Annotated in this window: 48 protein-coding genes (2 of these 48 running past the window's edge); 22 read left to right on the top strand and 26 right to left on the bottom strand. The window is 72.5% G+C overall.

The genetic code is table 11. The features are described from left to right. Positions 1-1,337, top strand: the 3' portion of a protein-coding gene (locus SGA01_RS05155; RefSeq protein ID WP_141293734.1) for a glycoside hydrolase family 53 protein. Its footprint begins 253 nt before the window's first position; the window shows 1,337 of its 1,590 coding nt (coding positions 254-1,590); its start codon lies off the left edge, out of view; the stop codon is at positions 1,335-1,337. A gap of 100 nt (positions 1,338-1,437) precedes the next feature. Here the strand turns inward: SGA01_RS05155 and SGA01_RS05150 are convergent, their stop codons facing one another. Then, positions 1,438-4,395 carry a DUF11 domain-containing protein gene (locus tag SGA01_RS05150; RefSeq protein WP_141293732.1) on the bottom strand — a complete coding sequence of 986 codons (2,958 nt, stop codon included), beginning with the start codon at positions 4,393-4,395 and terminating at the stop codon, positions 1,438-1,440. A gap of 296 nt (positions 4,396-4,691) precedes the next feature. On the opposite strand from SGA01_RS05150, the gene zapE reads away from it, so the two are divergent. Next, positions 4,692-5,753, top strand: a complete 1,062-nt coding sequence (gene zapE, locus SGA01_RS05145; RefSeq protein ID WP_229918309.1) for a cell division protein ZapE — start codon at positions 4,692-4,694, stop codon at positions 5,751-5,753. Between the two features lie 39 nt (positions 5,754-5,792). Here zapE and dgoD read toward each other — a convergent pair whose 3' ends face one another. The 5 genes from dgoD to SGA01_RS05120 form a co-directional block, all read right to left on the bottom strand. Then, entirely contained in the window at positions 5,793-6,938 is a 1,146-nt protein-coding gene (gene dgoD / locus SGA01_RS05140; protein WP_141293730.1) for a galactonate dehydratase, read from the bottom strand. Further along, complete coding sequence (locus tag SGA01_RS05135; protein ID WP_141293728.1) at positions 6,935-7,687, bottom strand: SDR family NAD(P)-dependent oxidoreductase; 753 nt, start codon at positions 7,685-7,687, stop codon at positions 6,935-6,937. The genes dgoD and SGA01_RS05135 overlap by 4 nt, the downstream gene beginning before the upstream one ends. 74 nt (positions 7,688-7,761) lie before the next feature. Beyond that, positions 7,762-8,721, bottom strand: a complete 960-nt coding sequence (locus SGA01_RS05130; RefSeq protein ID WP_141293726.1) for a sugar kinase — start codon at positions 8,719-8,721, stop codon at positions 7,762-7,764. Next, complete coding sequence (locus tag SGA01_RS05125) at positions 8,718-9,392, bottom strand: bifunctional 4-hydroxy-2-oxoglutarate aldolase/2-dehydro-3-deoxy-phosphogluconate aldolase (RefSeq protein WP_229918308.1); 675 nt, start codon at positions 9,390-9,392, stop codon at positions 8,718-8,720. Before SGA01_RS05125 ends, SGA01_RS05130 begins: the two co-directional genes overlap by 4 nt. A gap of 216 nt (positions 9,393-9,608) precedes the next feature. Next, a complete protein-coding gene (locus SGA01_RS05120; RefSeq protein WP_141293724.1) occupies positions 9,609-10,514 on the bottom strand; it encodes an SMP-30/gluconolactonase/LRE family protein in 906 nt (301 codons plus the stop codon). Between the two features lie 130 nt (positions 10,515-10,644). Here SGA01_RS05120 and SGA01_RS05115 point away from each other — a divergent pair, with 130 nt between their 5' ends. Continuing rightward, positions 10,645-11,922 (top strand): ROK family protein, encoded by a 1,278-nt coding sequence (locus tag SGA01_RS05115; protein ID WP_141293722.1) that lies wholly within the window; start codon positions 10,645-10,647, stop codon positions 11,920-11,922. A 73-nt stretch (positions 11,923-11,995) separates the two neighbouring features. Here the strand turns inward: SGA01_RS05115 and SGA01_RS05110 are convergent, their stop codons facing one another. Continuing rightward, positions 11,996-12,790, bottom strand: a complete 795-nt coding sequence (locus SGA01_RS05110; protein ID WP_141293720.1) for an IclR family transcriptional regulator — start codon at positions 12,788-12,790, stop codon at positions 11,996-11,998. A gap of 234 nt (positions 12,791-13,024) precedes the next feature. Here SGA01_RS05110 and SGA01_RS05105 point away from each other — a divergent pair, with 234 nt between their 5' ends. From SGA01_RS05105 to SGA01_RS05095, 3 genes are all read left to right on the top strand, one after another. Beyond that, positions 13,025-14,179, top strand: coding sequence for a mandelate racemase/muconate lactonizing enzyme family protein (locus SGA01_RS05105; protein WP_141293718.1), 1,155 nt, complete (start codon positions 13,025-13,027; stop codon positions 14,177-14,179). Beyond that, the gene (locus SGA01_RS05100) at positions 14,176-15,207 is read left to right on the top strand and encodes a zinc-dependent alcohol dehydrogenase (protein WP_141293716.1); all 1,032 of its coding nucleotides are present in this window, start codon (positions 14,176-14,178) and stop codon (positions 15,205-15,207) included. The genes SGA01_RS05105 and SGA01_RS05100 overlap by 4 nt, the downstream gene beginning before the upstream one ends. 152 nt (positions 15,208-15,359) lie before the next feature. Then, a complete protein-coding gene (locus tag SGA01_RS05095) occupies positions 15,360-16,325 on the top strand; it encodes a hypothetical protein (protein ID WP_141293714.1) in 966 nt (321 codons plus the stop codon). Between the two features lie 11 nt (positions 16,326-16,336). Here the strand turns inward: SGA01_RS05095 and SGA01_RS05090 are convergent, their stop codons facing one another. Then, entirely contained in the window at positions 16,337-16,756 is a 420-nt protein-coding gene (locus tag SGA01_RS05090; RefSeq protein WP_229918307.1) for a hypothetical protein, read from the bottom strand. A 270-nt stretch (positions 16,757-17,026) separates the two neighbouring features. Between SGA01_RS05090 and SGA01_RS05085 the strand changes: the two genes are divergently transcribed. Further along, positions 17,027-18,082, top strand: coding sequence for a LacI family DNA-binding transcriptional regulator (locus SGA01_RS05085; RefSeq protein WP_141293712.1), 1,056 nt, complete (start codon positions 17,027-17,029; stop codon positions 18,080-18,082). Here the strand turns inward: SGA01_RS05085 and SGA01_RS05080 are convergent. Genes SGA01_RS05080 through SGA01_RS41740 form a run of 6 tightly spaced genes read right to left on the bottom strand, consistent with a single transcriptional unit; the run spans position 18,072 to position 26,144 of the window. Beyond that, positions 18,072-20,294, bottom strand: a complete 2,223-nt coding sequence (locus SGA01_RS05080) for a glycosyl hydrolase family 95 catalytic domain-containing protein (protein ID WP_141293710.1) — start codon at positions 20,292-20,294, stop codon at positions 18,072-18,074. The genes SGA01_RS05085 and SGA01_RS05080 overlap by 11 nt on opposite strands. Then, entirely contained in the window at positions 20,291-22,282 is a 1,992-nt protein-coding gene (locus SGA01_RS05075; protein WP_141293708.1) for a beta-galactosidase, read from the bottom strand. Before SGA01_RS05075 ends, SGA01_RS05080 begins: the two co-directional genes overlap by 4 nt. 39 nt (positions 22,283-22,321) lie before the next feature. Further along, entirely contained in the window at positions 22,322-23,239 is a 918-nt protein-coding gene (locus SGA01_RS05070; RefSeq protein WP_141293706.1) for a carbohydrate ABC transporter permease, read from the bottom strand. Beyond that, positions 23,236-24,282: an ABC transporter permease gene (locus tag SGA01_RS05065; protein WP_141293704.1), complete on the bottom strand. Its 1,047-nt coding sequence runs from the start codon at positions 24,280-24,282 to the stop codon at positions 23,236-23,238. The genes SGA01_RS05070 and SGA01_RS05065 overlap by 4 nt, the downstream gene beginning before the upstream one ends. A gap of 2 nt (positions 24,283-24,284) precedes the next feature. Beyond that, positions 24,285-26,009 (bottom strand): type 2 periplasmic-binding domain-containing protein, encoded by a 1,725-nt coding sequence (locus SGA01_RS05060; RefSeq protein WP_141293702.1) that lies wholly within the window; start codon positions 26,007-26,009, stop codon positions 24,285-24,287. A gap of 12 nt (positions 26,010-26,021) precedes the next feature. Further along, positions 26,022-26,144, bottom strand: a complete 123-nt coding sequence (locus SGA01_RS41740; RefSeq protein ID WP_255325149.1) for a hypothetical protein — start codon at positions 26,142-26,144, stop codon at positions 26,022-26,024. 203 nt (positions 26,145-26,347) lie between these two features. On the opposite strand from SGA01_RS41740, the gene SGA01_RS05055 reads away from it, so the two are divergent. Next, on the top strand, positions 26,348-29,239 hold the full coding sequence (locus SGA01_RS05055; RefSeq protein ID WP_141293700.1) for a beta-glucosidase: 2,892 nt from the start codon (positions 26,348-26,350) through the stop codon (positions 29,237-29,239). A 533-nt stretch (positions 29,240-29,772) separates the two neighbouring features. On the opposite strand, the gene SGA01_RS05050 is transcribed toward SGA01_RS05055, so the two are convergent. From SGA01_RS05050 to SGA01_RS05040, 3 genes are all read right to left on the bottom strand, one after another. Continuing rightward, a complete protein-coding gene (locus tag SGA01_RS05050) occupies positions 29,773-31,029 on the bottom strand; it encodes an esterase/lipase family protein (RefSeq protein WP_141293698.1) in 1,257 nt (418 codons plus the stop codon). A gap of 348 nt (positions 31,030-31,377) precedes the next feature. Further along, the gene (locus SGA01_RS05045; protein WP_141293696.1) at positions 31,378-32,550 is read right to left on the bottom strand and encodes a Cmx/CmrA family chloramphenicol efflux MFS transporter; all 1,173 of its coding nucleotides are present in this window, start codon (positions 32,548-32,550) and stop codon (positions 31,378-31,380) included. 309 nt (positions 32,551-32,859) lie between these two features. Continuing rightward, positions 32,860-32,985 (bottom strand): DUF397 domain-containing protein, encoded by a 126-nt coding sequence (locus SGA01_RS05040; protein WP_141293694.1) that lies wholly within the window; start codon positions 32,983-32,985, stop codon positions 32,860-32,862. 130 nt (positions 32,986-33,115) lie between these two features. On the opposite strand from SGA01_RS05040, the gene SGA01_RS05035 reads away from it, so the two are divergent. Further along, positions 33,116-33,307: a hypothetical protein gene (locus SGA01_RS05035; protein WP_141293692.1), complete on the top strand. Its 192-nt coding sequence runs from the start codon at positions 33,116-33,118 to the stop codon at positions 33,305-33,307. A 50-nt stretch (positions 33,308-33,357) separates the two neighbouring features. On the opposite strand, the gene SGA01_RS05030 is transcribed toward SGA01_RS05035, so the two are convergent. Both SGA01_RS05030 and yicI read right to left on the bottom strand, forming a co-directional pair. Next, positions 33,358-33,885 carry a VOC family protein gene (locus tag SGA01_RS05030; RefSeq protein WP_141293690.1) on the bottom strand — a complete coding sequence of 176 codons (528 nt, stop codon included), beginning with the start codon at positions 33,883-33,885 and terminating at the stop codon, positions 33,358-33,360. Positions 33,886-33,910: 25 nt separating this feature from the next. Next, the gene (yicI, locus tag SGA01_RS05025; RefSeq protein ID WP_141293688.1) at positions 33,911-36,154 is read right to left on the bottom strand and encodes an alpha-xylosidase; all 2,244 of its coding nucleotides are present in this window, start codon (positions 36,152-36,154) and stop codon (positions 33,911-33,913) included. A 229-nt stretch (positions 36,155-36,383) separates the two neighbouring features. Here yicI and SGA01_RS05020 point away from each other — a divergent pair, with 229 nt between their 5' ends. The 12 genes from SGA01_RS05020 (at position 36,384) to SGA01_RS04965 (ending at position 50,215) form a co-directional block, all read left to right on the top strand. Continuing rightward, positions 36,384-37,034 carry a GntR family transcriptional regulator gene (locus SGA01_RS05020; protein ID WP_141293686.1) on the top strand — a complete coding sequence of 217 codons (651 nt, stop codon included), beginning with the start codon at positions 36,384-36,386 and terminating at the stop codon, positions 37,032-37,034. 146 nt (positions 37,035-37,180) lie between these two features. Next, a complete protein-coding gene (locus tag SGA01_RS05015) occupies positions 37,181-38,089 on the top strand; it encodes a dihydrodipicolinate synthase family protein (RefSeq protein ID WP_141293684.1) in 909 nt (302 codons plus the stop codon). After that, complete coding sequence (gene araD, locus SGA01_RS05010) at positions 38,077-39,807, top strand: L-arabinonate dehydratase (RefSeq protein WP_174867209.1); 1,731 nt, start codon at positions 38,077-38,079, stop codon at positions 39,805-39,807. The genes SGA01_RS05015 and araD overlap by 13 nt, the downstream gene beginning before the upstream one ends. Before the next feature lie 134 nt (positions 39,808-39,941). Beyond that, complete coding sequence (locus tag SGA01_RS05005; RefSeq protein ID WP_141293680.1) at positions 39,942-40,895, top strand: carbohydrate ABC transporter permease; 954 nt, start codon at positions 39,942-39,944, stop codon at positions 40,893-40,895. Positions 40,896-40,909: 14 nt separating this feature from the next. Continuing rightward, entirely contained in the window at positions 40,910-41,809 is a 900-nt protein-coding gene (locus SGA01_RS05000; protein ID WP_141293797.1) for a carbohydrate ABC transporter permease, read from the top strand. Continuing rightward, complete coding sequence (locus tag SGA01_RS04995) at positions 41,806-43,005, top strand: Gfo/Idh/MocA family protein (protein WP_229918306.1); 1,200 nt, start codon at positions 41,806-41,808, stop codon at positions 43,003-43,005. Before SGA01_RS05000 ends, SGA01_RS04995 begins: the two co-directional genes overlap by 4 nt. Beyond that, positions 43,002-43,853, top strand: coding sequence for a DUF6807 domain-containing protein (locus SGA01_RS04990; RefSeq protein ID WP_141293678.1), 852 nt, complete (start codon positions 43,002-43,004; stop codon positions 43,851-43,853). The genes SGA01_RS04995 and SGA01_RS04990 overlap by 4 nt, the downstream gene beginning before the upstream one ends. Then, entirely contained in the window at positions 43,850-45,397 is a 1,548-nt protein-coding gene (locus SGA01_RS04985) for a glycoside hydrolase family 43 protein (protein WP_229918305.1), read from the top strand. Before SGA01_RS04990 ends, SGA01_RS04985 begins: the two co-directional genes overlap by 4 nt. A gap of 118 nt (positions 45,398-45,515) precedes the next feature. After that, positions 45,516-46,856 carry an ABC transporter substrate-binding protein gene (locus SGA01_RS04980; protein ID WP_141293676.1) on the top strand — a complete coding sequence of 447 codons (1,341 nt, stop codon included), beginning with the start codon at positions 45,516-45,518 and terminating at the stop codon, positions 46,854-46,856. Beyond that, positions 46,853-47,683, top strand: a complete 831-nt coding sequence (locus tag SGA01_RS04975; protein ID WP_308699037.1) for a rhamnogalacturonan acetylesterase — start codon at positions 46,853-46,855, stop codon at positions 47,681-47,683. The genes SGA01_RS04980 and SGA01_RS04975 overlap by 4 nt, the downstream gene beginning before the upstream one ends. A gap of 2 nt (positions 47,684-47,685) precedes the next feature. Beyond that, a complete protein-coding gene (locus SGA01_RS04970) occupies positions 47,686-48,981 on the top strand; it encodes a pectate lyase family protein (RefSeq protein ID WP_141293672.1) in 1,296 nt (431 codons plus the stop codon). 97 nt (positions 48,982-49,078) lie between these two features. Beyond that, positions 49,079-50,215, top strand: coding sequence for a pectinesterase family protein (locus SGA01_RS04965; RefSeq protein WP_141293670.1), 1,137 nt, complete (start codon positions 49,079-49,081; stop codon positions 50,213-50,215). A gap of 50 nt (positions 50,216-50,265) precedes the next feature. On the opposite strand, the gene SGA01_RS04960 is transcribed toward SGA01_RS04965, so the two are convergent. The 4 genes from SGA01_RS04960 to SGA01_RS04945 form a co-directional block, all read right to left on the bottom strand. Beyond that, a complete protein-coding gene (locus SGA01_RS04960) occupies positions 50,266-51,765 on the bottom strand; it encodes a carboxylesterase/lipase family protein (RefSeq protein WP_141293668.1) in 1,500 nt (499 codons plus the stop codon). A gap of 91 nt (positions 51,766-51,856) precedes the next feature. After that, positions 51,857-53,530, bottom strand: a complete 1,674-nt coding sequence (locus SGA01_RS04955; RefSeq protein ID WP_141293666.1) for a rhamnogalacturonan lyase B N-terminal domain-containing protein — start codon at positions 53,528-53,530, stop codon at positions 51,857-51,859. Between the two features lie 112 nt (positions 53,531-53,642). Continuing rightward, complete coding sequence (locus tag SGA01_RS04950; RefSeq protein ID WP_141293665.1) at positions 53,643-54,353, bottom strand: permease prefix domain 1-containing protein; 711 nt, start codon at positions 54,351-54,353, stop codon at positions 53,643-53,645. Then, positions 54,350-54,694: a PadR family transcriptional regulator gene (locus tag SGA01_RS04945; protein WP_141293663.1), complete on the bottom strand. Its 345-nt coding sequence runs from the start codon at positions 54,692-54,694 to the stop codon at positions 54,350-54,352. The genes SGA01_RS04950 and SGA01_RS04945 overlap by 4 nt, the downstream gene beginning before the upstream one ends. A gap of 115 nt (positions 54,695-54,809) precedes the next feature. On the opposite strand from SGA01_RS04945, the gene SGA01_RS04940 reads away from it, so the two are divergent. Continuing rightward, positions 54,810-55,292: a hypothetical protein gene (locus SGA01_RS04940; protein ID WP_141293661.1), complete on the top strand. Its 483-nt coding sequence runs from the start codon at positions 54,810-54,812 to the stop codon at positions 55,290-55,292. Between the two features lie 16 nt (positions 55,293-55,308). On the opposite strand, the gene SGA01_RS04935 is transcribed toward SGA01_RS04940, so the two are convergent. From SGA01_RS04935 to SGA01_RS04925, 3 genes are all read right to left on the bottom strand, one after another. Continuing rightward, a complete protein-coding gene (locus tag SGA01_RS04935; RefSeq protein ID WP_141293659.1) occupies positions 55,309-55,941 on the bottom strand; it encodes a hypothetical protein in 633 nt (210 codons plus the stop codon). Positions 55,942-56,098: 157 nt separating this feature from the next. Continuing rightward, a complete protein-coding gene (locus SGA01_RS04930) occupies positions 56,099-56,785 on the bottom strand; it encodes a hypothetical protein (protein ID WP_141293657.1) in 687 nt (228 codons plus the stop codon). After that, positions 56,785-56,922: the final stretch of a SigE family RNA polymerase sigma factor gene (locus tag SGA01_RS04925; protein WP_174867208.1), read on the bottom strand. It continues 402 nt past the right edge of the window; the window shows 138 of its 540 coding nt (coding positions 403-540); its start codon lies off the right edge, out of view; its stop codon occupies positions 56,785-56,787. The genes SGA01_RS04930 and SGA01_RS04925 overlap by 1 nt, the downstream gene beginning before the upstream one ends.

Below are 56,922 nucleotides of genomic sequence, written 5' to 3'. Positions count from 1 at the left end.
GCCACTGGTCGGCCTCCGCGTACAAGGTCGAGACGTACCAGTACCTCTCCGGGCTCACCAACGGCACGTACACGCTCAGCGCCTGGGTCCGCTCCGGCGGCGGGCAGAACTCCGCCTACCTGGCCCTGCGCAACTGCGGCTCCGCCGAGCAGCGCACCGACCTGCCGGTGACCTCCAACGGCGCCTGGATACGGCTCGTCACCTCGGTCAACGTCACCTCGGGCGCCTGCACGATCAGCATCAACTCCGATGCGAACGCGGGGAACTGGCTGAACGTCGACGACCTCACCTTCACCGCCGGTTCGACCGGGCTCGCGGTCAAGGGCGTCGACCTCTCCGCGCTGAAGAAGAGCGAGGACCTCGGCGGGACGTACCGGACGAGCGCCGGCGTCACCGGTGACCCCGTCACGATCCTGAAGAACGCGGGCGCGAACTACGGCCGCCTCAAGGTGTGGGTGAACCCGGCCGACGGCTACAACAACAAGGCGCGCGTCCTCGCCACGGCCCAGCGCATCAAGGCCCAGGGCATGAAGCTCCTCGTCGACTTCCACTACTCCGACATCTGGGCCGACCCGGGCGCCCAGAGCAAGCCCGCGGCCTGGTCGGGCCACTCGTACTCCCAGCTCACCACGGACGTCTACAACCACACGTACGACGTCCTCAACGCCCTGAAGGCGCAGGGCACCACGGCCGACATGGTGCAGATCGGCAACGAGATCAACACCGGCATGCTCTGGCCGGAGGGCTCGACATCCAACTGGTCGCAGCTCGGCGGGCTGCTCAAGTCCGGTATCTCGGCGGCCAAGGCGGTGTCGTCGAGCACGCAGATCGCACTGCACCTCGCCAACGGCGGCGACAACGCCCTCTACCGCAACTGGTTCGACAACGCGGCCGCACAGGGCGTGAGTTACGACGTCATCGCGCTGTCCTTCTACGGCTACTGGCACGGCGCCCTCTCCGCGCTCCAGACCAACCTCGACGACATCTCGACCCGTTACGGCAAGAAGGTCATGGTCGTGGAGACCGCCTACCCGTTCCGCCTCGACAGCGAGGACGGCCACGAGAACATCATCGACCTGTCGAGCGAGCTCGTCTCCGGCTACCCGGCGAGCGGCGCCGGACAGTCGGCCTGGCTGCGGGACATCATGAACGTCGTCGAGGCCGTGCCGAACGGCCGCGGTCTCGGGGTCGTCTACTGGGAGCCGGCGTGGACCGCCGTCACCGGCAACGGCTGGGACCCGACGGACTCCTCCTCGGGCAACGGCTGGGAGAACCAGGCCCTGTTCGACTACGACAGCAAGCTGCTCCCGGCGGCGAGCTGGTTCGCGCACCGCTAGAACCGCCCCTCGCCATAAGGGAAGGGCCCGTACTCGCGCCGCAGCGCGTGTACGGGCCCTTGATCGTCCACGGCCTCCCGACCGGGTCGGCCGTGTGCGATCAGCCGCGAGAGCGGCTCGCCGAACTCGGGCCGTACACCTCGATCCTGTTGGCGTTGATGTCGTCCAGCACGCCGATGATGGCGCTGTAGCGGGGCGAGGTACCGGAGTTCACCGGGAGCAGCAGGGTGTCCTGCGCGTAGATCACGGCCTCGCGCACGTTGCCGAGACCCAGCGACTGGGTCGTCCTCGAACTGATCGCCGTGCCGGCGTTGATGCGCCTGGTGGCCAGGTTGAAGTAGGCGGCCAGCAGCTGCTTGCCCAGAATGCTCTTCGGCGCGTTGCTGCCGTTGAACGCCGCCGTGCCCTCACTGACGGACAGGGCCCCGTTCCGGTCGGTGTCGTATCGCTGGTCGGTCGCCTGGATGCGCGCCAGGAACTCGGCGGTCCACAGCGCCTCATGGTTCTTCCAGAACCCCTGGGACAGCGGGTCGCGGGTGGGCGGCACGACGGTGATGGACGTGGTGGCCGAGTCGGTGACCGGCGCGAAGGTGCAGGCGCCGGCGGCGTTCCGGTAGCTCACGGACACGGTGTCGGTGTACGTCGTGCCGGCCGGTGCCAGCAGCGTCGGCCGGGCCGTGAAGACGATCCGCAGCTCGCCGGAGTTCGCCGGCACCGCACCGATGTTCCAGACGAGGGTGCGGGTCCCGTCGCCGTTGAGCGTCACCGAAGCGGGCTCGGGGCCCGTGCCGAGGTCGAGCGCCTGGCTGTAGTAGACGCCGGCCGGCAGGGTGTCGGTGACGGTGACGCCCGAGGCGTCGCCGCTGCCCGTGTTCGCGTAGGTGATCGTGTACGTGATGGCCTCGCCCGCGTTGACGGCGGCCGTGGCCGACTTGTCCACCGTCAGCACCGGCGCGTGCACCGTCGTGGTGGCCTGCGCCTTGTTGTCGTCCGTGTACGGGTCGGGCACGCCGTCGGTGTCCGTTCCGGTGACGGTGACACGGTTGGTGAGCACCGTGCCGTCCTTCGTGTCGCACGGCACCTGGTACGTGAAGCCCGGCGTGACGGTGGCGACGGCGCCGTTGTTCAGGTCCGGCAGGGAGCGCTGCTGCGTCGTGGCGTCGGGCAGGGTGTCGGTGACGCGGATATCGGTGGCGGTACCGGGCCCGAGGTCGGTCACGGTGGTGGTGTAGCGCACGGTGTCCCCGCCGGCCGCGTCGGGGCGGTCGGCCGATTTGGCGATCGCCAGGTCGGCCTTCTGCGACATGGCGAGCACCGTCTCCTCGGTCAGCTCCGGCGGCAGGTTCGGCCGTGCGCCGTCGGCGAAGAACGTGGTGTTGAGGCGGGGGTTGTACTGGATGTGCGCCCAGTCGTCGAACCCGTCATGGGTCTGGCCCGGGCTGGTGGCGCTGCACCCGAACTGGTCCGCGGGACCGATGGACGAGATGTAGTTGATGTCCGCGGGGACATTGGCTTCCGTGTTGCCGTTGGTCCCGTTCCAGTCGATGGGGCCGTTCGTGGCCGGCGCGACCCGGAGTTTGCCGCCGATCCCGTAGACGGTGTTGCGGGCGGGGTCGGCGGGCGTCCCGTGCACGCCGTTGTTCTCGTTGAGGCTCGCCTCGTCGAGGACCGTGGCCGGTGTCGTGCCGAGGGCCGTGCGCTTGGCGGCGCTGCTGTAGTCCAGGGGCCTCGCGGAGTCGTTGTTCGCGAACTGGAGCGTGTAGTTCATCACGCTGAGGTAGTTGGGCTTGCAGTTGGCGAAGTCGTCGCCGCCGTGGCCCAGGCTCAGCGTGTGTCCGAGCTCGTGCATGAAGGTGGAGGCCTCGGCGTTCCTTCGTCCGCCGACGTTGTTGAGCGCCAGGGTGCCCCAGGAACCGACCGTCACGAGGAAGTCGTTGCCGCCCTGGGGGCCGGCAGCACTCCACTCCGAGCTGCCCGAGGAGCCGGGCGACTCGGCGTAGCTGTTGCCGAAGATCATGTAGCGGTACACCTGGCGCTTCGCCTGCAGGATGTTCGCGCAGTTCGGGCTGGACCGGTCGGCAGGGGTGCCGAAGAAGCCGGTGCAGGGTCCGGCCGGGTTCCCGCTCTTGAGGTCGTTGAAGTCGTCCTGCGGGCCGGGGCCGGAGCTGTAGAACGTCAGTGGCGTCACGTTCGGCAGGGATTCGCCTTCGACGGCGTGGAGGTTGATGCCTCGGTACTTCTTCTTCGCCGGATTGCCCGGGTCGGGGTACTCGTCGACCGGCGCCTGGGCGAACGCGTTCACGACGTCGGTGAGCGCCCCCGGCTGCGGCTTGTCCGCGGCCATGTAGTCCGCTTCGACGAACAGGTCCTTACGGTAGGGGACGGCGCCGTACGCCGCGTCCCCGAGGGGCAGGTCGGGGGTCCCGTCCTTGTCGAAGTCCAGGCCCTTGCCGTCGACTTCCCAGGTGTTCATGATGCCGTCGCCGTCGCTGTCGACGGTGTCCGCCAGACCCACGCAGAAGGGGGTGGTGATGGTGAAGTACCCGCGGGCCGAGTCCTCACCGCTGCCTTCGCTCTCACCCGCCAGGGTCGGCACGTCCGCCCCCTGTTGGGGGGTGAGTCCGCTGCCGGTGAAGGTGCAGGTGTTCAGGTCGAAGCGGAGGTTGAGGTCGGCACTCCCCGATTTCGTCCAGCGGATCGGGTCGTCCTGGGTCAGGTCGTCCTGGTCCCACAGCTGCATCTGGATGTCGACGGGGTTGTGGCTGGTGTCCACCGTGGCCGTGCGGACCCAGTTGGTCCGGATGTCGGCGCCGTGGGCGCAGCAGTAGGTGTCCCTGCCGTCGAACAGTCCTTGGTGGTCGATCTCGAATTTCGGATAGTAGTCGTTGCCGCAGGCCTCCCCGGCACCCTCGTCGCACGACAGCTCGACGACTCGGTAGAGGCTGATGGTGATGTCCTGTGTCGCGGCCTGGGCCGGCGTGGCGCCGGCGACGGACACCCCTGCCAGCACCAGCAGGAACACGGCGAATAGACGGAAGTACGAACTGACCCTGGGCATCCGGCGGTCTCCCTCAAGGGCGAGCAACAGTGGAGCGGATCGCTGGCAGGGATGCTCGCAGCAGGAGCCCGTCTCGATGGGGCAACACGCTCCGTCACCACCGGGTGTCCGACAGGGTGTCGCCGACTCGGCGGCATCTGAGGATGGTCCGATCGTCGGCTGCGGGGTGCTCTGACACGTCCCGGGCGGTGTTCGTGCGGGCGAGCCGGTGCGATCATGATCCTTTCTCAGGCGCCGAGTCGGGGGTCGCCCGATGCCCTGACGAAAACCCGGCGTACGAACGGATGAGCTGACCGGTGTCCCACCACGACCAGGCCATGCGCCGCCATTTCCACCAGGCCGCGGCTCGGCGCGGATTCTCCGTCGCCCCGGCGCAGGAGGCCGCCGTCGCGCGGTTGTCCCGGCTGGCGGCCGAACTCGCCAGGCCGGCCTGGACGTTTCCCAGGCCACCGCGCGACCTGTACGTCTGGGGTCCGGTGGGCCGGGGGAAGAGCTGGCTCGTGGACACCTTCTACGAGGGGCTGCCCGCCGGGCGTAAGCGCCGGCTGCACTTCCACGACTTCTTCCGGCGGCTGCACGACGGAGTGACCAGGCCCGGCGCCCGCCACGACGGGCAGAGCGCCGTCGACAGCGCGCTCGACGAGCTGATCGGGGACAGCCGGGTCCTGGTCTTCGACGAGTTCCACGCACACGACGCGGGTGACGCGATGCTGATCGCGCGCCTCTTCCCCACGCTTTTGGACCGCCGGATCACCCTGGTGACCACCTCCAACTACCCGCCAGCCGGGCTGATGCCGGACCCGCTCTACCACCACTTGTTCGAGCCCACCATCAAGCTGATCGAAGAGCGGATGGACGTCCTGGACGTCTCGGGGCCGGTGGACTTCCGCCGACTGGCGGCGCCCCCGTCGGAGGCCGGCGGCCGCCGGTTCGCGACGGGCCTGTGCCTGCCCCCGGGGGACTCCGCCCTGGAGGCGCTGGGCCTCGGCGTCCCGGCGCCCGCGGAGGCCACCACCGTCCCGGCCCATCGACGGGAGCTCCCGGCCCGCGCGGTGCGCGGCGAACTGGTGTGGTTCGCCTTCGACGCGCTGTGCGAGACCACGACGGCGGTGCCCGACTACCTCGCCCTCGCCGAACGGTTCGACACCCTGGTCCTGGACGGCGTACCCCCGCTGGCCGAGGCCTCCACGGACGGACGGCAGCGGTTCGCGAACCTCGTGGACGTCGCCTGTGACCGGGACGTCAGGCTGGTCCTCATAGGCTCCGACCCACTGGCCTCCCTCCCCGACGGCCAAGCCCAGGTACGCGACCTGGACCGCACGGCGAGCCGGCTCGCGATGCTCCGGCGTGCGGACTGAGCCCCAGGAAGGCCCGCCCCCTCGGCACGTCTCGACGCTCTACCACTCCGCCAGCGAGCCGTCGTCCCGGCGCCAGGCCGGGTTGCGCCAGCGGTGGCCGACCTCGGCGGCCCGCTCGACCGCCTTCTCGTCGACCTCGATGCCGAGGCCCGGCCCGGTCGGCAGGGCCACGTGCCCGTCCTCGTACCGGAAGACCGCCGGGTCCACGAGGTAGTCGAGCAGGTCGGAGCCGGTGTTGTAGTGGATGCCGAGGCTCTGCTCCTGGATCAGCAGGTTCGGCGTGGCGAAGCCGACCTGGAGACAGGAGGCGAGCGCGATCGGCCCCAGCGGGCAGTGCGGGGCGAGGGAGACGTCGTACGCCTCCGCCATCGCGGCGATCCTGCGCACCTCGGAGATGCCGCCCGCGTGCGAGAGGTCGGGCTGCGCGACGGCGATGCCCTGGTCGAGGACCTTCTTGAAGTCCCAGCGGGAGTAGAGGCGTTCGCCCGTCGCGATGGGGATGGAGGTGGAGCGGACGATGTCGCCGATGTGGTCGCTCATCTCCGGGACGACCGGCTCCTCCACGAAGAAGGGCAGGTACGGCTCCAGGAGCGGCAGGACCCGGCGGGCCATGGGCGCGGTGAGGCGGCCGTGGAAGTCGATCGCGATGTCGAACTCGTCGCCGACGGCCTCGCGGATGGAGGCGACCCGGTCCACGATCGCCTGCGTGGCGGCGGGGGTGTCGATGAGCCGCAGCTGAGCGGAGGCGTTCATCTTGATCGCGGTGAAGCCCTCGTTCTTGCGGGCCAGGGCCTCCGAGGCGACCTCGTCCGGCCGGTCGCCGCCGATCCAGCTGTAGACGCGGGCGCGGTCGCGGACGTTTCCGCCGAGGAGCTGCCAGACGGGGACGCCGAGGGCCTTGCCCGTGATGTCCCAGAGGGCCTGGTCGATGCCGGCGACGGCGCTGGAGAGGACCGGGCCGCCGCGGTAGAAGCCGCCCTTCGTGAGGACCTGCCAGTGGTCCTCGATCTTCATCGGGTCCTGGCCGATCAGGTAGTCGGAGAGCTCCTCGACGGCGGCGGCGACGGTGTGGGCGCGGCCCTCGACGACGGGTTCGCCCCAGCCCGTGATGCCCTCGTCCGTGTCGATGCGCAGGAAGCACCAGCGCGGGGCGACGAGGTGGGTGCGCAGGGAGGTGATCTTCACTTGGAGTCCTTCTTCACGGTCCAGCCGCCGTCGACGACCAGGTTCGTTCCGGTGATGTAGGTGGCGTCGGCGGAGGCCAGGAAGGCGACGGCGGACGCCACCTCCTCGGGGCGGCCGAGCCGGGCGAGGGCGGTGGCGTCGGCGGAGATCCGCCGTCCCTCCTCGTCGACGTCGTTCCACACGTCGGTGAGGATCGGTCCCGGCAGGACGGAGTTGAAGCGCACGTCCGGCCCGTACTCGACGGCGAACTGCCGTACCAGGGCGCACATTCCGCCCTTGGCGGCGGCGTACGCGGGGTAGCCGGGCAGGCCGAAGTCGGCGTGGACGCTGGAGGTGGCGACGAGGCTGCCGCGCTCGGCGCGCAGGTCGTCGAGGAAGGTGCGGGTGGCGAGGTAGAGGGCCCGGAGGTTGACCGCCATCTCCCGGTCCCAGGTGGCGACGGGGAGTTCGTGGGCGGCCGCGGCGGTGTGGGTGAAGGCGTTGCTGTGGAGGACGCCCACCGGGCCGAAGCGGGTGTGGGCCTCCTCGCGCAGGGCGGTCCAGTCCTCCTCGGAGGAGACGTCGCAGTGGACGTAGGCGGCTCGGCCGCCGTCGGCGCGGATCGCGGCGGCGACGGCTTCGCCCGCCTCGTCGGCGATGTCGGAGACGAGGACCGAGGCGCCCTCGGCGGCGAGGCGGGCGGCGCTGGCGGCGCCGATGCCCGAGGCCGCGCCGGTGACGACGGCGGTCCGTCCGGAGAAACGGTTCATGGGTGTGAGGTTTCCTGTGGTGCTGGTCGCTACGGGACGTGGTGCGGGAGGTGGGGAGGGTGCGGGAGGTGGGCTCAGCGGCTGATGTCCTGGGCGGCGAGCAGGCCGAGTTCGGCGCTGCGCGGGAGGCCCTCCCAGTCGCCGGGCACGGAGACGGCGAACGCGCCGCAGAGCGCGGCGAGTCGGAGGCGTTCCGGGACCGGTGAGCCGTCGAGGACGGCGGCGAGGTAGCCGGACACGAAGGCGTCGCCCGCGCCGACGGGGTCGACGGCGGTGACCCGTACGGCCGGTTGGACGTGGAGCGCGCCGTCGGCGACCGCGAGGGCTCCGTCGGCGCCGAGCTTGAGGACGGCCTGCGCCGGGCCGAGACCGGTGAGGGCGCGGGCCATCCGCTCCGGCTCGTCCGCGGGCACGAAGAGGGCGGCCTCCTCGGGTCCGGCGAAGACGATGTCGGCGTACGGGAGGAGACGGGCGAGGACCTCGGCGGCCTCGGCGCGGCTCCAGAGGCGTTCGCGGTGGTTGACGTCGAAGGAGACGATGACCCCGGCCGCCCGGGCGACCGCGACGGCGTGCTCGACGGCGGCGCGGGCGGTGGGGCTCAACGCCGGAGTGATGCCGGTGACATGGAGGATCCGGGCGCCCGCCATCCGTGCCTCGTCCAGGTCTTCGGGGGCGAGGCGGGAGCCGGCGAGTCCGGCGCGGTAGTAGGTGACGCGGAGCCGGTCGGCGGTGCGCCGCTCGCGGAGCATCAGGCCGGTGGGGGCCGCCGGGTCCGTACGGGCGCCGGAGACGTCCACACCCTCGGCGCGGAGTCCGGCGAGGACCATCGCTCCCATCGCGTCCTCCCCGACACGGCCGGTCCAGGCGGCGCTGCGGCCGAGCCGGCTGACGCCGACGGCGACGGTCGCCTCGGCGCCCGCCCAGCCGAGGCGCAGGGCTGCTCCCGTGGCGAGCGGGCCGGGCGTGGTGGCGGCGGCGACCCCCATGACCTCGCCGAGGGTGACGAGTTCGGGGTGGGGCGGGGCCGGGTTCATCGCCGTATCCCGTCGAGGAAGGCGGCCGCGCGCTCGGCGAGGGCCGCCAGGGAGCCGCCCTCGCAGGCGTCCCCGACGAGGGGGCTGCCGACACCGAGGGCGGTGGCACCCGCGGCGAGGTAGGCGGGGGCGTCGGCGGCGCCGATGCCCCCGGTCGGGACGAGGGGGACGTCGGGCAGCGGGGCGCGTACGGCGCGGAGGTACTCCGGTCCGCCGGTCGCGGCGGGGAAGAGCTTGACCATGGTGGCGCCCGCCCGCCAGGCGGTGAGGATCTCGGTGGGGGTGTACGCGCCGGGGAGCACCGGGACGCCCAGGCGGACGGCTTCGGCGATGACCTCGGTGGAGGTGGTCGGGGTGATCAGGTAGGTCGCTCCGGCCTCGACGGCCGCGTGGGCCTCGGCGGGTGTGGTCACCGTGCCCGCGCCGAGCGCGAGCCCGGGCGGGGCGTCGGCGGCGTACTCGCGGAGCGCGTCGAGGACTCCGGGGGTGGTGAGGGTGAACTCGGCGGCCCGGACGCCGGACGCCCGGAGCGTGTCGGTGACTTCGGCGAAGCGGGTGGCGGAGGTGGAGCGGAGGATCGCGATGACGGGGGCGGCGGCCAGCGCTGCGCGCAGCCCTTCGTGGGCGACACCGGGGGCGGGCGGGGCGGCGGTCTCGTACGGGGTGGTCACAGTGGGGTGCTTCCTTGCGGGGCGGTGGTGGGCGTACGTCGGTGGTCGGTGTACCGGGGTCGACGTCGTGGTCGGCGTACGTCGTTGGTCGGCGTACGTCGGTGGTCGGCGTACGGGGTCGACTTCGTGGTCGGCGTACGTCGTCGGTCGGCTTACGGGGTCGACCTCGGAGGCCGGCGTACGGAGTCGACCCTCGGCGGTCGGCGCACGGGGGGATCAGCGGTCGGCGTACAGGGGCGTGGGCAGGCCCGTGGCGCCGGGGCGGCAGACGAAGAGGCGGCCTGCGTCGGGTTCGGTGCGCCGCCGTTCCTCGTCGAGGCCCTCGGTCGCCGTGGTGATGACGAGGACGTCGCGCGCGGGGCCGGCGAAGGCGCAGCTCGTCACGTGCGAGGCGGGTACCTCCACGCGCGCGTGGAGGGTGCCGTCGGCCTCGAAGGCGAGGACTTCGCCGCCTCCCCAAACAGCGACCCAGACGCGTCCGGCACTGTCGACGGTGAGTCCGTCGGGGACGCCCCGGTCGAGGACGGCGAAGGGGCGCCGGTCGCCGAGGGCGCCGGTCTCCGGGTCGTAGGCGAAGACGTCGACGCGGCCGGTGGGGCTGTCGGCGTAGTAGAGGAGGCTGCCGTCGGGGCTCCAGCCAAGGCCGTTGGAGATGGTGACGGAGTCGAGCAGGGTGACGAGTCCGTCGCCGTCGAGGCGGTAAAGGGCGCCCGCGCCGGGGCTCTCGTCGTACGCCATGGTTCCCGCGAGGAGCCGGCCCGCGGGGTCGACGGCGGCGTCGTTCATGCGGCGCGGCAGGCCGTCGTCGGGGAGGAGGGGAGCGGCGAGTTCGACGGCCTCGGCGACCGGGCGGCCCTCGTCCAGGCGCAGGACGGAGGTGCCCGCGGCCGCGAGGACGGCGCCGGAGGCGCAGAGGGCGACGGCGCCGACGGGGCGGTCGAGGCGGAGGGTGGCGACGGGCGCGAGGTCGGGCCCTTCCTCGCCGTCGGTCAGGGCGGCCCGGTGGACCAGCCCTTCCGGGATGTCCACCCAGAGCACCTGCCGGCGCCGGTCGTCCCAGAGGGGACCTTCCGTCAGACGTCCGGGCAGGGGGGAGCAGGGCACGGCCCTGAGGTGCAGCATCTGTCCTCCTCGGTTGACTCCTCAAAAAAATAGGGCTTCGTCTAATGGTTGTAAATAACCTGCCCTCCCCTTCTTCCAACCCTTCGAATAACATCCTCAGGACAGCGCGGTCGACCGGAGGACAGCACAGATGATCAAGCGGACGTCGCAGGACATCCGACGCCTGAACCGCTTCGAGGTCCTGCGGCGCGTCTACGCGGGCCCGGGTGCGATGAGCCGTCAGGACATCGCGACGGCGACCGGGCTCTCCTTCGCCACCGTCGCCAACCTCACCGCCGAGCTCCTGGAGGCCGGGGTGCTCGTCGAGGCGGGCCACGAGGACTCCAGCGGCGGCCGCCCCCGTGCGCGCCTCGCCGTGAACGCCGAGCGGGGCGCGCTGATCGGCGTCGACATCGCCGAGACCTCGGTGCACGCCGAACTCTTCGACCTCGCCCTGACGGTCCGGCACTCCGTCGAGCGCCCTCTCCCGCCGGGCGACGTCCGCCCCTCCGACGTCGTCGACGTCCTCGCCGGCTGCGTGGAGGAGCTGCTGAGCGTGTCCGGGACGCCCCGCGAGCGGGTGCTCGGCGCCGGCGTCAGCGTGCCGGGCATGGTGGAGCGCGAGGGCGGTGTCTCGTCCTTCTCGCCGTACTGGTCCTGGCACGAGGTGCCGCTGCGGGCCCTGCTGGACGAGCGCCTCGGGCTGCCCCTGTGGCTCGACAACCCGCTGCGGGCCAGCACGGTCGCCGAGCTGTGGTTCGGCGCCGGGCGCGAGGCCGACGACCTGGTGGTGCTCACGCTGCGGGCCGGTGTCGGCGCCGGGATCGCCATCGGCGGGCAGTTGTACCGGGGCTTCACCAACAGCGCGGGCGAGTGGGGCCACACCTGCCTCGCCCTGGACGGCCGCCTGTGCACCTGCGGCAACCGGGGCTGTGTGGAGGCGTACGTGAGTACGCGCGGGATCGCGCAGACCTGGCGCGAGCTGGCGCCGGACGACGAGCGGGCGGCTGGCGCGGACGACGCGACGACGGTCGCGGCCCTGGCGCTCGCGGCAGCGGACGGCGACCCGACGGCCGCCGCCGTCATCGACAGGACCGGGCGCTACCTGGGCGCGGCGATGGCCAATCTGGTCAACCTGCTCAACCCCCGGGTCCTCGTCCTCGGCAACCAGGTCGTGGACCTGCTCGGGGAGCGCCTGCTGACGGCGACGTACGAGGCCGTGACCCGGCACGCCCTGCCGCTGCCGCACCGGGCCGCGACCCTGCGGCGCAGCGCGGTCCCGCACAACGCGGTCACCCGGGGAGCCGCCACCTTCGCACTGGAGGGCTTCCTCAACGACCGGGAGGTCTTCGGGCCGGTCAGCCGCATGCGTCAGCCCCGGGAGCGCCGGGACGGGCGGCGCGCCGGGTCCGCCGATGCGGAGGCCTGACGGAAGCCCGGGCCCTCCGCACCGGCGGCCTACGTCCCGCTCGGCTCCCGCCCCGGCGCCCGGCCCCCCGGGCTCAGCGCCCGCCCGGGTGCCCGCCGCGGTACCCCAGTCGCGCCGAGAGCTCGTCGGCGCCCTTCGTGGCGAGGGCGGTGAGTTCGTTCTCCCGATCCTCGCTCCAGCGGTGGACCGGCACCGAGACGGACAGCGCCGCGACGACCCGGCCGGACCGGTCCCGCACGGGGGCGGCGACACAGCTGACGTCCGGGTTGGACTCCTGGAGTTCGACGGCGACGCCGAGGATCCGGATCTCGGCGAGCGCGGCCCGCAGCACCTCCGGGTCGCTGAGGCTGTTCGGCGTCATCGCCTCCAACGGCCCCTCTTCCAGGCGCTCTTCGAGACGTGCTTCGAGCTCGGAGGCGGGGAGGGAGGCGAGGAGCATCTTGCCGACGGCGGTGCAGTGGGCGGGCAGACGGCGGCCGGTCGCGGAGACCATCCGTACCGCATGCGTCGAGTCGACCTTGGCGATGTAGATGACGTCCATGTCCTCCAGGAGGGCCACGTGGACGGTCTCGCCGCAGGTGTCCGCCACCTCGCGGGCGACCTGGTGGCCTTCGGCCGCGAGGTCGAGCTGTTCCGCGTACCGGCTGCCGAGCTGGTACGTGCGGACGCCGAGCCGGTAGCGGCCGGGCTGCTCCGGCACCTGCACGAGGTAGTTGCGGGCGGTCAGGGTCGCGACCAGCTCGTGCGTGGTCGTGCGCGGCAGCTGGAGCCTGCGGGTGATCTCGGGCGCGGACAGCGTCCCGTCGCCCTGGAGGAAGAGCTCCAGTATGTCGAATGCCCTGGTCACCGCCGGAACGAGTCGTCCCACGGGGCCCACCCCACCCTCTGCTCGTTCGATATCCCGTGCAGCGATCGAAATCGCGGACAGAGACTAGCCGTGCCCCACGGGACGGGCAACGGCCGGACGGGGCCCGGCCGCGGCCGGCAGCGTGGACGCGCGCCCATTGACATGCCGGTCGGCCGCTGCCTACGGTCGCGCCGGTCCACCGAACAGTATTCGATATCTCGAACATCTCGCCAGCGCCCCCGGGGAGCAACCACCGTGCGCATCACGGGAATCACCACGCATGTCGTCGGAACGCCGTGGCGCGATCTGACCTACGTCCTGGTCCACACCGACGAGGGACTGACCGGTGTCGGCGAGACCCGGATGCTCGGGCACACCGATGCCCTGATCGGCTATCTCCGCGAGGCGGAGGCGAACCACATCGCCGGCTCCGACCCGTTCGCAGTCGAGGATCTCGTCCGCCGCATGAAGTACGGCGACTTCGGACGGGCCGGCGAGATCGTGATGTCGGGCATCGCCGTCGTGGAGACGGCCTGCTGGGACATCAAGGGCAAGGCCCTCGGTGTGCCGGTGTGGCAGCTGCTCGGCGGACAGGTGACCGACCGCGTACCGGCGTACGCGAACGGCTGGTACACCACCGAGCGCACCCCGGAGGCCTACCACGCGGCGGCCCGCGAGGTCGTGGCGCGCGGCTACCGGGCGCTGAAGATCGACCCCTTCGGCAACGGCCGGTTCGAGCTGGACGCCGAGCGTTCGCGGTACGCGGTCTCGCTCATCGAGGCCGTCCGGGACGCGATCGGCCCGGACACCGAGCTGATGGTGGAGATGCACGGCCGCTTCTCCCCCGCGACGGCGGTCCGGCTCGCCCACGACCTGGCGCCGTTCCGGCCCGCGTGGCTGGAGGAGCCGGTGCCGCCGGAGAACCTCAAGGCCCTGCGGAAGGTGGCCGAGAAGGTCGACCTGCCGATCGCCACCGGGGAGCGGATCCACGACCGGATCGAGTTCCGCGAGCTGTTCGAGACCCAGGCCGCCGACATCATCCAGCCCGACGTCGGCCACATCGGCGGCATCCTGGAGGCCAGGAAGCTCGCCGCCACCGCCGAGACGCACTACGTGCTCGTCGCCCCGCACAACGTCGGCGGTTCGGTCCTCACCGCCGCCTCCCTCCAACTCGCCGCCTGCACTCCGAACTTCAAGGTCCTGGAGCACTTCAACGACTTCGCGGACGCCGAGATCAAGAAGGTCGTGCGCGGGGCTCCGGAGGTCGATCCGGAGACGGGCTGCTTCACGGTCTCGCACGCTCCCGGCCTCGGCGTCGAGCTGGACGTGGACGCGGCGGCCGAATTCCCGCAGCAGCGCGCCCGGTTCGACCTGTGGGCCGAGGGATGGGAGAAGAGGCGCCCCCGATGAGCGAGATCCCGGCGTGCCCCAGCCGCGCGATCGTCGTCGACGCGCCCGGCGAACACCGGCTCGTCGAGCGGGAGTTGCCCGAACCGGGGCCGGTAGACGTACGGGTACGGGTCGCGGCCGCCGGGATCTGCCTGAGCGACCGTGAGCTGTACGACGGCCACCGCGCCCCCGGTTACGTCCGCTACCCGGTGGTCCCCGGGCACGAGTGGTCCGGCACCGTGGAGGCGGTCGGCGCCGGAGTCGATCCGGCGCTCGTGGGCCGGCCGTGCGTCGCCGAGGGCTTCCGGTCCTGCGGCACGTGCGAGCGGTGCCGGTACGGGGAGACCAGCCTCTGCACGGCCGGGTACGCGGAGACCGGCTTCACCGAGCCGGGCGCCTTCGCCGACCACCTGGTGGTTCCCGCGCGGCTGCTGCACCCGCTCCCCGACGGCGCGGACCTGCGGGCCGCGGCGCTCCTCGAACCCGCCGCCGTCGTCGCCGCGGCGGTACGGGCCGGGCGGCCGCGCCCGGGCGAGCGGATCGCCGTCGTCGGCGCCGGGACACTCGGCCTGCTCGCCGTCCAGTGGCTCGCCGCCTCCTCCCCCGCCGAGCTGGCCGTCGTCGACCCGCGCACGGAACGAGCCGCGCAGGCGCTGGACTTCGGCGCCGACCGGGCACTGTCCCCGGCGGAGGCGGACGGCGTGTCCGGGCGCTACGACCTGGTCGTGGAGACGGCCGGGGCGCCCACGACGGCCGCCTCCTCCTGCCTCCTCCCGCGGCGGGGCGGCAGGGTGGTCCTGACCGGGATGTTCGCGGCGGGGGCCACCGGGATCGACCCGGTCCATCTGTCGCTGAGCCAGCTGGAGCTCCGCTCCGTCTTCGGCGCCTCCTCCGCCGCCTGGGCGGACGCGGTGCGCGCCTTCTCGGCCGGACTGCTCGACCCGGCGCCGCTCGTCACCCACGCGTTCCCGCTGGAGCGGTTCGGCGAGGCGCTCGCCCTGGTGGGCGGCGGCGCCCCGGGCACCGGCAAGGTCCTCCTGCACCCGTGACCGGCAGGGCACTCCCGTACCCGTGATCGGTAGGACACTCCCGTACCCGTGACCGCCAGGGCACTCCGTACCCGTGCCCGGCAAGGCCCCCACCCCCCTCTCCCCGCCCCTTCCGCACCTCCTCCGACCTCCCGAACAGAGGATCGATCCCGATGACCACGCGCCCGGCACCCCGACGTCCCGGCGGCGACGCGCTCCGCCGTATCGGCCACCCCGTCCCGGCGGACGACCTCGCCGACACCTCCCCGCACGCCTTCCCCGACGGCGGGCTCTGGCGCACCGAACTGCCCTCCGTCGAAGGGCCCGAGGCGCTCGGCGTCGTCCTCGCCGAGAGCGAGCGGCTCGACGTTCCCGTACACCGGGTCAGCCAGGGCAGCGGCGTCTGGATGCTCACCGACGCCGAGATCACCGAGATGGTCGACGCCTGCGCCGAACGCTCCGTGGAGCTCTGCCTGTTCACCGGACCGCGCGGCACCTGGGACACCGGCGCCGCCACACGCACCGACTCCGGCGGGGCCGGGCTGCGCGCCCGTGGTCACGACGCGCTCGCCGGCTGCGTCGAAGACGCCCTGCGGGCCGTCGAGTTGGGCGTGCGGTGCCTGCTCGTCGCCGACGAGGGCGTCCTGTGGACGCTGCACCGGCTGCGCGTCGAGGGGGTGCTGCCCGGCGACACGACCTTCAAGGTGTCCGCGCTGATCGGCCCGGTCAACCCGGCGGCCTTCGGAGTGCACGAGCGGCTCGGCGCCGACTCGCTCAACGTGCCCTCCGATCTGACACTCGCGCACCTCACGGAGATCCGCCGGGTCAGCCGGGCCCCGATGGATCTGTACGTCGAGGCCCCGGACGACCTCGGCGGCTATGTGCGGATGTACGAGGCGGCCGAGTTGATCCGGCGGGGCGCGCCGCTGTACCTGAAGTTCGGGCTGAGCCGGGCGGCCGGGATCTACCCCTACGGCGCGCACCTGCGGGACCAGGCCCTGGCCATGGCCCGTGAGCGGGTACGGCGGGGGCGGCTCGTCCTCGACCTGCTGGCCCGACACGGGGCGGACGGAGGCATGTCCCCGCTGGGCTCAAGGGATCCTGGCCCGCTCGTCCGCTTCCCGGTCGACACCCACTGACACTACGGCCCTCAGCCGACGACCTGGGGCTGCGACCCGGACTCGAACACGGGCACGGAGTCAAACGCGGGCACGGGCTCAAGCGCGGGCTCGGGCTCAAGCATGGGCTCGGGCTCAAGCATGGGCTCAAGCATGGGCTCGGGCTCGGCGAGGAGGTCGTCGACGATGGTCAGGCGCGTCTCGGGGAAGTACTCCAGGATCGCCTCGCGCATCATCGCCTCACCCTCCGGATCAGGGGTCCCGGCCCGCTCCCGGGTCTCCCGGTCGGGCCAGCGCGCGTACGCCACCCAGGTGCCGTCGTCCGCCTTGTGGAGCCGGGAGCCGTAGCTTCCGCACTCCTGATGGATCGCCATGGTCACCCGGTGCCAGCCGTCGATGAGCAGTTGCTCCTTGCCCGGACTCACCCTCCACCGGTACACCATCGCGAACATCTCTCCGCCTCCTCGTCGCCCCGGCGGCGGCCTGAACCGCCCTCGGGAGGACTGAACTACACCGATCAGTTCACTGTCAATACTGAACGGTTCGGTCGACTCGCGAAGAATTCCGGCGTCGAAGCGCTTCGACATCTCCCCTGTTCTCCATCTGGACACGTCAACTCCCCCGCGTTACGGTCGGTCCGGGTCGCCCAAGCGATCACTCGACGGCTCGCGTCGAAGCGATTCACTCCGGACGCACCACCGTCCTGGCCGCGGGGAGAACGGATGGTCACCCTTGTCGAAGTCGCCCGCCACGCCGGTGTGTCGGCGAGCACCGTCAGCTACGTGCTCAGCGGCAAGCGCCCCATCTCCGACCTGACCCGGCGGCGGGTGCGGGCCAGCATCGAGCAGCTCGGCTACCAACCGCACGCGGGCGCCAGGGCGTTGGCCAGCAGCAGGTCACGGATCATCGCGCTGATGGTGCCGCTGCGGACCGACATGTACGTGCCGGTGATGCTGGACATCGCGGTCGCCGTCGCCACCACCGCCCGGGCGCACGGCTACGACGTCCTGCTGCTCACCGGCGAGGAGGGCCCCTCGGCGCTGCGCCGGGTCACCGGCAGCGGTCTCGCCGAGGCGGTGATCCTCATGGACGTCCAACTCGACGACGAGCGACTGCCGGTGCTGCGTGCGGCGGGCCCGCCCGCCGTCCTCGTCGGACTGCCGGCCGACCCCTCGGGACTGAGCTGTGTCGACCTGGACTTCACCGCGGCGGGCGCGTTGTGCGTGGAGCATCTGGCCGGCCTCGGACACCGGGAGATCGCGGTGATCGGGGAGGCCCCCGGCGTCTACGCCCGGCACACCGGCTTCGCCGAGCGGACCCTGCGCGGCCTGCGCGACCGGGCCACCGAGCTCGGCGTCGGGCTCCTGCACCGGCCCTGCGAGGGCGGCCACGACGCGGTCGCGGGGGTCCTGGCCCGGATCTTCGACGAACGGCCCGGGGTCAGCGCCTTCGTCGTGCAGAACGAGACGGCCGTCGAACCGCTGCTCGCGCTGCTGCGCCGGACGGGCCGGGCCGTGCCCGAGGACGTGTCGGTCGTCGCCGTCTGCCCCGAACCGATCGCCGCGCAGGCCTCGGTGCCGCTGACCTCGGTGGCGATCCCCGCGCAGGAGCTGGGCCGCCGTGCCGTGGAGCGGCTGATCACGGGACTCTCCGGGCGCCCCGGGGCGGACGGGCCTGCGGACGACGCCGCCCCGACGCCGGGCGTCGAGCTCCTCACTCCCGTCCTGACGAGCCGGGACAGCTCCGGCCCGCCGCTCGCGCGTGGGGTCATGAGCTGACGACCCGCTCCTCGCCCGCGCGCAGGACGAGCCGGGTCGCCCCCGCCGGGCTCCGGAGCTCGACCTTCGCGTCCCGGTCGGGCCGCAGGACCGCACGGCACTCCCCCGGCGACCATGCCAGGTCGAGGCGCGCGCCGAACCGGGTCCGCACGCCCGTGAGCCGGCCACGCGGGTAGCGGGCGGGCGGCGCGGGCAGGAGTACGAGCCGGTCGGGCGTCGACTGCACGAGGGCCTCGATCAGGAGGGCGGGCAGGGTGTGCGCCGCGTCCGCGTTGTAGACATCGCGCCCCGGATAGTGCGCGCTCATGAGCGAGTCGTGGAAGTAGTCCCCGGTGAGCACGCGGGCCAGGGCGTCCCCGGTGCGGTCGGCGTCCCCGAGCCGGGCGGCGACCAGGCCGTGGTGGAGGTGTCCGTGGGCCGAGTCGTTCTCGCTGCCCCGGAGTTCGAGGGCGCGGTGGGCGGCCCGGGCGAGGTCCGGGGTGTCGTGCGGGTTGATCTCGTCCAGCGGCCAGACCGGATAGAGGTGGCTGAGGTGCCGGTGGTCGTAGCGGTCTCCGAGGCCGGGGCGGGCCCATTCGGCGAGCGCCCCGTCGTCGTTGATCCGGTACGGCGGCAGCCGGTCGGCGAGCGCCCGGAGTCGGGCGGCGTCCGGGGCCGCGGCGCGGTCGGCGGCGGCGCGCAGGGCGTGCCGGGCGGCGGCGATGTCCATGGTGGCGTCGACCGCACCCCAGCTTCCGCCGTGGGGGCGGTTCTCCGGCGAGTAGGAGGGGACGATCACGATCCGTCCGTCGGGTCCGGTGCGGGTGAGGAAGTCCTCGTAGAACGCGGCGAGTTCGGCGAGGATCGCGCTGACGCGCGGGTCACGCCGACCGCTCGCCTCCTCGTGCGCGAGGAGCGGGACGAGCAGCCAGTCGGCTCCGGCGGTCCACAGGTGCAGCGGGTACTCGCGGCTGAAGTGGTACGAGTGCCCCGAGGCGCCGTCGGTGTGGGCGGGGGCGACGATGCCCCGGGCGCCGAAGACCTCCCGGGCGTTGTCCCGCCAGTCCTTCAACTGCCCTTCGATGAGGGCCTTGTGGGCTTCCGTGACCTCGGGGAGGTCGGCGGCGACGGCCGAGGCGGTCTGGAGGTTGAGGTTGGCGTCGGTGGTGAAGGCCCCCGACCAGGCGGTGTTCCAGTCGCCCGTCCACAGTCCGGTGAGCCGGGGAGGCAGCAGACCCGAGGAGGACAGCAGGTGGTATCGGCCGGCGGCGAAGAGGCGTTCCAGGAGGGCGGCGCTGTCGGGGCGGCCGAGCAGGGCGGAGCCGGGCAGGGCCCGCTCGGTCGCGTCCGCGCCGAGGTCGAGGGTGACGCGCCCGTAGGCGGGGCCGTGCAGCGCGGTGTGCCGGGCGAGGAGCCCGGCGTACAGGGCGGGGAGGTCCGGAGGGGACGCCGGGGCCCCTACCAGGGCGCGCAGGGCCTCCGCCTCCCGGTCGACGACCGTGGTGCTCCCTCCCTCGTCCCGCCGTACCCGGGTGAGGAGCAGCAGGTGCCGGGCGCCCGTGATCCGTACGCCGGAGGCGGTGAGCGTGGTGCGTCCGGCGTCGGTCAGGACGAGGGTGAGACCCGTGTAGCCGTGCGGGCTGTCCGGGTAGCGGGTCCGCAGGGTGAGGACGGTCTCGCGGCCGGCGGCGGCGATGCCTCGCCCGGTCCCGAGGTCGGCGGGGACGCCGGGCAGCCGGTGGTCGAGGTCGATCTCGACGACCGGGCCGGGCGCGGAGACGTACTGGACGAGGACGTCGTCGGCGCGGGAGACGAAGACCTCGCCGCGTCGCTCCCCGCACACGCCGGAGACCACCCCGGTGGTGAAGTCGACGGAGCGGCGCACGGGTCGGGCGGGGGTGCCGGGCGGGCGCCTGACGCGGGTCTGGAACGCGGGGTGGAAGGGCCGGACCCAGCGCAGCGGGCGGTCGTCCGTGAAGCGTTCGGCGGCGGTCGCGTCCCCGGCGAGCAGGGCGTCCTGGAGGGCGGGGAGGGCAGCGGCCAGGCGGGGCGGCGCGGTGTCGGCGGGGGTGTTGTTCGGCCGTACGAGGGTGTGGTGGGTGACGATCACCCGGTCGTCCTCGGGGTCACCGAACACAAGGGCCCCGTGCCGGCCGTTCCCGGCGAGGAAGGCGTCCTCCCAGCGGGCGGCCGGCGCGGCCTCCCAGGTGCCGTGGATCGGTCCGTGACTCATGGGGCCTCCTCCAGGACGGCCACGCCGAACCGGTCCAGCTTCACGGCCCCCTCCGTCACCGTGCCGGTGAGCAGGTCGCGGTGGCGGCCGGGCAGCGGCACCGTGACGGGCTCGCCGCCGTGGTGCAGGAGGAAGAGCAGGTCGCCGCGGCGGACGGCCTCGACGCCTTCGGGCAGGGCGTCGAGGACCGGGACCACCCCGGCCTCCCGTGCGACGGAGGCGAGCAGCCCGCTGAGGGCGGCCGGCTCGAGGAGGGTGGAGACGTACCAGGCGCGGCCGGTACGGAGGATCGCGGGCCGCCCGTCGAGTTCGCCGCCCCGGTAGGCGGCGACGGTCTCGGCGCCCGGCGCGGGGGTGAGCTCCTCGGACCAGAGGGTGCCGCGGAAGGTGCCGCAGTCGGCGTGCTCGCCCTCGTCGAGCGGCCACCACTCCTGGAGCAGGTCGATGCCGAGGAGTTCCCTGAGCCGGGCGTCCATGCCGCCGGGGCGGACCCGGCCGTCCCGGTCGGCGATGCCGGTGAGGAAGCCGCAGACGAGGGTGCCGCCGCCGCGCACGTACGCGAGGAGGTTCTCGATCGCCGGGTCGTCGAGGAGATGGAGGTGGGGGACGAGGACGAGCCGGTGGCCGCTCAGGTCGTGGTGCGGGTGGGCGAAGGAGGCGGGCAGGTGGGCGTCCCAGAGGGCGCGGTGCCAGGCACGGACGAGTTCGGCGTGGTCGACGCGGGTGGAGAGCGCCCCGTCGCCGGGGTCGGCCCACCAGGAGTTCCAGTCGTGGAGGAGGGCGATCTCGGTGGTCACGCGGCTTCCCGCGACGTGGGGGCCGAGGACGGCGAGGTCCTCGCCGATGCGGACGGTCTCGCGGAAGACCCGGCCGCGTTCGCCGGCGTGGCCGAGCATGGCGGAGTGGAACGTCTCCGCTCCCTGGCGGGACTGGCGCCACTGGAAGTAGTGGACGGCGTCGGCGCCGCGGGCGACGGACTGGAGCGCCCAGAGGCGGTTGAGGCCGTACGGCTTGGGGTGGTTGACGGTCCGCCAGTTGACCGCGCCGGCGGCCTGCTCCATCACCATCCACGGCCGGCCGCCGGCCTCGGAGCGCGTGAGGTCGCCGATCATCGCGTTGTAGGCGCCCGCGGCCGGGTCCCTGGGGTCGGGGTAGACGTCGACGGAGACGACGTCCTCCTCCGCCGCCCACGCCCAGCCGTCCTGACCGGACCAGAAGGGCATGAAGTTGGTGGTCACGGGGAGGTGCGGGGTGTGGCGGCGGACGATGTCGCGTTCGGCGCGGTAGCACTCCAGGAGCAGGTCCGAGGTGTAGCGCCGGAAGTCGAGGACGTGTGCCGGGTTCTTCAGGTAGTGGGCGCGGCGGGGTGGCAGGACCTCGTCCCAGTCGCCGTACCGCTGGCCCCAGAAATCGGTGCCCCAGGCGGTGTTGAGGGCGTCGAGGGTGCCGTGCCGGTCCTTCAGCCAGCTGCGGAAGGTGCGGGCGGCCCCGTCGCCCCAGTCGTACGTGCAGTACTCGTTGTTGATGTGCCACATGGTCAGGGCGGGGTGGTGGGCGTAGCGGGCGGCGAGGTCCTCGGTGATCGCGGCCGCGTGGCGCCGGTACGCCTCGCTGGAGTGGGAGAAGTGCTGGCGGGAGCCCCACCACTCGGTCCTGCCGTCCTCGTCGCGGGGCAGCGTCTCGGGGTGGAGGCGCCCCAGCCACGGCGGGGGCGAGGAGGTGGGGGTGGCGAGGACGACTCCGACGCCGTGGGCGTGCATCAGGTCCATGACCCGGTCGAGCCAGCCGAACTCGCGGGCTCCTGGGGTCGGTTCGATGCGGGACCAGGAGAAGACGCCGAGGGTGACGGAGGTGACTCCGGCCGCCCGCATGAGCCGGGCGTCCTCGGCCCAGGTCTCCTCGGGCCACTGCTCGGGGTTGTAGTCGCCGCCGTACAGCAGCCGGGGCGGCCGGCCGGGCGGTCTGGTCAGATCGTCGAGCCTTGCCATCGGGCGGTCTCTCCGTAAGAGGGTGTGGGTGCGGGCGGGTCAGCCCTTGACGGCGCCGGTCAGCATGCCCTTCCTGAAGTGCTTCTGGACGAAGGGCGAGAGGACGGCGACCGGCAGGAGGGCGAGGACCATGACGGCCATCTGGACGGCGAGTCCGGAGAGGTTCCCGGCCCTGACCGCCTGGCCGAGGCCGACCGGGATCTCCTGCTTCTGGACGAGCTGGATGAGGACGTTCTGCAGGGGCATCATGTTCTGGTCGCTGAGGTAGATGGAGGCGTTGAACCAGGCGCTCCAGTAACCGACCGCGTAGAAGAGGGTGATGACGGCGATCACCGCCCGGGAGAGCGGCATCACGATCGTCCACAGGATCCGCAGGTCCCCGGCTCCGTCGATCCGTGCGCTGTCGACGAGTTCGGGTGAGATGCCCATGAAGAAGCCGCGCAGGACGAGGATGTTGAAGACGCTCACGGCGCTCGGCAGGATCAGCGCGAGATAGGTGTCGGTGAGGCCGAGGGTCTGCACGAGCAGGTACGTGGGGATGAGGCCGGCGCCGAAGAACATGGTGGCCATCAGGGCGAGCAGGATGAAGCGGTGGCCGAGGGAGCCGGGCCGCGAAAGACCGTACGCGCAGAGGATCGACACGGTCATCGAGAACACGGTGCCGGCCAGGGTGACGAGGACGCTGACGACCGCCGCCCGGGTGACCTGGCCGCCGCCCAGGAGCTCCTGGTAGGCGATGAGGGTGAGGTCCCTCGGGACGACCACCAGGCCGCCGGCCTCCGTGATCGCCTTCTTCGTCGAGAGGCTGGTGACCACCACGATCCACAGCGGCACGAGGACCGCGAGGCAGGCGGCGGCGAGGAGCAGTCCCTTGGCCAGGAGACCGGCACGGCCGGGCGGCTCCTCCCAGACGGGGCGGGCGGGCGCCGCCCACCGCCCGGTGAGACTCCGGGTCATTTCCGGTACACCCCCTGCTCGCCCATGAGATGGGCGACCTTGTTCGCGGAGAGCACCAGCACGAGGCCGACGACTCCCTTGATCAGTCCGGCGGCGGCCGCGTAGCTGAAGTCCTGGCTGCGCAGGCCGGTCCACCACACGAAGGTGTCGAGGACCTCGGCCGCCCCGGGTCCGACGGCGTCGCGCTGGAGGAGCAGCTGCTCGAAGCCGACGGTGAGCGCGTCTCCGACGCGCAGGACGAGCAGCAGCGCGATCACGGGCCGGAGCGCGGGCAGGGTGACGTGCCACATGCGGCGCCACCGCCCGGCGCCGTCCATGGCGGCGGCCTCGTACAGGTCCTGGTTGACGGCGGCGAGCGCGGCGAGGAAGACGATGACGCCCCAGCCCGCGTCCTTCCAGATGCCCTCGGCGGTGACGAGGAACTTGAAGACGGCCGGGTCGGTCATGAGGTCGAAGCCCTCGTGGCCGTGTTGCCGGAGGGTCTGGGCGATGATGCCGGCGCCGCCGAGGATCTGCTGGAAGACCGTGATGACGAGCACCCAGGAGAAGAAGTGCGGCAGGTACAGGACGGCCTGGACGACCGCCCTGAGTCGGGGCCGCAGCACGCTGTTGACGAGCAGGGCGAGCGCAATGGGCACCGGGAAGAACAGCACCAGCTGGAGCAGGAAGAGGACGAAGGTGTTCTCGACGGCGTGCCAGAACCACGGGTCGGCGAAGACCCGTTCGAACTGGGCGAGGCCGACCCAGGGGCTCTCCAGCATCGCGGTGATGCCGTTGGTGGAGACGTACGGGTCGTAGTCCTGGAAGGCGACGACGTTCCCCAGGATCGGGACGTAGTTGAAGACCACGACGAGGACGAGCGCGGGCACGGTCATGAGGAGGAGGGTCCGGTCGCGCCGGAGCCGCCGGCCGAGCGGGACGCGCCCGTCGGTACGGCTCCGGTGCCGGTCGCTCTTCCGGTCCCGGTTGCCCGCGCGGCGGCGGGTCCGGACGCCGGGTGCCTGCGCGGCCGGTTCCGCCGCCTCGGTGTCGAGCGTGCTCACGGTCAGCTCGCCGCGGAGCCGTTGGCGTCGAGGAGCTTCCTGTACCAGTCGCGCAGCTCGTCGCCGCCCTTGGTCTTCCACTCGGAGACGGCCTGCTGCATGTCGGAGACCTTCTTGCGGCCCCGGACGATGTCCTTCTCCAGCTGCTCGAAGTCGTTCATGAGGCCCGTCCACTGGGACGGTTCGCTGATCGTCATCCCGTAGAAGGAGGACTTGGACGTCACGGCGCCCATGCGCTGCTGCCACTCGATCATGGCCCGGGTGACGTCGGGGGTGTCGGGGTGCGCCACGTAGGGCGCGGGGCTGGCGACGAACAGCCAGGAGCTGCTGACCTCCTGGTTGCCCTTGTCGGTCTTGACCGGCAGGCCGTCCTTGACGGTGTGGTGGACGCCCTCGACGCCGTAGTCGGTGAGCATCCGCTCCTTGGTGCCGTAGGGCGCGGCGGTGAAGTCGGCGATGGCCAGGGCGTCTTCGACGACCGCCTTGGAGCTGCCCCTGCGGACGAAGGCCCAGATGTTGGCGGGGTTGGTGGCCCAGAGCTTCGGGGTGCCGCCCGCATGGCCTGGGATGTCCATGGCGGCCATGGCGAACGCCGGGTTCTGCGCGGCCTGTTCGGAGGTCTTGGCGTACCAGTGGGAGAGGTCGTTGTTGTAGACGAGGCACTGGCCGGCGGTGAAGCGGAGGCTGGTGTCGCCCTGGTTCTGGGTCTTCTCGTCGGGGTGGACGACTCCGGCGTCGTAGAGCTTGCGGGTCCACGCCAGGGCTTCGAGGTACTCGGGGGTCTCGATGCGGTTGATCAGCTTGCCGTCGAGGAGGTGCCAGCCGAGCGCCTTGTCGTTGCCGGGGAGCACGCCGAACATGTTGTACGCGGTCCAGGTCATGTCGCCGCAGGCCCACACCTTCGCCTTGGCGCTGGTGATCTCCTTGGCGAGGGCGAGGAACTCGTCCGCGCTCTTGGGGAGTTGCCAGCCCTTCGCGTCGAAGAGGTCCTTGCGGTAGAAGGGTGCGATGTTCGTGACGTACGAGGCGGGCATGGGCAGGCCGCGGAGCTTGCCTCCGAAGATGGAGCGCTGCCAGGCGTCGGTGGGGATGGCCGCGAGGTTGGGGTAGGCCTTGACCTTGTCGCCGGAGAGGTACGGGCCGAGGTCCTCGAACTTGGCGTTGATCGCGCTGGGGATCTTGCCGCCGAGGTTCCAGCCGGGGACGACGACCACGTCGGGTATCTCGCTGGAGGCGAGGACGGCGCCGAGCTTCTGGTCGTAGACGTTGCCGTCCTGGTTCTGCCAGGTCGCCCGGACGCCGATGGCCTCGTTCATGGCCTTGTAGTACGGGTTGTCGGAGGCGGGCGGGGGTCCCCAGAAGGGGGCCATGACCGTGAGGGCGCCGCCCTTGCCCTTCTTCGCGGCGACCGACGCCTTGAGTTCGGCGGCCGGGATGGCGCGGGTGAAGCCGGCGGCCGAGCCGTTCTTCGGCGCGATGTCGGGGGCGACGACGGTGCTGGCCGCGAACGCCGGGAGGATCTTGGCCGCGTCCTTGCCGGTGGTGGTGCCGTCCTTCTTGCCGCCACCCGTGTCACCGCCGCCGCAGGCCGCGAGGAGCGGCGCCCCGCCGGCCACCGCGGCGGCGGCGACGGCGGTGGAGGCGAGGAAGCCCCTTCGGCTCTGCCCGGAGTCGCTCCGGCTCGGGGTGGATCTCCGGGAGCCCGTGGAGACGGCGTTCGGCGTCATTGCGTCAACCCTTCATGGCACGCGCCAGGACATACGGCGACCGAGAGGCGGCCGGCCGGCTGCGGTGGTGGAGGTGGAGCGGGCGGGGCGGAGCCCCGGGGCGCCGTCGACCATCGAGTCGAAGCGCTTCGACATTGCTGCGAGGTTAAGTGAACGTCACAGGCGCGGCAAGAGTCGTTCCCGAGTTTCTCGGCCCACCCACCGGTACACGCGGCCACCAAAGGGCCCTGGAAGTACCGGAAGTGGGCGGCCATGACTGCTTGACACCCACTCCTCACCCACGGAGCATCGAAGCGCTTCGAACCTCTCCTCACCCTCCTCTGCCAAGGGACTCCCACGTGACCGCACACCGGCCGCCCTTCCGTGACCCGGCCCTGCCCGTCGCCCGGCGCGTCGACGATCTGCTCGACCGGCTCACCGCCGACGAACGTCTCGCCCTGCTCCACCAGTTCACGCCCGGCGTCGAGCGCCTGGGCCTCGCCGCCTTCCGCACTGGACAGGAGGCCCTGCACGGCGTCGCCTGGTCGGGCCCCGCGACCGTGTTCCCGCAGGCCGTGGGGCTCGGCGCGAGCTGGCACCCGGAGCTGGTCCGGCGGGTCGGCGAGGCGGTGTCCCGCGAGACGCGGGCGATGCGCGCCAAGGACGGGCGGGTCGGCCTCAACGTCTGGTCGCCGACGGTCAATCTGCTGCGCAACCCCCTGTGGGGCCGCGGCGAGGAGGGATACGCGGAGGACCCGACGCTGACCTCCGCGATCGCGACGGCGTTCACCCGCGGGCTGCGCGGCGACCATCCGCTGTACTGGCGTACGGCCCCGGTCCTCAAGCACTGGCTCGCCCACAACAACGAGGCGGCGCGCGACACTTCCTCCGCTTCGGTACGCCCCCGCGTCCTGCGCGAGTACGACCTGCGGGCCTTCCGCGGCGCCGTCGAGGCGGGCGCGGTGGCCGGGGTGATGCCCGCGTACAACCTGGTCAACGGCCGCCCGAACCACCTCTCCCCGTATCTGGAAGAGGAGCTGCGGAGCTGGACGGACCAGGAGCTGCTCGTCTGCTCCGACGCGGGCGCCCCGTCCAACCTGGCCGACTCCCAGGGGTACTTCGCCACGCACGAGGAGGCCGTGGCGGCCGCGCTGCGCGCCGGCGTCGACTCCTTCACCGACCACGGGACGGACGCCTCGGTGATCCTGGGCCGGCTGCGGGGGGCGCTGGAGCGGGGACTGATCGACGCGGCGGACGTGAAACGGGCGGTACGGCGGCAGTTGACCGTGCGGTGCCTCCTCGGCGAGTTCGACCCGGAGCTCGACCCGTACGCGGACGAGAGCCGGTTCGACACCCCCGAGCACCGGGAGCTGGCCCGTGAGGCGGCGGAGGCGGCGGTCGTGCTGCTCAAGAACGAGTCCTCGCCACGGGGGCCTCTCCTGCCCCTCGCCGCAGGGACCCGGATCGCCGTCGTCGGCCTCCTCGCGGACACCGCCAAGCTGGACTGGTACAGCGGTTCGCTGCTCCACCGCTCGACCCCGCTCGACGGGTTGCGGGAACGCTTCGGTCGGGAGCGGGTGACCTTCGCGGAGGGCGTGGACCGGATCCGGCTGCGCACGGCGTCCGGCACCCGGCTGCGGGTGGCGGAGAGCGGGTCCCCCGGCCCGGACGGCAGCCAGGACACCGTCCCGGACGTCGACGGCTCGCTCGACCCGGCCCTGATCGCCGGCCGCACCGACCTGCCGCCGCTCACCGCCGACACGGAGGGCTCGGAGCTGGCCCTGATCGACTGGGGCGACGGCGTGCTGACGCTGCGCGCGCCCGACGGCCGGTACCTCTCGGTCGCCGAGGACGGGTTCGTCCGCGCCTCGGCGGACGAGCCCGGCGGCTGGGTCGTCCAGGAGACCTTCCGACTCGAACCACTCGAAGCACACGAAGCACACGACGGGGGTCACCTCCTTCTGCACCTCGGGACGGGTGGCTACGTCTCTGTCGCCGCCGACGGCGTGAAGGTTGCCGCCGACCGCGCATCCGCCGAGGTGTTCTCGGTCGAGACCGTCGAGCGGGGCGAGGATGCGGTCGCCCGGGCCGCGGCCGGCGCGGACGTGGTGATCGTCGTCGCGGGGAACGACCCGCACGTCAACGGCCGGGAGACCGAGGACCGTACGACGCTCGCGCTCCCCGCGCACCAGGACCGGCTGTGGCGCGCCGCGCACGCCGCGAACCCCCGGACGGTGCTCGTCCTCGTCTCCTCCTACCCGTACGCGGTGCCGGAGGCGGCCGCGCTGCTCCCGGCCCTGCTGTGGACGGCGCACGGCGGCCAGGCGGCGGGCACGGCGCTCGCCCGGATCCTGGCCGGCGACGTCTCCCCGGCGGGCCGGCTCCCCCAGACCTGGTACGCGGCGGACGCCGATCTGGCGGGCATGCTCGACTACGACGTGATCGGCGGCCGCCAGACGTACCTGTACTTCGACGGAACCCCGCTGTTCCCCTTCGGGCACGGCCTGTCGTACACGACCTTCGCGTACGAGCAGCTGACGGCGGCGGTCGACGGCGAGGAGGTACGGATCTCCTGCACCGTCACCAACACCGGTGCCGTCGCCTCGGACGAGGTCGTCCAGGTGTACGGGCGGGCCGTGAAGCCCTCCGTGCCGCGCCCGCACCGCGAACTCCTCGCCCACGAACGGGTCCACCTCGCGCCCGGCGCGTCCACCGCGCTCTCCTTCACCGTGCCGGTGGTGGCGCTCGGCTTCTGGGACGTGGCCCGTGGCAGATGGGCCGTGGACCCGGGGCCGTACGAGTTCCTCGCGGGCACGTCCAGCGCCGACGTGCGCCGTAGGGTCCGCGTCGAGGTGCCGGGCACGGCGCCCGGGCCGCGTCCGGTCCTGGAGACGGGCCTGGAGGCCGTCGACTACGACGAGCAGACCGCGACCGTGATCGTCGACCGCTCCCGGGTCTCCGGCGACGCGGTGACCCCAGCCGATCCGGACGTGCCCGGGACGCTCCTCTACCGGGCCTGCGACTTCGGCGAGGGCGTCACGGAACTGGCCGTGACGGCCGCAGGGGCAGGCGAGGTGACGTTCTTCGCCGGTACGGGGACGGCCGAGCTGGCCCGCGTGACGGTGGAGCCCACGGACGGCCCGTACGACCACACCACCGTGGGGGCGCCCTGTGACGTCCGGGACGTGACGGACATCCGCGTCGAACTGTGCGGGCCGCTGCGCCTCGCGCACGTCGCTTTCTCCGGCTGAGGGACCGGGAAGCGCGACGCACGAGGCGTCCCGCCGGGGTCTCCGGGCCCGACGGGACGCCCCCCTCGGCGGGCGGGAGCCCGGGCACTTCCCCGAGCCGATCCAGAAGATCGCCGAGCTCAACAAGGCCCTGGCCGACGACAGTTCCTTCGAGAACCTGACGACTGATGCTTTCCCGTCAACCCGAAAGCGACCGCCGGACACCGGTCCCCGCCCTCGGAACGTTCATGGCGGCAGACACACCCGAGGGACAGCTCCGTCCCCGGGAAGGTGACCGCCTGGGACGGCGAGCTCGTCCGCCTGCAACGGCTCGGAGGAGGAACCGCGTGGACGGCGGCGGCGGACGTCCGGGGCGAGATCCGGAACCACCCGCACGACGAGCCGAAGTTGACGCTTCCCCGGAAGTTCCCATGCCCACGGCGGCAGGTGACCACGGTGCCGGTCTACCCGGTACCGCGTCGGTGCGCAGAAGGGGCCTGCGGCCTACAGGCCGCGGGCCCCTTCAGGCTGCGTATGCGCGTCCCGGCTGGTGGTCACGCGTCCTTGAGCTTGGTCACGATCCACTCGCCGAGTTCTCGGGTGATGACGGTGTGGCCTTCGTTGGTGGTGGCGCAGCGGAAGTCGTGGAGGTCGCTGCGCTCGGCGTCGATCTTGCCGTAGAGGGCGTCGTTGTCGTCGATGTCGGCCGACGCCACGGCGCTGATGGTGGGAACGAAGCAGGAGGCGTTGAACGTGGGTTGCGTCGCCGCGCCGTTGAGAAGGTTGGCCAGCAAGTTGGCCACGCCGAAGTTGGAGGCGCCGCCGAGGAGCTCGGGGAAGAGACCGCCGGGAGCGCCGTCGATTTCGGGGAAGCCGGTGGTGACGATCGAGACCCTGTCCTGGCCCGGCTCCTGCATCTCAGCGACGGTCTTGCGTCCCTCGCCCTGGGTACGCAGCTGCACGGCCACGGTCGGACCGGGGGCGTCCATCGCGGGGCTGTCGGCGGGGATGTCGTTTCCGACGCCGGTGCCCGTTCCGTTGGCGACACCGAGCAGGCGGGGGATCTGCGGCCAGTCGCCCATCCGCTCCAGTGCGCCCAGGAACTCGGTCCGTGCCTTGTCCTGGCCGGCGGCGACGTCGAGGGTGGTGCTGGTTCCGGTTGCGAGGTGCCAGCGCAGCATCTCCCGGGCGGCGGGGCTGTTGATCAGGTCGGAGTAGAGGTTGTAGAGCTGCTTGCCTTCGCCTCCCCAGTGGGCCTTCACGAAGTGGGCGAACGCCTGGACTCCCAGGGGCAGCCACGCGCCGCGGTGCGGGGTGTCGTAGGAGAGGTAGGTGGCGGTCTCGTGCTGCATCCGCTGGCGCTCCAGCTTGGCCAGGGCGTAGCGGGTGACCAGGCCTCCCATGCTGAAGCCGCCCACCGTCAGCTGGGCGTCGCCCTCGCGCTCGGCGATCGTCCGCATGATGCACTGGATCGCGACCTCGGCGTTGTCGAGAACGGACGCGGTGCGGTCGGCGAAGCCCAGCAGAATGACGTCGAAGCCGGCCTGGCGCAGCGTGGAGACGAACGGGTATTCCCCGTTCTCCAGGCCGTCGTACAGAACGTCGACGTCGGTTCCTTCCGGAGCGAAGCCGTCGGCGAGGATCACCGGTCGCTTGAGGACGTTCTCGCCGGGTGACCTGTAGAAGACCCAGGCGGTTCCGCTGGTGGACACGGTACGCAGATCCCACTTGGTGTCCCAGGGGGCGGACTGCACGGCGGCGCGCTCAGACCCCGGAGGGGTACCCCAGATGCTGACGACAGGCTTGGACATACTTCGACGACTCCTTCGTGTCGCGGCGATCATGCCGAACACGGCCATCGTCCCGACACGAGCACCCGCGCCCCATCAGAACCCGGTGAGTTCACCATCCCGGGCCCGGAACGGCTCAATTCGCTCCCTCCCGCACGCCTCTCGTACGCCTCTCGTACGCGGGCGCGTCGCAGCCAGAACGCCGACCTCACGAGGCAGAGCGTCAACTTGGGGGGCCGGACTGCGGAGGAGGGCCCTTCCGCGTCACGTAGTAGCCGCCGCCGGGGTGGCCCGGTGGTCCGGGACGGTGTGACCGCGCTCTTCGTGCCGAGGCAGGCGCCCCAGGCCTCCTCCACTGCCGGACGCTCGTCAGGAGAGGACCCGGCGGTCGGTCGCGAGCACCGTCCGGCAGACGAGGGCGACAACCCCCGCGACCGCGACGAGCAGCCCGCTCGTCCAGAGCGGGCCCCGGTCACCGGCGGCGGTGCCGAGGGTGCTCGCGGCGACGAGCGGCCCGAGGGCGGCGCCGGTGTTGAGCGCGGCCGTCGCGAACGCGCCGGCCATGGTGGGGGCTCCCGCCGCCTCGTACAGGACCCGCGTGATCAGGGTGGCGCCCACGGCGAACGACAGGGCGCCCAGGACGAACACGAGGACCAGCACCGCGAGCGGCCGCTCGGCGAGAACGGCGAGGACGGGCCAGCCGAGGACCAGCAGCGGCCCGCCGGCCGCGAGGACGAGCCCGGGGCGCCGGTCGGCGAGCCGTCCCGCAACGGTGACCCCGGCGAAGGAACCGGCACCGAAGAGCACGAGGACGACGGGGAGCCACAGCCCGCCGAGACCGGTCGTCCCGGTCACGAGGGGCGCGAGGAAGGTGAAGCTGCCGAAGGTCGCGGCGTTCACCAAGGCGCCGAGCAGCATGGCCAGGAGCAGTCGCGGACTCCTGAGCCGCGCGAGTTCGTCCCGCAGGCGGGGGCCGCCGTCCCCGTCCTGCTGCGCGGGGCGGGCGGGTACGCCCTGGACGATGCCGAGGGCCGCCGGGAGGCAGAGCAGGGCGACGGCCCAGAAGGCGGCCCGCCACCCGAAGAGCGCGCCGAGCAGCGCACCGCCCGGCACCCCGGCGATGGTCGCCACGGTCGTGCCGGACAGGAGGACGGCGAGCGCGCGTCCCTTCCGCTCGGCGGGGACGAGCGCGGCGGCGGTCGTCAGGGCGACGGCGAGGAACCCCGCGTTGGCGAGGGCGGCGACCACCCGGGTCGCGAGCAGGACCGGGAAGCTCGTGGTGACGGCGCCGACGACATGGGCGGCCAGGAACAGGACGACGAAGGCGAGGAGTCCGGTCCGCCCGGACCGGCCGCGGGCGAGCCCGGCCATGAGCGGGGCGCCGACGACCATCCCGGCGGCGAAGGCGGACGTGAGCAGTCCGGCGGTCCCGACCGGTACGTCGAGCTCGGAGGCGATGTCCGGCAGCAGGCCGGCGAGCATGAACTCGGAGGTGCCCATGGCGAAGACCGCCAGGGCGAGCAGATAGAGCGGGAGAGGCATCGAGAGGGCTCCGGGGTGAGGAGAAGCACGAGAGGACTCGTCTCGTCACCGCGGTCAGCACCCACGAACACACGCCGAACCGCCGCGCGCGGCGCACAAGGCATGCGGCGCGGACGGCGAAGGAGCTACGGACTCCGCTGTGGTCTCAGGGGTTCAGGGGGCTGACGGCGTGACCGAAAGCCCCCACCCTGGATGCTTCGGGGCTCGACATGCGGAGCACGCTACCCGACCACCGCGAGGGGGACGCGCCGTTTTCCGCACGGGCGCCCGCCCCCACCGGCGAACCCGCCTCCGCCTCCGGCGAGAAGGTCAGGCGCCGGCCGGCCGCGCCTTGACCGAGTCGACGAAGACCGTGAAGGCGGCGGCGGAGACGGCGAAGGCGGGGCCGGCCGGAACCTTCGAGTCGCGGACGGGGACGACTCCGAGGGTGGACATGAGGTGCGGCCGCGGCCGAGCGGGAGCGGTACTGCCTCCGGGTGCACGACCGTTCGGCGGCGGCGGACCTCCGGATCGAGATCCGCAACCACCCGCACGAGGGGCCGTGGCGGTCACGCCGGTCTGCCGCATGGTCAGGCACGTCGGGCCGGAGTCCGAGCTCACCATGACCGCGCGCTGCATGGACGGCGGGTGCACATGGGAGTCGGCGCCGACACCGCAGCCCGGTACCGGTGCGGTCGGGTGCGCGGCGCACACCGCGGCCACCGGTCACGCCACGTTCGCCGTCCGTCTGGAGTACATCGCACTGGTGACCACCTAGGCCGGGGGCGAGGAAGGCAGTGGCTGACAAGGCCACCGGCGCCACCTCGCCTACGTGGAGGGTTCGCCGCCGCCGGGGGCCGGGGAGTACAGCGCCCCCTGGACGTACTCCATGGCCTTCGTGAAGGCGGGGTCGGTGAGGCGGCGGGTCATCTCCTCCTCGTCGACGTCCTCGATGTGGGTCTGGATCCACCAGAGGTTGCCGAAGGGGTCGCGGACGCGGCCCACCAGGTCGCCGAAGAAGAGGTGGGTGACCTCGGTGACGGAGGTGCCGCCCGCCTCGACCGCGCGCCGGTGGACGGCCCGCGCGTCGTCCACGTACAGCCGGACGAACGCGGGGGTCGGCGCCCAGCCGGGCGGGCTGTCGAAGGCCATGATCCGGCCGTTCCCGATCCGTAGTTCGGCGTGGCCGATCGTGCCGTCCTCCAGCACGAACCGGCCCAGGTCCTCGGCCCCGAAAGCCCGCTCCAGGTAGTCGATGAGACCCGCGGTGTCGGCCCCGATGATCCAGGGCGTGACGGTGGTGTAGCCCTCGGGGACAGCCTTGACGGGGGTGGCGGGAGAGGTGTCGTCGCTCATGCGGTCACGCTAGGCCGCATCTAGGTCAGCTCCCGTCCTCCACACCTCCGGGGCCCAGGTTCCGTACCTCGTACGGCAGGTCGGTCCCCGTCGCCGTCACCGTCACGCCCTCCTCTGTCCGCGTCACCCGGTAGACCGCGGCCGGGGCTCCCCGGTGGTCGGGGACGGTGATCTCGGTGGTCCCCGGGGGGCCCGGAGCGACCAGGAGGGTGACGCCGTCGAGCCAGTCGCCGTCCGGGCGGGAGTCGTCCGCGCCCAGGGGCAGGACCGCGCCGGGGCGGACGTACAGCGGGAGGCTGTCGAGGGCGTGGGTCTCGTGGCGCCAGCGCGGGCCGGTGACCGTCTCGCCCGTGAGGAGGTGGGTCCACTCGCCCTCGGGGACGTACACCTCCACCTCGCCGCCGGCCGTGAGCACCGGGGCGACGAGCAGGTCGGGGCCGAGCATGTACTGCCGGTCCAGGGTCCGGCAGGCCGGGTCGTCCGGGAATTCGAGCAGCATGGGGCGCATGACCGGGACGCCCGTGGCGTGGGCCTCGGCGGCCACCCCGTACAGGTACGGCATGAGCCGGTGCTTGAGCCGGGTGAAGCGGCGCGCGACCTCGACGGCCGCCTCGCCGAACTCCCACGGCACCCGGTACGAGTCGCTGCCGTGCAGCCTGCTGTGCGAGGACAGCAGGCCGAAGGCGAGCCAGCGGGTGAAGACCTCGGGCTCCGGGGTGCCCTCGAAGCCGCCGATGTCGTGGCTCCAGAAGCCGAACCCGCTGAGCGAGAGCGAGAGTCCGCCGCGCAGCGACTCCGCCATCGCCTCGAAGGAGGCCCAGCAGTCGCCGCCCCAGTGGACGGGGAACTGCTGGCCGCCGGCGGTCGCCGAGCGGGCGAAGAGGACGGCCTCGCCGGCGCCGCGCTCCTTCTCCAGGAGCTCGAAGACGGTCCGGTTGTAGAGCTGGGTGTAGTAGTTGTGCATCCGCTCGGGGTCCGAGCCGTCGTGCCAGACGACATCGGTCGGGATCCGCTCGCCGAAGTCGGTCTTGAAGCAGTCGACGCCCTGCGCGAGGAGCGGGCGCAGCTTGTCCTGGAACCAGGTCCGGGCCTCGGGGTTCGTGAAGTCGACCAGCGCCATGCCGGGCTGCCAGAGGTCCCACTGCCAGATGTCGCCGTTCGGTCGCCTGACCAGGTAGCCACCGGCCGCGCCCTCCTCGAAGAGGGCGGACTTCTGCGCGATGTACGGGTTGATCCACATGCCGACCCGCAGGCCCCGCGCCTTCAGCCGGGCCAGCATGCCGGCCGGGTCGGGGAAGGTCTCGGGGTCCCAGCGGAAGTCCGACCACTGGTACTCGCGCATCCAGAAGCAGTCGAAGTGGAAGACGGAGAGCGGGATGCCGCGCTCCGCCATGCCGTCGACGAAGGAGGTGACGGTCTTCTCGTCGTAGCGGGTGGTGAAGGAGGTGGTGAGCCAGAGACCGAAGGACCACGGCGGGGGCAGGGCCGGGCGGCCGGTGAGCGCGGTGTAGCGGGCGAGCACCTCCTTGGGTGTCGGTCCCGCGACGACGAAGTACTCGACGCTCTGGTCCTCGACGCTGAACTGGACCTGGCCGACGGCCTCCGAGCCGACCTCGAAGGAGACCCGGCCGGGGTGGTCGACGAAGACGCCGTAGCCGCGGGAGGAGAGGTAGAACGGGATGTTCTTGTAGGCCTGCTCGCTGCTGGTGCCGCCGTCGGCCTGCCAGATGTCGACGCTCTGGCCGTTCCGCACGAAGGGCGTGAAACGCTCGCCGAGGCCGTAGACCTGCTCGCCGACGCCGAGCGCGAGCTGGACGGCCATGTGGTGGGCGCCGTCGGTGGTGGTGACGAACGCGGTGCCCTTCCGGCCGGCCTCGGTGAGCTTCCGGCCGCCGGCCTCGTGGAACTCCAGGGCCCAGGGCGCCGAGCGGTCCAGGCGCAGCCGCAGTGGCCCGGAGGCGAGTTCGACGACCGGGCCTTCGACCACGACGACACCGGAAGCGGAATCGCCGTCGGCCAGGACGAAGTCCGGCCCCCGGTGGGCCTTCCCCGCGTGGTGGGTGACGCGGACCCCGATCACGCCCTCGGCGGGCGATCGGCACTCCACGGTCAGGAGCGCCGAGTTCAGGGTGTCGCCGCGGGTCGCGACCCGCTTGACGGAGGCGTAGGCGGTGAAACGGTCGGCTTCGGCGCGCAGGTCGCGGACTTCGGTGGCGTACGAGGCGTGGACGCCCTCGCGCATCAGCCAGAAGCCGTCGGTGAACTTCATGCTGGTCCTTGGGGATGGGGGCGGAGGGGCTCCTCGGAGCCCTCAATAGTTATCCCAGAAAACAAAACGGCGAACCAGCCCTTCGAGGCCGCTGACCCCGACCGATAGAAAACGCTTTCACGAACCCTGCGCGAAGCATTGACGAAACACGAACGCCCCCCTAGCTTCATGCCCGTTGCACTTCGTACGTCATATATGAGACGCGATACACGAGATCTGAGAGTGCTCCATGGCCTTCGCCCCCAGCCCCATCCCGTCCCGCACCCAGTACGTCCTGGAAGCGATCAAGCACGACATCCTCACCGGAGGGCTCAGACCCGGCCAGGCGCTCGTGGAGACCGAACTCGCCGCGCGCTTCGGGGTGTCGAAGACCCCGGTGCGCGAGGCGCTCAAGACCCTCGCGGGCAGCGGACTCGTGGTGATGAGCCAGTACAAGGGCGTCACGGTCCGGATGGTCGACGCGGACATGGCCCGCGCGGTCTACGACGTACGGCTGCTCCTGGAGCCCGAGGCGGTCCGCCGCGCCGTCGCCTCCGCCGCCCCGCTCGACGCGGCGCACGAGGCGCTGCGCCGGGCCGCCGGGGCCGAGGACCCGGCCGAACGGTCCCTGGCCAACCGCGACTTCCACCGCGCGCTCTACCTGCCCTGCGGCAATCCGCTGCTGGGCCGGATGCTCGACGAGGTCCGCGACCAGGCCGCCCTGGTCTCCACGGTCGCCTGGGCCGCCGTCCCCTCCTGGGAGCGCGAGGCCTCGGAGCACGAGGAGATCCTGCGGCTCGCCGCCGCGGGCGATGTCGAGGGAGCCGGCCGGGCCGTGCACGACCACATCGCCTCGTTCGTCGAGCGCGCCTTCCCCCAGTCCGCCCTGAACGACGAGTGAGCGAACGACCAGTGAGCGAAAAGCCCGTGAGTGACATGCCAGTGACCGGACACGCAGCGACCGGACACGCAACAACCGAACCGCCCGTGAGCGAACAGTCCGTGCGCGAACAGCCCGTGAGCGAACAGTCCGTAAGCGAACAGCCCGTGAGCATCGACTTCGAAACCCTGAGGGCCGCCCTCGCCGACGTGGTGGCCATCCCCGTCACCCCCTTCGCCGAGGACGGCTCCGTCGACACCGTCGCCCACCGGGCGCTGCTGCGCCGGCTGCTCGACGGCGGCGTGCGCACCCTCACGCCGAACGGCAACACCGGCGAGTTCTACGCCCTCACCCCCGAGGAGCGCCGCTCCGTCACCGAGGCGACCGTGGAGGAGGCCGGGGACCGCGCCGTGATCCTGGTCGGCGTCGGCCACGACGTGCCGACGGCCGTCGAGGCCGCCCGGCACGCCCGCGCCGCCGGGGCCCACATGCTGATGGTGCACCAGCCCGTGCACCCGTACGTCTCCGAGAGCGGCTGGGTCGACTACCACCGGGCCATCGCCGAGGCCGTACCGGAGCTCGGGGTCGTCCCGTACATCCGCAACCCGCTCCTGACCGGTGCCCGGCTCGCCGAGCTCGGCGCGGCCTGCCCCAACGTCGTCGGTGTGAAGTACGCCGTCCCGGACGCGTCGCGGTTCGCCGGCTTCGCCCGGGACGCGGGCCTCGACCGCTTCGTGTGGGTGGCGGGGCTCGCCGAGCCGTACGCCCCCTCGTACTTCGCGAGCGGCGCGACCGGCTTCACCTCCGGCCTCGTCAACGTCTCGCCCGCGCTCTCCCTGGAGATGCTGCACGCACTGCGGGCCGGCGACTACCCGACCGCGATGAAGGTCTGGGAGCGGATCCGCCGCTTCGAGGAGCTGCGCGCCGCGAACGGCAGCGCCGACAACGTGACCGTCGTCAAGGAGGCCCTCGCCTCCCTCGGCCTGTGCCGCCGCGACATCCGCCCGCCGAGCCGGGAACTCCCGGAGAGCGAGCGGGCCGAGGTCGCCGCGATAGCCGCCGGGTGGCCGCTGTGAGCCGGAGTCCCGAGGAGCTGCGCAGCCACCAGTGGTACGGCACGGACGGGCTGCGCTCCTTCAGCCACCGCGCCCGCACCCGCCAGCTCGGCTACCTGCCCGAGGAGCACCTCGGCAAGCCGGTGATCGCGATCCTCAACACCTGGTCCGACATCAATCCCTGTCACGTCCACCTCCGCGACCGCGCGCAGGCCGTGAAGCGGGGGGTGTGGCAGGCGGGCGGATTCCCGCTGGAGTTCCCGGTCTCCACCCTCTCGGAGACCTTCCAGAAGCCGACGCCGATGCTCTACCGCAATCTCCTCGCCCTGGAGACGGAGGAGCTGCTCCGCTCGTACCCGGTGGACGGGGCGGTCCTGATGGGCGGTTGCGACAAGACGACCCCGGCGCTGCTCATGGGCGCCGCCTCCGTCGACCTGCCGACCGTCTTCGTGCCGGCCGGTCCGATGCTGCCCGGCCACTGGCGCGGCGAGACCCTCGGTTCCGGTACGGACATGTGGAAGTACTGGGACGAGAAGCGCGCGGGGCGGATCGGCGACTGCGAGATGGCCGAGCTGGAGAGCGGCCTGGCCCGCTCCCCCGGCCACTGCATGACGATGGGGACGGCGTCCACGCTCACCGCCGCCGCGGAGACCCTGGGCGTGACCGTGCCGGGTGCCTCCTCCGTGCCGGCGGTGGACTCGGGCCACGACCGGATGGCCGCGGCCTCGGGGCTGCGGATCGTGGAGCTCGTACGGCAGGACCTGCGGCTGTCGGCGCTGCTGACCCGGGAGGCGTACGAGGACGCGGTCGCCGCCGTCCTGGCGCTCGGCGGCTCGACGAACGCCGTGATCCATCTGATCGCGATGGCCGGGCGCTCCGGGGTGAAACTCACGCTCGACGACTTCGACCGGATCGCGCGGACCGTCCCGGTCCTCGCGAACCTCCGGCCCGGTGGCCGGTACCTCATGGAGGACTTCCACTTCGCGGGCGGGATGCCGGGGTTCCTGTCGCGGCTCGCGGACGTGCTGCACCTGGACCGGCCGACGGTCTCGCACGCCACCCTGCGCGAGCAGCTGGCGGGCGCGCTCGTCCACGACGAGGACGTGATCCGGGACCGGGGCAGGCCGTTGGCCGCCGAGGGCGGGGTGGCCGTGCTGCGCGGCAACCTCTGTCCGGACGGTGCGGTCATCAAGCACATCGCGGCCGAGCCCCGGCTGCTGAAGCACACGGGCCCCGCGGTCGTCTTCGACGACTACCGGACCATGCAGCGGACCATCGACGACCCGGCGCTCGGCATCACCGCCGACCATGTGCTGGTGCTGCGCGGGGCGGGCCCCAAGGGCGGTCCCGGCATGCCGGAGTACGGGATGCTGCCGATCCCCGCATACCTCCTGGAGCAAGGGGTGAAGGACATGGTCCGGATCTCCGACGCCCGGATGAGCGGGACGAGCTACGGGGCCTGTGTGCTGCACGTGGCGCCCGAGTCCCATGTCGGCGGACCCCTTGCCCTCGTCCGTACGGGCGATACGATCACCCTCGACGTCGCGGCACGCTCCCTCCAACTGCACGTCACGGACGAGGAGCTGGACCGCCGCAGGGCCGCGTGGACACCACCTCCGACCCGGTACGAGCGTGGCTACGGCGCGCTCTACATGGAGCAGATCTCCCAGGCCGACACCGGCTGCGACTTCGCGTTCCTGGCCAGGCCGGGGACCACCCCCGATCCGTACGCGGGCTGAGTCCGCCACCCGAAGCACCGTCCGGAGCCCATCCGGCACCCGTCCGGAGTCCGTCCGAAACTCCCCCCCGCCCCACCTGTCCGAAATCTCGAACGTCGTTCGCGAAGCGCTTCACCGAGAACGGAGCCGCCGTCATGGCCTCAGCTGTGACCTCACCGCCCCAAGCCGGAAAGCCCCAGGCCGATCCGGCACGGAGGCGCCGCCGCACGGGAGCGGCCCCCCGCCGACTGCCGTATCTCCTGATCGCCCCCGCCGGACTGCTGATGCTGGGCTTCATCGCCTACCCGGTGCTCAGCGTCTTCTACTACAGCCTCCAGCACTACAACCCCACCAAGCCCTGGCGGAACGGCTTCGCCGGTCTCGACAACTTCACCCGGATCTTCACCGACGACCCGCACTTCTGGGGGACGCTGTCCTTCAGCCTGAAGTGGGTCGTGGTCGAGGTGACCCTCCAGCTGCTCTTCGGTCTCGCCCTCGCCCTGATCGTGAACCAGACCTTCGTGGGCCGCGCCCTGGGCCGGGCCCTCGTCTTCTCGCCGTGGGCCGTCTCGGGCGTGCTCACCTCGGCGATCTGGGTGCTCCTCTACAACTCCCAGACCGGCATCACGCGTTACCTGGCGGACCTGGGCCTGGGCGAGTACGGCACGTCCCTGCTCTCCGACACCGCGACCGTCTTCCCCGCGGCGATCGTCGCCGACCTCTGGCGCGGGGTGCCCTTCTTCGCCATCCTCATCCTGGCCGACCTCCAGTCCGTACCGAAGGACCTGTACGAGGCGGCCGAGGTCGACGGGGCGGGCCGGGTCCGCCAGTTCCTGCACATCACACTGCCCCACATCCGGGACGCGATCGTGCTGTCCACGCTGCTGCGCGCGGTGTGGGAGTTCAACAACGTCGACCTGCTCTACACGCTGACCGGCGGCGGTCCCGCGGGCGAGACGACCACTCTCCCGCTGTACATCGCCCACACCAGCGTCGACGCCCACAACTTCGGATACGCCTCCGCCCTCACCACGGTGGCGTTCGTGATCCTTCTCTTCTGCTCGATGGTCTATCTGCGCCTGAGCAAGTTCGGAGGCGACGGCAAGTGACAGCCGAGTCCACCCTGACGGCCGCCCCCGCCCCCGGGGCCGCGCAGGCACCACCGCCCCCCGACCGGACCCCGCCGGCCGCCGGCCGCAAGCGCCGCCCGGCCTGGGACGAGGTCCCCCGCTGGCAGATCTACCTGCCCCTCGGGATCTACCTCGTCTTCACCCTGGTCCCCTTCTACTGGATCCTGCTGTTCGCGGTGCGGCCGGCCGGTTCCACCTCGCTCCTGCCCTGGCCGATGACCGGCGAGCACTTCGAGAAGGTGTGGACGGAGCGCAGCTTCGGCGTCTTCTTCCAGAACAGCCTGCTCATCGGCGTCGCGGTGCTCGTCATGACGACGGTCGTGGCCCTGGCCGGCGGTTACGCGCTCGCCCGCTTCGACTTCCGGATCAAGAAGGGCTTCATGCTGGCCCTGCTCTGCTCTCAGTTCGTGCCGGGCGCCCTGCTGCTCGTCCCGCTCTTCCAGATCTTCGCCGAGCTGCGGATGATCAACTCCCTCGGCTCCGTCATCATCGCCGAGACCGTCTTCCAGCTCCCGCTGTCGATGATCCTCATCAGCGGCTTCATCAGGAACGTGCCGTACTCCCTGGAGGAGGCCGCCTGGGTCGACGGCTGCAACCGCTTCTCCGCCTTCCGGATCGTCGTCCTGCCGCTCCTGCGGCCCGGGCTCGTCGCCGTCGGCTCCTTCGCCTTCGTCCACGCCTGGAACCACTTCCTCTTCGCCCTGATGTTCCTGAGCAGCCAGGACAAGCAGACGATCCCGGTCGGCCTCAACACCCTGATGGGCGCCGACAGCGTCGACCTCGGCGCGCTCGCGGCGGGCGGGGTCATCGCCGCCGTCCCCGTCGTCATCGTCTTCGCCTTCATCCAGAAGTGGCTGGTCACCGGCTTCAGCGCCGGGGCGGTGAAGGGATGACCAGCACCCGGACGACCCTCGACAAGGAAGACATGAACACCGCACGCACCCCGCTGCCCGTCGTCCTCGCCGGCGCCCGCGGCCACGGCCGCAGCCACCTCCTCAACATCCGCCGCCTCGAGGAGCGCGGCCTCGTCCGCCTCGCCGGGGTCTGCGAGCTGCGCCCGCTGGACGCGGCCGAACTGGACGGCATCGGGAACCCGGAGCAGTCCGCCGACTTCGAGGCGCTCCTCGCCTCGACCGGCGCCCGGATAGCCGTGCTCAGCACGCCCATCCAGACCCACACCGACATGACGCTCGCCGCCGCCCGGCACGGGGCGCACATCCTCCTGGAGAAGCCGCCCGCCCCGTCGCTCGCGGAGTTCCGCAGGATGGCCGACGGGGTCGCCGAGGCCGGGGTGGCCTGTCAGATCGGCTTCCAGTCGCTCGGCTCGCACGCGGTGCCCGCGATCCGCCGGATGGTCGCGGAGGCCGCGATCGGCGAACTCCTCGGCGTCGGGGCCGCCGGAGCCTGGGTCCGCGACGAGGCCTACTTCCGGCGCGCGCCCTGGGCGGGTCACCGGCGCCTCGGCGGCGTCGACGTCGTCGACGGGGCGCTCACCAACCCCCTCGCGCACGCCGTCGCCACCGCGCTCGCGCTCTCCGGCTCCACCCGGGCCGAGGACGTCGAGCACATCGAGACCGAACTGCTCCACGCCAACGCCATCGAGTCCGACGACACCTCCTGCGTACGGGTCGTGACGTCGGCCGGCACCCAGGTGACGGTGGCGGCGACGCTCTGCGCCGAGAAGTCCTCGGAGCCGTACGTCGTCGTCCACGGCAGCCAGGGCCGCATCACCTTCTGGTACCGGCAGGACCGGGTCCTCGTGCAGCGGGCGGGGCACGGCCCGGTGGAGACCGAGTACGGGCGGACCGACCTCCTGGAGAACCTCGTCGCCCATGTGACGCACGGCGAGCCGCTGTGGGTGCCCCCGGCGGAGACCGGCGCGTTCATGCGGGTCGTCGAGGCGGTCCGGACGGCTCCGGATCCGTCGGCGGTGCCCGCCGAGCACTGGCACGGCGAGCCCGGCGAGAGCGCGCCGCGCCGGGTCGTCGACGGGATCGACGCCCTGGTCGACGCGAGCGCCGACGAGCTTCGGCTCTTCTCCGAACTCGGCGCCGTCTGGGCGCCGTCGACCCGGGCGGGGGCCCGATGAACACCGAGCGGCCGACCCTTCTGCGCTGCGCGGGGCGAACCGTCGCCCGCTACACCACCCGGCCCCCGCTGGCCCTCGACCACTCGCCCCGGCCGTACCTGCACCCCGTGACGACCCTCGCCGGGCGCGTGGTGACCGAGACCGTGCCCGAGGACCATCCGCACCACCTGGGGGCGGGGGTCGCCGTCCCCGACGTCGCGGGCCACAACTTCTGGGGCGGGCGCACCTTCGTCCGGGGCCGCGGCTCGGTCGAGCTCGACAACCACGGCGTGCAGCGCCACGACGGGTTCAAGCTGTGCGACCCGGACGGCTTCGTCGAGGAGCTGACCTGGTGGGCGGCGGGTGAGCGGCTGCTGCGCGAGCACCGGACCGTGGCGGCCACCGCCCTCACGGACACCGCCTGGGCGCTCGACCTCACCTTCTCCCTCGTCAACGTGTCGGGGCGGGACCTGTCGATCGGCAGCCCCGCGACGAACGGCCGGCCGGGGGCCGCGTACGGCGGGTTCTTCTGGCGCGCGCCCAAGGAGGCGGCGGCGCCCGTGGTCTTCGGCGCGGACCCCGGCGCCGACGACGAGGAGTCGGTGCACGGCGCCCGCTCCGACTGGGTGGCGCTCGCGGGCGAGGGCTGGACCCTGGTCTTCGCCGGGGCGACGGAGACGACCCGCTGCGACCCGTGGTTCGTGCGGGCCGCCGAGTACCCGGGTGTGGGCTCGTCCCTCGCCCACGACGGCCGGCTGCCGGTGTCCGCCGGGGAGACCTTCGTACGGCGGGTGGTGACCGTCGTCGCGGACGGCCGGCTCGACCGGTCCGGCGCCGCCGCCCTGGTCCGCAAGGCGGTGGCCTCGTGAGCCGCCCGGCCGGCCGGGCCCCCACCGGCGACCTGGGCGACGGCACGTACCGCAATCCGGTCCTCGCGGCCGACTGGTCGGACCCGGACGTCGTCCGGGTCGGCGAGGACTACTACCTGACGGCGTCCAGCTTCGGCCGCGCGCCCGGCCTTCCGCTGCTGCACTCGCGGGACCTGGTCAACTGGACGATCGTGGGCCACGCCCTGGAACGGCTCGAACCGGCGGCCGCGTTCACCGCGCCCCGGCACGACCGCGGGGTGTGGGCCCCGTCGCTCCGACACCACGACGGACGGTTCTGGATCTTCTGGGGCGATCCCGACCACGGGATCTTCCAGGTCAACTCCCCCTCGGTGCGCGGGCCGTGGACCGCCCCGCACCTCGTGAAGTCGGGGCTCGGACTGATCGACGCCTGCCCGCTGTGGGACGAGGAGTCCGGCGAGGCGTACCTCGTCCACGGGTGGGCGAAGTCCCGCGCCGGGTTCAACAACCGGCTCACCGGCCACCGGATGAGCCCCGACGGCACGAAGGTCCTCGACGAGGGCCGGATCCTCGTCGACGCCGACCGGATCCCGGGCTGGTTCACCCTGGAGGGCCCGAAGCTGTACCGGCACGAGGGCTGGTTCTGGATCCTCGCCCCGGCCGGGGGCGTGGCCACGGGCTGGCAGGGCGCCTTCCGGTCACGGTCGTTCCACGGCCCGTACGAGGAGCGGACCGTCCTCGCGCAGGGCGACACCGACGTCAACGGCCCCCACCAGGGCGGCTGGGTGCGCACCCAGCACGGCGAGGACTGGTTCCTGCACTTCCAGCAGTCGGGCGCGCACGGCCGGCTCGTCCACCTCCAGCCGATGCGCTGGGGCACGGACGGCTGGCCGGTGCTCGGCGACGGCGGCGCGCCCGTCCGCGTCCACCGCAAGCCGGACCTGCCGGAACAGCCGCCCTCAAGGCCCGCGGTCGACGACACCTTCCCCGGCGGGCGGTTCGGCCGCCAGTGGCAGTGGACCGCCAACCCGGACGAGGGCTGGGCGACCCAGCACGCGGGCGACGGCCTGCGCCTCGGCTGTGTCCGTACGGAACGGCTCGACGACCTGCGGAGCGTCCCGCACGTGCTCACCCAGCGGCTGCCGGCCGGGGCGTGCGCGGTCGAGGTCGCGCTGAGACTGGACGGCGAGGCCTCCGGTGCCCGCGCGGGGCTCGTCGTCCTGGGCGACGCGTACGCCTGGATCGGTCTGGAGCGCGCCCCGGACGGCACGGTCCGGCTGACGCACCGCTTCGCCCCGGCCGACGCCGACCGCGAGCGGGACGCTGCCCGCTCCCTGCCGGTGGCCGGGGACCGGGTCCTGCTGCGGATCGAGGTCACGGCGGACGCGCGCTGCCGCTTCTCGTACGTCTCCGACGGCGCCGGGGAACCGGTCCCGCTGGGCCCGGAGTTCGCCGCCACCCCGTGGCGCTGGGTCGGCGCCCTGCTCGGCCTGTTCGCCGGCGCGCCGGAGGGCTCGGGACACGCCGGGACGGCCGTGTTCTCGGACTTCCGCGTCACCCCTTGAGCCGCCCACGGCTCGCGTCACCCCCGAGCCGCCCCACGGCTCGCGACACCCCTTGAGCTCCCCCACATCTCCATCCCCATCCCCATCCCCGCAAGACCCCGAGAGAAGAGAGCCGACGATGACCATCTTCCCCGGCGGACGGCGCAGAGCCGCCGTCGCCCTCGCCCTGACCGGTGTCCTCGCCCTGACCGCCACCGCCTGCGGTGACGACGGCAGCGGCGCGGGCGGCGACAAGGGTACGGAGGGATCGGGCAAGGGCAAGATCACCTTCTGGGACAACAACGGCGGCGTCCGCACCGACGTCTGGAAGGAGATCATCGCGGACTTCGAGAAGGCGAACCCGGACATCGACGTCGAGTACGTCGGCGTGGCCTCCAAGGAGGTGCAGTCCAAGTACGACACCGCCATCCAGGGCGGCGCCCTGCCGGACGTCGGCGGCGTCGGCGCGGCCATGCTCGCCGGGATCGCCGCGCAGGACGCCCTGGAGCCGCTGGACGCCCGGGTCGAGGACAGCGCGCTCAAGGGCAAGCTGAACACCGGCATGGTCGACAGCGTCAAGGCCGCCGGCGGCCAGGACAAGCTGTTCACGGTCCCGACCTCCGCCAGCAACGGCGTCCTCTACTACCGCACCGACCTGTTCAAGGCGGCCGGCCTCGCCGAGCCCACCACCTGGTCGGCGTTCTACACGGCGGCCGGGAAGCTCACGCAGAAGGACAAGAACCGTTTCGGCTACACGATCCGCGGCGGCGCCGGCTCCATCGCCCAGGCCCTGGACGCGATGTACGGCCAGAGCGGCATCACGGACTTCTGGAACGGCGACAAGACCACCGTCAACGACCCGAAGAACGTCACGGCCCTGGAGAAGTACGCCGGACTGTTCAAGAAGACGACCCCGGCCGCCGACGTCAACAACGACTTCACCAAGATGGTCGCGCAGTGGGACAGCGGCGAGATCGGCATGCTGAACCACAACCTGGGCTCGTACCAGGACCATGTGAAGGCGCTCGGCACGGAGAAGTTCCGGGGCATCCCGAACCCGACCCTGGACGACGGCACCCGGGTGCAGGTCTCCAACCCGGTCGACGGTCTCGGCCTCTTCTCGTCCAGCAAGAACAAGGCCGCCGCCTGGAAGTTCATCGAGTTCGCGGCCTCCCACGAGTCCAACAGCAAGTGGAACAAGTCGGCCGGCGCGATCCCCGCCAACACGGAGGCCGCGAAGGACGCGTGGCTCCAGGAGGCCGAGCCGACCAAGCTCGCCGCCGACGTCCTCTTCAGCGGCAAGGCCACGATCGTGCAGCTGCCGTACTACCTGCCCGACTGGAACACCATCTCCAAGGCCGACAACGAGGCCGGCTTCCAGAAGGTCCTGCTCGGCAAGGCCACGGCCAAGGAGTTCCTCGACGGTCTCGCCGAGCAGCTGAACGCGGCCCAGGCCGAGTGGAAGCAGCAGAAGAAGTGAGCGTCGGCCGCCGCGCGGTGGTCACGGCCGGGGCGGGCCTCGCGCTCGCCCTGGCCGGGGCGCCCACCGCCCGTTCCCAAGGACTCCCTGCCCGAGGACTCCCTCCCGGAGGACGCCCCCGTATGCGCACCGTCTTCCTCGCGGGCGACTCCACGGCCGCCCAGAAGTACACCGACGCCGCACCCGAGACCGGCTGGGGCATGGCCCTCCCCTTCTTCCTGCACAAGGGGCTGACCGTCGCCAACCACGCGGTCAACGGCCGCAGCACCAAGAGCTTCCTCGACGAGGGCCGGCTCGACGCGATCCTGACGGCGATCCGCCCCGGCGACCTGCTCCTGGTCCAGTTCGGCCACAACGACGCCAAGACCGCCGACCCCACCCGCTACACCGAGCCGTGGACCACCTACCAGGACAACCTGCGGGTCTTCGTCGAGGGTGCCAGGGCCCGAGGCGCCCTCCCGGTGCTCGCCACCTCCGTCGAGCGGCGGAAGTTCGCCGCCGACGGCACGGCGCTGCGCACGCACGGCGCGTATCCGGCGGCGATGCGGGAGACCGCCCTGGAGGCGGACGTCCCGCTGCTCGACATCGAAGCGCTGTCCCTCGCCCTGTGGCAGAAGCTCGGCCCCGAGGCCACGAAGACGTACTTCAACTGGACCGCGACCGAGCAGGACAACACCCACTTCAACCCGCCCGGCGCGATCGAGGTGGCCCGCCTCGTCGCCGCCGAGCTGCTCCGCACGCACGTCCTCACTCCGCGCGAGACGTGCCGCCTGGACGACTCCATCCCCACCGACCGGATCACCTGGCCCGTTTCCGAGGAGAGCTGACCGTGAACCGACGCACGAAGCTGGGGGTCGTGGCCGCGACCGCCCTCGCCCTGACGGTCACCGCGCCCACGGCCGGTGCCCACACCGGCCACCGCCCCGCCGTCGACCCTGCCAGGGAGGCCCTGCCCGCCGGCGACGGCTGGGCGGCCGAGGGCGCCGGCACCACCGGAGGGTCGGCCGCCGCCCCCTCCCGGGTCTTCACCGTCACCACCTGGGCGGAGTTCCGCGCCGCGCTCGAAGCGCCCGGCACCGAGCCCCGGATCGTGAAGGTGCGCGGCACGCTGAACGCGACCGCCGACGGCTGCGCCGCCTTCGAGGCCCCCGGCTACGACTTCGCCCGCTACCTCGCCGACTACGACCCGGCGGTCTGGGGCTACGAGAACGAGGTCACCGGCCCCCAGGAGGACCTGCGCGCCGCCTCGGCCACCGCCCAGGGCAAGGCCATCAAGGTGAAGGTGCCGGCGAACACCACGATCGTGGGTGTCGGGAGGCACGCGGGGATCACCGGCGGCAGCCTCCAGGTGCAGGGCGTGGACAACGTCATCGTCCGGAACCTCACCCTGGAGAGCCCCCTCGACTGCTTCCCGCAGTGGGACCCGACGGACGGCGCGACCGGGGCGTGGAACTCCGAGTACGACAGCCTCGTCGTGTACGGCTCCACGCACGTCTGGATCGACCACAACACCTTCACCGACGGGGCCCACCCGGACAGTTCGCTGCCCTCGTACTACGGGGAGGTCTACCAGCAGCACGACGGCGAGCTGGACGTCGTGCGCGGCGCGGACCTCGTCACGGCCTCGTGGAACGTCTTCACCGACCACGACAAGACCCTGATGATCGGCAACAGCGACAGCGCGGGCGCCACGGACCGCGGCAAGCTGCGCGTCACCCTCCACCACAACCTCTTCGACAAGGTCGTGGAGCGGGCGCCCCGGGTGCGCTTCGGTCAGGTCGACGCGTACAACAACCACTTCGTGGTGGCGGGCCCGTCCTACGTCTACAGCCTCGGCATCGGCCAGGAGTCCCAGCTCGTCGCAGAGAAGAACGCGTTCACGCTCGCCGCCGACGTGCCCGCCGGGCAGATCCTGAAGAAGTGGAAGGACGCGCCGGTCACGACCTCCGGCAACTACGTCAACGGCCGCCCGGTCGACCTGCTCGCCGTCCACAACGAGCAGTACCCCGCGGAGATCCTGCGCGGGGACGCGGGCTGGACGCCGGTGCTGCGCACCCGCGTCGACCACCCGAAGGCCGTCCCGGCCCTCGTCGACCACCGCGCGGGCGCCGGCCGCCTGCGCTGACCCCCGAACGAGAGGAGGCCGGGGCCGACGCGCCACCCGGCCTCCTCTCTCCTGTGCCCCTCCCCCTTCCCCTCCCGCCCAGCGAAGGAGCACCCGCATGCCCCCGCACCACCCCGGAACCTCCGCTCCCGGCCGCCGCGCCCTGCTCACCGCCGGTCTCGGCGCGGCCTTCGCCCTGGCCCTGCCCGCCACGACCGCGAGCGCGTCCCCGCCGTCCAACAGGCCCTTCGGGCGCTTCGGTTCGCCCGCCGCCCGCCTCACCGAGCGGACGCTGTACGTGCATCCCGGCGGCCTCGGCGACCACACCACCGTCCAGGCCGCGGTCTCCGCCGCGAGCGGCGCCGGCTGGACGCTGGTGCTCGCCCCCGGGACGTACCGGGAGACGGTCGTCGTGAGCGCCGCACGTACCGGCATGACCTGGATCGGCGCGAGCGGGGACCCCCGGGACGTCGTCGTCGTGTACGACAACGCCGCCGGCACGCCCCGCCCCGAGGGCGGCACCTACGGCACGAGCGGCTCCGCGACGACCACCGTGCAGGCGGACGGCTTCACCGCCCTGGGCGTGACGTTCGCCAACGACTTCCTCCGCACCGACCTCCCCGGGAACCCCGGCACTCAGGCCGTCGCGCTGAAGGCGCAGGGTGACCGCTCGGCGTTCTTCCACTGCCGGTTCCTCGGCCACCAGGACACGCTGTACGCGGACTCGACGTCCCTCCCGGCCTTCGCCCGGCAGTACTTCGCGCACTGCTACGTCGAGGGTGACGTCGACTTCGTCTTCGGCCGCGCCCGGGCGGTCTTCGAGCACTGCCACTTCCGTACGCTGGTCCGCACCGATCTGGCGGGCGCCCCGTACGGCTTCGTGTTCGCCCCGTCGACGGCGGGCGCCAACCCGTACGGCTTCCTGGCCTCGCGCTGCCGGATCACCAGCGAGGCGCCCGACGGCTACTACAAGCTGGCCCGGCCCTGGGTGCCGAGCTCGGACACGACCGCCCGGCCGTCGCTCGTGGTCCGGGACAGCGTCCTCGGCCCCGGCATCGACGCCGTGGCCCCGTACGCGAACATGCGCGACGCCTATCCCTGGCAGGCCCAGCGCTTCGCGGAGTACCGCAACACCGGCCGGGGTGCGACGGTCACCGTCCCGGAGAACCGGCCCCAGCTCGACGCCGCCGAGGCCGCGAGGGCGACCCGGGAGACGTATCTGGGCGACTGGATCCCCCGCAAGCCCTGCGCCTGACGGGGACACGTGAAGCACCCGGGCCCGGACGGCACCCAGGTGCTTCGCGTTCACGGACGCAGAAGGGGAAAGTCCGCCCCGGCCCAGAGCGTACGGAGAGGGGCGGGGACCTCGTCCTCGTCGCCGTCCTCGGTCCGCCACACCTCGGTCTGCCCGGTGGAGTCGTCGAACGACGGCCAGCCCGGGTCTCCGGCGGCGGCGAAGCCGGCCCACGCGCGCACCATCCGGGCCGAGAGGTCGTGGTCGGCGGGGGTGGGGGCGCCACCGATGAGGAAGGCCGCGCAGTCCTTGCCGATGGCGCCGAAGGCGAAGGGGACGTCCGCGCAGTGCCAGGCCCGGACGGTTCCGTCGGGGCCGGTGCGCCGGCGGTCGAAGCGCGCCAGGAACGTCCTGCCGCCGGCCAGGGCGTGCCGCTCGGCGAGCCGACGGGCGTACTCCCCGAACAGGAGGTCCCCGAAGACGGCCAGGTAGACGTCGAGCACCGGTGCGTGGGGCATCGCGGCGCGATAGCCGGCCGGCAGTCCGTCGGGAATCCCGAAGTCCCGGGCGAAGCGGTCCAGTTGCTCGCCGGTGGTGACCTTCGCGCTGCTGCCGACGGCGTCGAGTAGCCAGTACTCCTCCGTGGTGTGACAGACGAGGAGGTCCACCTCCCGGCTCGCGCCCGTCGCGATGCCCGCGAGGGGGTCGGTGGGCAGGACGTCACCGTCGAGGACGGGGGCGTAGAGCGAGGGGTCGTAGTGGCGGGATCCGGAGGAGGGATCGCGCCGGTACTCCTCGACGACCCGGTCGGATGCGGTGACGAGGTCCTGCGGGGTCGCCGCCGCCAGACCCTCGGGGGTGGCGGGGCGGCCCGCGGCGGCGGCGACCTCGCGGGTGGTCGCTGCGGCGATGTCGGGCGTGTAGCAGGGGCTGGCGGGGCTGTGGAGGACGGCGCGGTGGAACAGCCCGCACGCTCGGTCCATCACCATGAGGCAGGCGATCGAGGCGGCCCCGGAGGACTGGCCGGCGACCGTGACGTTGTCGGGGTCGCCGCCGAACGCGGCGATGTTCTCCCGCACCCACCGCAGGGCCGCGACCTGGTCGAGCAGGCCCCGGTTGTCGGGGTGGGCAGTCCCTCCGGCGGGGACGTGCCCGAACCCCTCGAAACCGAGACGGTAGTTGAGGGTGACCACGACCAGTCCTGCGCGGGCCAGGGCGTCGCCGTCGAAGTCGGGCTGGGCCGAGGATCCGAAGGTGTAGGCGCCGCCGTGGATCCAGACCAGGACGGGCAGGGAGCCGCCGTCCGGGGCCAGGGTCCAGACGTTGACGGTGAGGATGTCCTCGTCACCCGGCGACCACACGGGCGCGCCGGGCAGTTCCGCCGACTGCGGGGCGACGGGGCCGAAGGCCGTACAGTCCCGCACTCCGGCCCACGCGGCCGCCGGGGCGGGCTCCCGGAACCGGCGGGCGCCGAACGGCGGTGCGGCGTAAGGGATTCCGAGTACGGCGACGACGTCGGCGGAGGCCCGGAAGCCCCGTACCGCACCGTGCGTCGTCTTGAAGGTGTCCATGGGTTCAGCGTGTCATCCGGCCCCTCGCCCGCACCAACACCAAGATCACGACGATTCACGCGCTGTCGATGTCAATGCGGGCACCCGCATGTCAGGGCAGCAGGTCGACGCAGTCGAACGCGGTGCCCGCGCTCAGGAATCCGGTGCCGGTGGAGCCGCTGACGACGTTCAGCCTGAGGACGTTGTACTGGCTCGGGTCGGTCTTCCAGGCGCTCGCCGGGACGACGTACGTGAAGGTGTGGTTGTTGCCCCGGTACGAGCCGTTGGTCAGCGAGCGGGTCGACGGCTGGGTCGGGGGCGAGGGGATCGCGGAGACCCAGTCGTTGACGGTGACCTGGGGCCGTCCGTTGAGGAAGGCGGTGGTGACGCCGATCCGGAGGGTGTGCGCGGCGGCGGCCTGGGCGGCGGTGAGCCTGAAGTACACGAGGACGCCGTCGTTGACGTCCTTCCAGACGTAGCAGGGGAAGGAGGCGGAGACGTCGCCGGCGCCCAGGACGACGTTCCCGGTCCAGGAGGCGGCCCGAACGTCGGCGGGGTGGGCGTACGTCATGAGGGCGGCGTTCTTGAACTCGCCGGGGGTTCCGTCCCAGTCGCCGATCCGCCAGATCGCGGGGGCAGTGCTCGGGTCGTTGGTGAGGGTGATGGTGTGGAGGGCGGTGGCCGTGCCGGCGGTGACGGTCACCGTGCCGGTGTGGACGGCGAGTTCGCCTTTGTAGACGGTGAGGGTGTAGGTGCCGGGGAGCATTCCCCGGCAGGAGAAGGCGCCGGTGCCGGCGGTGGCACGGGTCCAGTACTGGGCGTCGGCGTTGGCGAGGCCGACGGTGTACGGGTGGTCCGCGGCCATGCCCGCGAGACCGACGCCCGCGACCCTGCCGCGGCCCGCGGCGCCGACCCAGCCGGGGATGCCGAGGCCGTCGACCCAGGAGGTGTCGTGGTTGGCGGCGAAGAGCGCCGAGGAGGGTGTCCCGCCGTCGGTGAAGGCGAGCAGGTAGGGGCCCTGGAGGCCGAAGCGCATCGCCTCCGTCTGGGACTGGTTGTAGTGGAGGATCTCGTACAGGCCGACGCCGAGCTCGTTCGAGTGGCGCAGGAGGGAGCGGTAGAACGGGCCGCCGGAGGCCTTCTCGTGGTTGGAGCGCACCATCCAGAGGCCGACCGAGCCGGTGGTGTAGCCGACGGTGTCGTAGTCCATGACCCGGACGCCCGAGTAGTGCTTGGAGCGGGTGTGGCCGTCGGCGCGCTGCCAGACGTCCCCGGCCTCGATGACGGTGTCCGCCCCCTCCACCCAGGAGTCGGGGCCGGCGTTCGGGAAGATCCCCGGCTTGAGGCGGGCGATGAAGCGGGTCGCGGTGAAGGACGTGTCGGCCTTGTCGGTCCACAGGTAGACGTTGTTCAGGCCGGAGCGGGCCGCGATGTAGTGGCGGAGCGTGCCGTGGACGACGGTGACGAGGACGGTCGAGCCGATCTGGGCGAGGGTGACGGTGGAGGCGCCGAGGCCGGACTCGACGTGCGAGTGCTTTCCGCCGTACCCCTCGTACTCGGTGCCCTTGTAGACGAGGGACGTGAGGTCCCCGGTCGACTTCGAGACCTTGAACACGAGTCCGGCGCCGGTGTCGAGGACGTACTGCGTGCCGTCGTCGCTCCAGCCGAAGCCGGCCGCCGCGGCGGTGCCTTCGACGGCGGCGAGGGCGACTCCCGCGGCCGCTGCGCCGAGAAGGGTGCGGCGGCGGAGGGGGTGCTGCGAGGTGGTGTCGTCGTACGAGCGCATCGGCGTGCGGCTCCTTCGGTACGAGGGGGTACGGGGCGGCTCCCGGTTGTCCAAGACACCCCCTAGGTCGCCACCGGCCGCGGAAGGGTTGCCCCCCGTACGACGCCGAACGTCAGGCGGTGCGCGCCGTCCGGGAGACCGGGAGGCGGGCGCAGCGGCGGCAGGCGCGGGCCGAGGTCGCGACGATCGCGTGCGAGGCGGCCGCGAGGGCTCCGGCGCAGGCGAGCAGCGGCCAGTTCGTGGCGAGGGCGGAGGCGACGGCGAGCGCGAGCGTCGTGACGGCCATGGCGACCCCGGCGGTGGTGCCGGTCCAGGCGACGAGGAGCGGCAGCCGGGGCGGGGTGGGCAGCCGGCGGGCGAGGGTGCCGGTGACGGCCAGCGTCGCGGCCGAGAGCAGCGTGGCGCCGATCGCGACCCCGGCCAGGTGCGCGGCGAGCAGCTGAGCGGTGCGGGGGACGGACCCTGCCGGGTCGGCGGCGGGGGCCACCGACAGGTACCAGCAGGCGATCAGGAAGGGGGCGGTGAGCGCGACGGCCCGGGCGGTGTGCCGGGCCTGGGCGAGGGTCAGCTCGCGCTGGCAGCTCGGTACGAGCTCCTCGACCGTCCCGAACTCCCTGACCGCCGCGCGGATCGCGTCCGGGTAGGGGCCGCCCCGCTCGGCATGGGCGTCGGCCGTGTCGGCGAGGCCGCCGCGGATCTCCTCGACCAGTCGGGCCTTCGCGCGGGCCGGTCCGTGCAGGGCGGCGGCCAGTTCGGCGGCGTACGCGTCGAACGGGTCACGCGGATCACGCGGGTCGAGCGGGTCGGCGGCGGGGCCGGTCATGTGGCGAGCCCGGGCGGCGGCGTGGTCGGGTTCAGGACCGAGCCGATCGCGGCGGTGAACTCGCTCCACGCCGTCCGCTCGCCCGCCAGGGTGTGGCGGCCCGCCTCGGTGAGCGCGTAGCAGCGCCGGCGCCGCTCGCCGGAGGACTCCCAGCTGCTGCTGAGGAGTCCGAGCCGCTCCAGCCGCTGGAGCGCCGGATAGATCGTGCCCGTACGCAGTTCGAGCACGCCGCCGCTGCGGTGCTGGACCGCGGCGATGATCGCGTACCCGTGCAGCGGGCCCTGTTCGAGCACCGCGAGCAGCAGCCCGTCCAGGTGCCCTCGTACCGCATCCGCCTTCATGGGTAGGCAGCCTACCCATAAGACCGGTAGGCAGTGTATGCATAGGGGACCAACATATTGGCAGCCAACCTATTGGCGGCCGGTTTCATCCTGCTCCTGTGCGGAGGCATGCGCCGTGACCGAGTTCCTGTTGTCCGTCCACGTCCTGGTGGCGATCGTCACGGTCGGGTCGATCACCGTGGCCGCCTCGATGTTCCCGCGCGTCGCGCTGCGGGCCTGCGGCGGCGGGGAGCGGGAGGACGGCCCGTCGGGCGGGACCGGCACGGCCGTGGTCCTGCACCGCGTCTGCGCCGGTTACGCCGTCGCCGGTGTCGTCGTCCCGGTCTTCGGCGTGGCGACCGGCGCCCAGCTGGGGGTCCTGACCGACGCCTGGCTGATCGTGTCGATGGTGCTGACCACGCTCGCGGCGGCCCTCCTCGGCCTGGCCGTCCTGCCGGGCCAGCGGCGCCTGCTCGCCCTGGCCGAGGGCGCGGCCCCCGAGGCGGAGGCCCGGCCCGTGGCGTCCCGACTGGCCATGCTCACCGGGGTGTTCAACCTCCTCTGGGCGGTCGTCGTCGTCCTGATGATCGTCCGCCCCGGCTCCACGACCGGCGTGTGACCCCCGGGCGCACACGTCACCCACGGGCCCCCAGGCGGCGCTTCCCGTACGCGACGGTGAGGACGGCGAGCAGCGGCCCCCACAGGACGAGCGGGGTGTAGCAGACGTAGTAGGAGGCGGCCTCCCAGCCGCCGGCCTCGCTCGGGAAGTCCTTGGGCAGGGCGTCGCCCCGGATCGTGGTGCCCATGATCTCGGTGAAGGCGCTGAGAACGGTCCACAGGAGCGTGAGGGCCGTGGCGCCGAGGGCGGCCGGGACGAGCACCGCCGCCGGGGGGATCCGGCGGCCCCGCACGAACGGGACCCAGCCGGGGACCACTTCGCCCCAGCGGGCGATCAGCCCGATCGCGGTGAACGCGACCGCCTCGGAGAAGACGGAGAGGAAGACGACGTACAGCCGTTCGCCGATCCCGATCCCGGCGTCGAAGGCCGCGGGGAGCCGCCAGAGGCTCGACGGGAGGACGGTGAACGGCACGGCGTAGGCGAGGAGCCGCGTCCGCCGGGACACTCCGGACACGGGCGCGTGGGCCGCCCGCCAGGCGACCCGGAACCGGCCGGGGCCGCCGGGGCCACCGGGGTTGTCGGCGCGGTCGGCGCGGTCGGCGCGGTCGGCGGACGGTGCTTCGGTGCGCCGGATTCGCTGCTGCTGCATGCGCGGTCCTCCGTGGCGGTGGGCCGCCGAGCGGCCCGTTCGCTCCCGACGATCCCGGACGGGGCCCGCCGGGGAATCACGCCCCGGACCGAACCCGCTCCCCCGCACGGCCGAGACGGCGGTACGCCCGGAGGGGGGTACGGCCCCCGCGCGGCCGTCACTTCGCGGAGGTCGCGCCTCCGAAGCCGCCGCGGAGTGTGGCCCGGCCGCCGTCGTCGTTCGTCAGGACGACGGTGTACGTGTCGGCCGAGGCGTCCCGTACCCCCTCGGCGTGGTTGTACTGGACCGCGAAGACATGGCGGCCCGGCGGTACCGTGCGGCCCGGCTTGAGGGTCCACCGGTAGAGCAGGGCACCCGGCTCCTCGGTGACCGTCACGGTGAAGTCCTCGGCGGGGCGCGTGCGCCAGTGGCCCGTGCTCACGACACCGGCCGTGCGGGCGACCCGCACGTCGACGACGAGGCCCGAGACCGGAGTCTCCGTCGTCACGGTGAGATCGCCCTGCGCCCACCAGCGGTTGCTGCCGGGGTCGATGGTGCCGGCCGCGGCGGCCACCGGGCCCGGCGCGGGCAGCCGCGAAGCGGGGGCGGCCGGCCCCCGGTCCAGCGTGGTCACGGCGAATCCGCCGACGCCGACCACCCCGGCGACGGCCACCGCCACGGCCACGGCGGCCGTCCAGCGCCTGCCGGTCCACGCGACGGACCTCGGGCCGACCGCGCGGGGCCGCCGGGACGCCTGCGGCGGGGCGGCCAGGCCCCGCTCCACCCGGGCGAGCATGCGGGCGTGGTCGGGCTGGTGGGCGAGCCCGGCCTCGCGCAGCTCGCGGCGCAGCTGCTCCTGGTCCATCAACGCCTCCCCGCGACGAGTTCGGTGGCGGCCCGGTCGCCCAGCAGGCGCTGGAGCTCGGCCATCCCCTTGGCGGTCTGGCTCTTGACCGTACCGACCGAGATCCCCAGGGCGAGCGCGGTGTCGCGCTCGGAGAG

It is taken from the genome of Streptomyces gardneri (assembly GCF_006539185.1).
In the GTDB taxonomy this organism is placed as follows: domain Bacteria; phylum Actinomycetota; class Actinomycetes; order Streptomycetales; family Streptomycetaceae; genus Streptomyces; species Streptomyces gardneri.
Note: the sequence above shows the minus strand (reverse complement) of the source record. Positions and strands in the feature narration are given on the sequence as shown.

What these genes read in the sequence shown, in the direction of transcription:
- SGA01_RS04990 (WP_141293678.1), top strand. Translation starts at nt 43,002, where the DNA reads ATGAACACCGAGCGGCCGACCCTTCTGCGCTGCGCGGGGCGAACCGTC.
- SGA01_RS05090 (WP_229918307.1), bottom strand. Translation starts at nt 16,756, where the DNA reads ATGTTCGCGATGGTGTACCGGTGGAGGGTGAGTCCGGGCAAGGAGCAA.
- SGA01_RS05085 (WP_141293712.1), top strand. Translation starts at nt 17,027, where the DNA reads ATGGTCACCCTTGTCGAAGTCGCCCGCCACGCCGGTGTGTCGGCGAGC.
- SGA01_RS04980 (WP_141293676.1), top strand. Translation starts at nt 45,516, where the DNA reads ATGACCATCTTCCCCGGCGGACGGCGCAGAGCCGCCGTCGCCCTCGCC.
- SGA01_RS05020 (WP_141293686.1), top strand. Translation starts at nt 36,384, where the DNA reads ATGGCCTTCGCCCCCAGCCCCATCCCGTCCCGCACCCAGTACGTCCTG.
- SGA01_RS05130 (WP_141293726.1), bottom strand. Translation starts at nt 8,721, where the DNA reads ATGAACCCGGCCCCGCCCCACCCCGAACTCGTCACCCTCGGCGAGGTC.
- SGA01_RS05095 (WP_141293714.1), top strand. Translation starts at nt 15,360, where the DNA reads ATGACCACGCGCCCGGCACCCCGACGTCCCGGCGGCGACGCGCTCCGC.
- SGA01_RS41740 (WP_255325149.1), bottom strand. Translation starts at nt 26,144, where the DNA reads ATGTCGAAGCGCTTCGACTCGATGGTCGACGGCGCCCCGGGGCTCCGC.
- SGA01_RS04960 (WP_141293668.1), bottom strand. Translation starts at nt 51,765, where the DNA reads ATGGACACCTTCAAGACGACGCACGGTGCGGTACGGGGCTTCCGGGCC.
- SGA01_RS05150 (WP_141293732.1), bottom strand. Translation starts at nt 4,395, where the DNA reads ATGCCCAGGGTCAGTTCGTACTTCCGTCTATTCGCCGTGTTCCTGCTG.
- SGA01_RS04995 (WP_229918306.1), top strand. Translation starts at nt 41,806, where the DNA reads ATGACCAGCACCCGGACGACCCTCGACAAGGAAGACATGAACACCGCA.
- SGA01_RS04950 (WP_141293665.1), bottom strand. Translation starts at nt 54,353, where the DNA reads ATGACCGGCCCCGCCGCCGACCCGCTCGACCCGCGTGATCCGCGTGAC.
- SGA01_RS04935 (WP_141293659.1), bottom strand. Translation starts at nt 55,941, where the DNA reads ATGCAGCAGCAGCGAATCCGGCGCACCGAAGCACCGTCCGCCGACCGC.
- SGA01_RS05035 (WP_141293692.1), top strand. Translation starts at nt 33,116, where the DNA reads ATGGTCAGGCACGTCGGGCCGGAGTCCGAGCTCACCATGACCGCGCGC.
- SGA01_RS04965 (WP_141293670.1), top strand. Translation starts at nt 49,079, where the DNA reads ATGCCCCCGCACCACCCCGGAACCTCCGCTCCCGGCCGCCGCGCCCTG.
- SGA01_RS05060 (WP_141293702.1), bottom strand. Translation starts at nt 26,009, where the DNA reads ATGACGCCGAACGCCGTCTCCACGGGCTCCCGGAGATCCACCCCGAGC.
- yicI (WP_141293688.1), bottom strand. Translation starts at nt 36,154, where the DNA reads ATGAAGTTCACCGACGGCTTCTGGCTGATGCGCGAGGGCGTCCACGCC.
- SGA01_RS05040 (WP_141293694.1), bottom strand. Translation starts at nt 32,985, where the DNA reads ATGTCCACCCTCGGAGTCGTCCCCGTCCGCGACTCGAAGGTTCCGGCC.
- SGA01_RS04945 (WP_141293663.1), bottom strand. Translation starts at nt 54,694, where the DNA reads ATGAAGGCGGATGCGGTACGAGGGCACCTGGACGGGCTGCTGCTCGCG.
- SGA01_RS05030 (WP_141293690.1), bottom strand. Translation starts at nt 33,885, where the DNA reads ATGAGCGACGACACCTCTCCCGCCACCCCCGTCAAGGCTGTCCCCGAG.
- SGA01_RS05075 (WP_141293708.1), bottom strand. Translation starts at nt 22,282, where the DNA reads ATGGCAAGGCTCGACGATCTGACCAGACCGCCCGGCCGGCCGCCCCGG.
- SGA01_RS05005 (WP_141293680.1), top strand. Translation starts at nt 39,942, where the DNA reads ATGGCCTCAGCTGTGACCTCACCGCCCCAAGCCGGAAAGCCCCAGGCC.
- SGA01_RS05080 (WP_141293710.1), bottom strand. Translation starts at nt 20,294, where the DNA reads ATGAGTCACGGACCGATCCACGGCACCTGGGAGGCCGCGCCGGCCGCC.
- SGA01_RS05115 (WP_141293722.1), top strand. Translation starts at nt 10,645, where the DNA reads ATGATCAAGCGGACGTCGCAGGACATCCGACGCCTGAACCGCTTCGAG.
- SGA01_RS05135 (WP_141293728.1), bottom strand. Translation starts at nt 7,687, where the DNA reads ATGAACCGTTTCTCCGGACGGACCGCCGTCGTCACCGGCGCGGCCTCG.
- SGA01_RS05070 (WP_141293706.1), bottom strand. Translation starts at nt 23,239, where the DNA reads ATGACCCGGAGTCTCACCGGGCGGTGGGCGGCGCCCGCCCGCCCCGTC.
- SGA01_RS04955 (WP_141293666.1), bottom strand. Translation starts at nt 53,530, where the DNA reads ATGCGCTCGTACGACGACACCACCTCGCAGCACCCCCTCCGCCGCCGC.
- SGA01_RS05100 (WP_141293716.1), top strand. Translation starts at nt 14,176, where the DNA reads ATGAGCGAGATCCCGGCGTGCCCCAGCCGCGCGATCGTCGTCGACGCG.
- SGA01_RS05045 (WP_141293696.1), bottom strand. Translation starts at nt 32,550, where the DNA reads ATGCCTCTCCCGCTCTATCTGCTCGCCCTGGCGGTCTTCGCCATGGGC.
- SGA01_RS05120 (WP_141293724.1), bottom strand. Translation starts at nt 10,514, where the DNA reads ATGCTGCACCTCAGGGCCGTGCCCTGCTCCCCCCTGCCCGGACGTCTG.
- SGA01_RS04930 (WP_141293657.1), bottom strand. Translation starts at nt 56,785, where the DNA reads ATGGACCAGGAGCAGCTGCGCCGCGAGCTGCGCGAGGCCGGGCTCGCC.
- SGA01_RS05050 (WP_141293698.1), bottom strand. Translation starts at nt 31,029, where the DNA reads ATGTCCAAGCCTGTCGTCAGCATCTGGGGTACCCCTCCGGGGTCTGAG.